This is a genomic window from Tenacibaculum sp., from assembly GCF_050290165.1.
GTDB lineage: Bacteria > Bacteroidota > Bacteroidia > Flavobacteriales > Flavobacteriaceae > Polaribacter.
In genome coordinates, this window is record NZ_JBNKHD010000012.1 from 1 (window position 1) to 57671 (window position 57671).

Sequence of the window (57671 nt, forward strand, 5' to 3'; positions counted from 1 at the left end):
GCCATTTTTTAACTCTAAAAAATCTTGGTTTAAAGAACATGCTACTCTAAACATGGGCGTATCGTTCACCATTTGTATATCGTTCCCTATTTCTAGTACTTTACCTGTTGCTAACCCCCATTGGTTATAATTAAAAGCACTTACTTGAAAGTTTACGTTGTTTTCTTTTTGTAGTAAGCCAATGTCGGTTGGATTTATATAACATTCTACAATTAGATTTGATTTGGGCGATATTTCGGCGAGTTGCGAACCAGAAGGAATAAAACTTCCATTTTCAATTCCTTTTACGTTTAATAACGTACCAGAAATAGGAGCTTTAATTACAGACAAATTATTACTTTCTTTCAGTTGAGTATGATTGTTTTCTAAATCTTTTAATTGTGTTTGATAATCTACTAATTTAGATTGCCAAGCACTCGACTGTTGTTTTTTGTATTGATAAATGGAACTTAAAGCCAAGTTGTATTCTAGTTGAGAACTATTCAAATCAACTTTAGCAATCACTCCTTTTTTAAAAAGTTTTTGGTTACGATTGTAGTCTTCTTTTATTTTTTTAAAACGTGTATGTAGTTCATTTAACTTCTGTTGGTAAAAATCATATTCCTGCTGATATTTTAATGATTTTAATTTATAATTCGGTTGTTTGTTTTTAGATAAAAACTCTAAATCTTCAATAAAAGTTTTGATTTCATTTAATAGACTTATTGTGTTTTTAATTTTTTGAGTAATTGCCAAATTGTTTACCAATAATAAAGTATCACCTTTATGTATTTCAAGGTTGTTTTTAAGCTGATGAAAAATAATTTTACCACTGGTGCTATTTTGTAATAAAACACGCTCTTTGTCTGGTCTTATAAGTCCTTGAGAAGTATTATAAATGGTTATTTTAATAAAAGGCAAAGAGACTAAAATTATTATTAATGTTACTAAAATTATACTATAAATAATCTTACTTTTATTACTGTGTTTAAACTGATGTGCTTCTATACTGTTTTCGATAATTTCTTTAGGAAATATTTGCTTGCTCATATACTTTTTAAAATAAAACCCCCTTTACTGCGAGAACAAATAAAGGAGGTAGGTTTTCTTTTTCACGTATAACTTTCCCTGTCTACGAATTGAGTACAAACCAACGCAAAATAAATGCAGTAAAAAATCCATATATAGCGAGATTTATAAAAAAATGGACGGTTTTTATAAATTTCGAGTTAGAGTTTATAGTTGTTTTTTATTGATTATTAGTAGTTTAATTGTTTTTCGAGTTTGTTTTAATAATAATTACATTTGCATCAATAAAGACACTAAAAAATTGGCTCAAAAGAAGAGGGTACCATATCAAATTTTTGATTCTTATTGCTTAAGAACTCCGTTATTTTCTCTTTCTGATTATAAAACTTTAATTGAAAGAAAAGAGGTTTTAGAAACGGATTTTAGAAACTCGTTACAAAACAAAATTTTTAAAGAGGCTTTATTTTTAGCTTCTCCTGAATTAGTAGCGCAAATTCAAAAATGGGAAAATCAAGCAATTCTTGACGAGAAGAAAAATGAAAGGTTAGGATTAACAATCTTAAAATATTTTACTAGAATATCTACTCGTTGCACTCCTTTTGGGTTGTTTGCTTCTTGTTCTCAAGGAAGTTTTAGTGATGAAACATCAATTCAATTAGCAGCAATAAAAGACTACAAAAGAATAACTCGTTTTGACACTACTTTTTTAGCAGAGTTATCTTTAGAATTGATAAAGGAAGATGAAATTAGAAAACAAATACTGTTTTTTCCGAATTCAAGCTTATACAAAATAGGAGAACATTACAGGTATGTTGAGTACGTAATAAAAAACAAAAAAAGAGAGTATTCAATTGAGGGAGTTAAATTTTCTACATATTTAAAAGAGGTGCTCGAAGCAGCAAAAGAAGGAAAAGCAATTAAAGAATTAGCAAAAGTACTTGTTAAAGATGATATTGAGCTGATAGAAGCAAAAGGGTTTGTTGAAGAGTTAATTGAGCATCAGATTTTGGTGTCTGAACTAGAGGTTACTGTTACAGGAAGTGATTACTTTTCTAATTTAATAAAAAGAGTTTTTGAGATTTCTGAGGATGAGAAACTCAAAAACAAACTCATGGAATTATCAAGTCATTTAAATAAGATGGATGATTCTTTTGAAAACCCAGCATATAGATATAAAGAAATTGAGAAGCTAAGCAAACAAGTAGCTCCCCAAAAAGATACGAAGTATTTATTTCAAACGGATACTTTCTCAAAAACAATTCAAAATAAACTAGACAGCAAACTTAAAAATGATTTATACAAAGCGTTAAGAGTTTTCAATAAAATGACGTTGCGTTCAGCAAATGGAAGGTTAGAGGATTTTAAAAAAGCTTATACAAAACGTTACGAAGGTGAATGGTTGCCGTTAAACTTAGTTTTAGACGTTGAAACAGGTATAGGATATGGAAAAAAGGATGAAAATAATACTCCTTTTTTAGATAAAATTATAAACACTCCAACAAAAAAAAGATATAAACATATAGTTTGGACAGATGTAGATATTATTTTACAGGAGAAGTTATTTCAAGCATTAGCAAAAAGAGAAACCTCAATTAGATTAGTAGAACAAGATTTTGAACATATAGAGGAGAACTGGGATGATTTGCCTGATACCTTTTCATCAATTATAGAAGTGTTTAAAAACTCAGGTGAAGAAAAGCTGTTTATAAAAGGAACTGGAGGTAGTAGTGCTATAAATCTATTAGGCAGGTTTGGTCATGGTAGTGAAGGTTTGTTAAGACATATAAAGAATATAGCTGAAACAGAAAGGAAACTTGAAGAGGATAAAATTATAGCCGAAATAGTACATTTACCAGAAGCTAGAACAGGAAATATTTTACAACGCCCTAATATTAGAGATTATGAAGTCCCTTATTTAGGAAACCCAAATGTAGATGAAGAAAAACAAATCCCATTAAATGATATTTTAGTTACGGTTAAAAACGATGAGATTAAACTTTTTTCAAAAAAGTTTGATAAAGAGATAATCCCCAGATTAGGAAATGCACATAATTATAGTCAAAGTGCATTACCTATCTACCATTTTTTGTGTGAAGTGCAAACTCAAAATAAAAGATCTAGTATAGGGTTTAATTGGAATTCAACTTTTTTAACACTTCCTTTTTTACCAAGAGTAGTGTTTGGAAATATTATTTTTTCTAAAGCCAGATGGAATCTTAAAACAGAAAAGTTAGAAGAAATAATAAAAACTAATGATTTTTTTAAGCTTATGGTGAATTGGAAAAAAGAATTGCAGCTTCCTAACTATGTAGAATTGGTTGAAGGAGATAATAGGTTACTAGTCTATTTAGAAAATAAAACATCTGTTCAAATGCTATATGGTGCTGTTAAAAATAAAAAGGACTTTGTTTTAGAAGAGTTTCTATTTACTAATGATGAGCTTGTAAAGAGGAAAGACAAGTCTTTTTGCAATCAATTTGTAATTTCATTTTATAACAACAAAAGTGTTTATTGAAAATGAAAGTTGAAGTAAAAAGAAATTTTTACCCAGGAGAAAAGTGGGTGTACTATAAAATTTATTGTGGAACCGAAGTAGCCGACAATGTATTGTTATTATGTATAAAGCCGTTAGTTTCTCTTCTTTTTGAAAAAAAGTTAATAAGTAAATGGTTTTTTATTCGTTATGCTGATCCTGAGACTCATTTACGAATTCGTTTTCGCTTAAACAATACTAAAGACATAGGAAGTGTTATTTTAGAATTCCAAAAACAAATAACATTTCTTATCGAGACTAAACAAGTTTGGGATATCCAAATAGGAACCTATAAGAGAGAACTTGAGCGTTATGGAGAAAATACAATTGACAATGCAGAATCCTTTTTCTATAGGGATAGTGAAGCTGTTTTAAACCTTATTGAACAAACGATTGATGATAAAGATAGGTTTGTTTATACACTTAAATACATAGAGCAAATTATAAGTACTTTCAATTTTTCAAAAAAACAAGAATTGTTATTCTTAGAACGAAATAAAAACCAATTTCAAAAAGAGTTTAGTACTAATAAAAGTATGAGAAAAGAAATGAATGCTAAGTACAATGAGATAACTCAAGTTTCTTTAATTACAGAACTAACGTTATTAAGTACTCAACAAAAAGAAATAATAGCTGTTTTTTTAACTAAAAATGAAGAGAAGAAGTTACAGGTTTCTTTAGAAAGTTTATTAGCAAGCTTGATTCATATGTTAGTAAACAGAATATTCAATAGCAAGCAGCGAATGTATGAAATGTTATTATATGATTTTTTATATAAAAAAGTAAAAGGAAGTTAGTTGAGAAATGAAAAATAAATTAGATGCATGTAAAAAACAGGTAGTACTATTCCTTTTTTTGCTTTTGTTTATAAATTCTTTTGGACAAAAGAAGATTGATACTCTTTCAAGTAAAACAATGGAAGAACTTTTTTCTTACTATGAAAAAAGTAAGGAAAAAGAAGATAAAATTAGGTATATCAAAGCTTTTATAAAGGCAGCCAAAAGAGAAAAACACAAACAAAGAATAGCTGCAGGGTATTATATATTATCTGGGTTATATGATGATGAAAGAGTGTTGAAGTATAGTGATAGCATGATTAACTTAATGTCTAAAAAAAGCATAAAATACTATCCTTCTCTAGCATATTTAATTAAGGCTTATTATTATCAGGATAATTATCAGTATGATGATGCGATAGACAACTATTTGTTAACAATTGAATATGCAAAAAAACATAACAATAAATCATTAGAGATTAGAGTTAAACACAGTATTGGTTCATTGAAAAGAAGGCTTAAAATGTATGATGAAGCGGCCATAATTTTTAAAGAAAATTTAGAATATGCAAAGAAGAATAGTTTAGAAGAAAAAAGGTTAAGTTCAATAATGGAACTGGCAAATCTCTATACGGAGTCAAAAAAAATAGACTCTGCTCAACGCTATATTAAGTTAGGTAAAACTCTGTCTTTAAGGTCGAAAGATACGTTCAGATACCATCATTTAAACCTCAATCAAGGAATTGTTGAGTGCCATAAAAAGAATTACAGAGTTGCTATTGAGTTACTTGAAAGAGAGATTCCTTTTTTTAAAGAGAGAAAATCAGATAACTTCCTAACATATGTCTTCTTCTATTTAGGAAAATCTTTCGAGGGAATTAATGAAGAGGAGAAAAAAATAATAGTTTATAAAAAGGTAGATTCTTTATTTCAGATAGAGAAACCCATTTTTTCATTTGTTAGGGAAGCTTACGAGAGCTTAATTAATAAATATAAAAAAGATAATGATTTAAAAAATCAACTTTTATATATCAATAAACTTATCAAATTCGACAGTATTGTAAATTACAATGAAAGGTATTTAAATAGGAAAATTTATAGAGAGTACGATATCCCAAAATTAAAATCCGAAAAAGAAATTGTGATAAAACAAATGAAAAAAAATAAAGTTTTTTTTCATTCTATTATCACTACTATTTCTTTAATAGTAGTTTTATTATTAATACTCTTTGTCTACCAATTTCATAAGAAGAGAGTTTACAAACAAAGATTTGAAGAATTAATCAATTCTAAGGAAGTTGTTGAAGTTGTAAAAATTAAAAAAGAAAATACAAATATACCAAAACAAATTAGAGAGATTATTTTAGAAGGGTTGAATGATTTTGAAATAAAGCAAAAGTTTATTAATAGTAATATCACGTTAAACTCTCTAGCAAAAGATTTAGATACAAATACACAATATCTTTCTAAGATAGTTAATCATTACAAAGGGAAATCTTTTTCTATGTATTTAAATGATTTAAGAATTTCTTATATAGTAGAACGGTTAAAAAAGGATGTTATTTTAAGAAAATATACAGTAAAAGCTATTGCTAAAGAAGCTGGGTTTAACAATGCAGAATCATTTTCAAAAGCATTTTATAACTTAAATGGAATAAAGCCATCTTATTTTTTAAAAGAGCTTGAAAAAAAGGAGGTTAATTAGTCTGTTTTTATAAATGTTGGTTAATTTAAGAGTAGGGATTAGTTATTAAAATATAATAATTTTTTTATTTGTACTCAGTTTAATTAATATATAACAAAATGAAGAAAGTAAAATTAACGTTAGAAAAATTTAGAGTAGCAAAGTTAAATAATTTGTCAAATATTAAAGGGGGAGTGCAATTTCAATTATTAAATGACCAGACAGTAACTACAACAGATAAAGAAGATGGTCCTAAATGTGATAAATTTTCAGAAATAGCAATACAGTAAGAGATAATTAATTTTATTTTTTGATGAATAAGTATTTAGGTAAAACAGAAGTGTTTCTCTAATTTCTTTATGAAAGTATGCTTTTATGTTTTAGTATCTCAACAAAAGAAGATAAAGAAAAACAACATCATTTAATCAACTATCAAAATAAGGTAGAGTTTTAAATGCTTATAATGCATTAATTATGGCAGATAGCATATCTAGAAAATAGAATATTCCTTATAAGAAAAAGATAAAAAGATGGACTTAGGTTCATCTTTTTGTTTTTAGTTTATAGGTAGTATAAGGTTAGAAGTGTTAATATTTTAATGTAAATTTATAGAAACTAACCAACCTTTGTTATGAATAAACCCTTCATCTTCTTACTTTTTTTCAGTTTTATTAGCAACGCACAAATCTTTATTACACATGAAAACGATTTTTTAGCCATAGACAATAAGGATGAAAACTATACAGGAGGACTTAACATAGAGCTTCTGTTTGAAAAATTTAATTTTAAGCAACCTTTTTACGAGCTAAAGAATAGTTATAACATTCAAACTATTTCTTTAGGAGGTGTAGGGTATACACCGCAAGATTTAACCTCCGTTACTCCTGTAATAGGTGATAGACCTTATTCTTCTTTGGTTTACTTAGCTTTTGGTAAAAATTCTATCAAATTGGATAATAGTGAGAGTATCTCTTCTAAATTTTTAATAGGGAATATGGGAGGTTCTGGACCCGGAAGAGTACAATATTTTTTACATGATATAAATTTTTTGGGAAGCACCAGACCTAATCCATTAGGGTGGCATAATCAAATTGGTTATGAAGGAAGTTTAGTTTTGAATTACAACGTGAGGTATTTGAAAAGAATAAATAAAAAACTAACACCTCAAAGCTCTTTTTTTAAAAACACCTCATATACCGTTGGTGTTGATTTAGGTAATTACATGATAAATTTACAAGGAGGTTTTTTTTGTAGATATTGTAAACCTGAATTCGTATCCAACACTTGGTTATAGAAATATTATGATTCCTACTAAATCAAACTTTAAGTCTAATTATATTGAGAAGAAAAATTTGAGAGGAAGCTTTTTTATAAATCCTTTTGTGAGAATTGTAGGTTATAATTCTACACTTGAAGGATTAATGTTTAATGATAAAAGTGTGTATACCATTCCTCCCGATGAGATAAATAGAGTATTATTTGAGTTTAATACCGGAATTCGTTTACTGTTGTGGGAAAGATTCCATTTAAAATATACTTTTACAGCAAGAACCCAAGAGTTTACTGGAGGAAAAAAGATGCATTACTGGGGTGGTGTTACCATAGGCTATACCCCAAAAAAATGGATACATTAAACGTGTTTCAACTGTATGGTGTTTATCTTTTTGTTTTCCTTAACAAATTAATTCGCTAAAATTCTGCATCTTTGTGGTTATGCGAATTTATCCGATAGAAACAGGTAATTTTAAATTAGACGGTGGGGCTATGTTTGGAGTGGTTCCAAAGTCTATTTGGCAAAAGACAAATCCAGCCGATGAAAACAACATGATTTCAATGGGCATGCGCTGTATGCTAATTGAAGATGGAGATCGATTAACCTTAATCGATACTGGAATTGGAAACAAACAATCCGATAAGTTTTTTGGGTATTATTATTTATATGGAGATTTTTCGTTAGATACTTCTTTGGCAAAATATGGTTTTCATAGAGATGATATTACTGATGTATTTTTAACACACTTACATTTTGATCACTGCGGAGGAGCGATTCAATGGAATAAGGATAGAACAGGGTATGAACCAGCTTTTAAAAATGCACGTTTTTGGAGTAATCAGCGTCATTGGGATTGGGCAATTCACCCAAATGCAAGAGAAAAAGCATCCTTTTTAAAAGAAAACATTTTACCAATTGAAGAAAGCGGTCAATTAAACTTTTTGCATTTAAATGCAAAGGATTATGTTGGTTTTGATGTATTGTTCAAAGATGGGCATACTGAAAAACAAATGTTACCAAAAATAGAATACCAAGGAAAAACCTTAGTGTTTATGGCAGATTTATTGCCAACAGCGGGTCATGTTCCATTGCCATATATTATGGGTTATGATACGCGTCCATTACTTACCTTAAAGGAAAAAGAAGCCTTTTTAAATGTAGCTGCAGATAAAGAGTATTACCTGTTTTTGGAGCACGATGCTTATAACGAGGTTATAACAGTAAAACACACAGAAAAAGGAGTTCGTTTAAAGGATACATTTAAATTTACAGATATTTTTAATTAAGATAGATATTATGAGAGTTTTAAAGCCCGTATTTTACTCGGCAATTGCAGTAGCTACATTAGCTAGTTGTAAAACAGTAAGCAAAATGCCTGTACCAGCAGGAAGTAATACAGTAGTTAATATTCCTGCTAAAAAAGCTGAATTAACGGATTATGAACAAGAAAACTGGCAACATTTAGACCTAGCAACGGATACTATCCCTGGAATGAGTGTAAATAAAGCGTATGAGTTCTTAAAAGGTAAGAAGCATATGGAAGTTGTAGTTGGAGTTGTTGATTCGGGTACTGATTTAAAACACGAAGATTTAGTTGATGTTGCTTGGGTAAATTCTAAGGAAGTTGCTGGAGACGGTATTGATAATGATAAGAATGGTTATGTTGATGATATCAATGGGTGGAACTTTTTAGGGGATGCATACAAAGAGCATTTAGAGTATGAACGTATTTTAATGAATCCTTCAGTGGCTGATGCAGAAACTTTAGCTGAAGTAAAAGCATATCAAGCAGAAAAAATTGAAGAAGCTAAAAATACACTTAACCGTTACGGAAACTTCAAAACAGGAGCCGTTGAATCTGATAAAGTTTTAACAAAATACTTTGGGAAATCATCATATACAAAAGATGAAGTAGCAGCTATTAATACTAATGACCCAGTATTAAACCAAGCAAAATCTTATGCGGCTCAAATGCTAGGATATTTTGAATCATTATCAGAAGCAAAAGAATACTTTGAAAAAGGAATTAAGAATGCTCAAAAAACTATTGACGGAGATAATCTAAAAATAGATTATCGTACAGTTGTTGGAGATAATGCATATGATATCAAAGATAAACCAGGATCTGGAAATGGTAATACTGGTCACTCAGAAAAAGGAGAGCTTCATGGATCACATGTTTCAGGAGTTATAGGGGCTACTCGTAATAACGGAAAAGGAATGAATGGAGTTGCTGATAATGTGAAAATTATGGCAGTACGCTCTGTTTCTGATGGAGATGAGTATGATAAAGATGTAGCATTAGGAATTCGTTATGCAGTTGATAACGGAGCAAAAGTAATCAATACGAGTTTTGGTAAAGGATTTTCTCCTAACAAAGAATGGGTTTATGATGCTATCAAATATGCAGCGTCTAAAGATGTGTTAATTGTAAATGCTGCAGGGAATGATGGTAAGGATATTGATGTGGAAAAAACTTTTCCTAATGATGCACCAGACTTAATAAACGAAATTGCGGATAACTTCTTAACAGTAGGAGCAATGAGTGCAAAATACAACGAAGAATTACCTGCATCTTTCTCGAATTATGGTAAAAAGAATGTAGATGTATTTGCGCCAGGGGTACAAGTATATTCTACGACTCCAGATAATGAGTATAAGAAGTTAGATGGAACATCATTTGCTTCACCAGCAACTGCTGGTGTTGCAGCATTAGTTCGTTCTTACTACCCAGAATTAACAGCAAGTCAAGTAAAACATATCTTGATGAACTCTGGAACTAAAATTGATTTAGAAGTTCTTAAACCAGGTACAGGATCTAGATATGGTGTTGCGCCAGAAAAAGTTCCTTTTGCAGATTTATCAGTTTCAGGGCGTGTTGTAAATGCATACAACGCAGTAAGAATGGCTGATAGAATGGTAAATGGAAAATAAATCTATTTATAAACAAGCTAAAAAAGAGCATTATTTTGATGCTCTTTTTTTATTACCAAACACCTTATGCAATTAGAGTTTGATAAACAGCAACAAAAATTAAAAATCAAAGATGAAGTACCAACACACTCATGGTTGGTTATTTTTTTAATGCTTGTTAATGTATTTAATATGGCAATTCAGTTGTTTTTTATGAGTTATGCTAAAAATGAATTGCTATTTATTGTAATGCTATTTTTAGCCTTAATATCGGTGGCTGTAGTGCTTTTTTATGTGTTAAAAAGGTCGTGGAAATCGAACTACAAATTAGCAGATGTTGAAGGATTAGAAGTAAGAAAGGTGTTAGGTAGAGAACGTATTTTTTTAAAATTGTTGAATGGTAGAAAACGCAGCTTTTCAATATTAAAAGATGAAAAAGAATTAGAGAATTTAAAAAGAACACTAATCTCAATGGGAATTAAACCGGTTTAATATGAAAAAAATAATTTTGGGACTTTCACTATTGTCTATTGTTGCTTGTGCATCAACAAATGCAGCAAACACTAAGGGAGTGAAACCACAAGAGCCAATAAACCAAGGCTATTGGCAACAACATGTAAGTTATACAATGGATATTGATATGAATGTAAAAACATATCAATATAAAGGAATACAAAAATTAGTGTACACCAATAATTCACCGGATGTATTAGATAAGGTGTTTTATCACTTGTATTTTAATGCTTTTCAACCTAATTCTCAAATGGATGTTCGCTCAAGAAACATTAAAGATCCAGATAAGAGAGTAGGAGATCGTATTAGTAAATTATCACCTTCAGAAATTGGGTATATCAAAGTAGGTTCGTTAAAACAAAATGGAGTAGCAGTGAAGCACGAAACTGTTGGAACTATTTTAGAGGTTACATTAAACGAGCCAATTCAACCAGGACAAAGTGTAACGTTTGATATGGTTTTTGATGCGCAGGTACCAAAGCAAATTCGTCGTTCAGGACGTGATAATGCAGAAGGTGTGGCTTTGTCAATGACACAATGGTACCCAAAAATGGCTGAATACGATTTTGAAGGATGGCATACGCCACCTTACATTGGTCGTGAGTTTCATGGTGTTTGGGGAGATTTTGATGTAACACTTCATATCGATAAAAACTATGTAGTAGGTGGAACAGGATATGTACAAAACCCACAAGAGGTAGGTCATGGTTATGAAGATAAAACACAACCATTAAATCTTCCTTCAGGAGGTAAATTAACATGGAAGTTCACAGCACCTAATGTACATGACTTCACATGGGGAGCCGATCCTAAATTTGCCCACGATACCTACAAGATGGATAACGGAATCGATTTGCACTTTTTTTATAAGAAAACATTGGCTCCAGAATTTTTAGAAAACTGGAAAAAATTACAGCCTAAAACAGCGGAATTAATGAATTATTATAGTAAAAATGTAGGGCAATATCCATACAAGCAATACTCAGTAATTCAAGGAGGAGATGGAGGTATGGAGTATGCAATGTGTACGTTAATTACTGGGCAACGTAAATGGGGAAGTTTGTTTGGAGTTACTGCTCACGAATTAGCACATACTTGGTTTCAGTTTTTATTAGCAACGAATGAAAGCAAGCATCCATGGATGGATGAAGGATTTACAACTTATATTTCTAATAAGGCTGAAAATGAAATTTTAGGAGAAGGAAAAGTAAATCCACATGCAGGTTCTTACAGAGGATACAATTATGTAGTGCAGAACAATATTGAAGAGCCTTTAACAACGCATGCAGATAGATATAATACGAACACTGGATATGGAATAGCTAGTTATTCTAAAGGGAACATTTTCCTAAGCCAGTTAGAGTATATTATTGGTGAAGAAAATGTAGCGAAAACATTAAAGAAGTATTTTGAAGATTTTTCATTTAAGCACCCAACACCTAACGATATAAAGCGTACTGCAGAAAAAGTTTCAGGTATTCAATTAGATTGGTATTTAAATGAATGGACACAAACCATTCATACAATTGATTATGGAATTAAATCGGTAAACGGAAAAGAGGTTACTTTAGAGAGAATAGGTCAAATGCCAATGCCTATTGATGTTGAGGTTACCTATACTGATGGTTCAAAAGAATCGTTCAATATTCCATTACGAATGATGCGTGGTGAAAAACCAACAAACGCAACTATTATTACCGATTGGACTTTTGCACATCCAACGTATACTTTTACAACAAAAAAAGATGTAAAATCGGTTGAAATTGATCCGTCTAAATTAATGGCTGATGTTAATTTAGAGAATAATATATATCCGGCAGAGTAATAAAAGTATATTAAATATAAATAAAAAAGGTTGAGAATTTTCTCAACCTTTTTTATTGTAATACTAATTGCTTTTGAAGTTCAGTAGGAGTTAACCCTGTATGCTTTTTAATAAAAATGCTAAAGTTAGAAGGACTGTCAAAATTGTAATTATAGGCAATTTCTTTATGAGTTAATTCTTTAAACGCTAAATCTCTTTTAATGTTTAAAACTAATACATCATGTATGTATTTTAAAGGAGTAGTGTTTAACTCTGATTTTACAATTTGAGTTAGCTTTTTTGTTGAAATATTTAGTTTTTCTGCATATTCAGAAACAGTTAATCGACTAATGTTTTCTTCGACCAAATCAATAAATTTGACAATTAGATTGTTAATGGATTTATTGCTTTTGAGTTTTATGTTTTGTTCTTCAAGAGCATATAAAAGTGAGGAAAATAAGTGTATAGTCTTCTCTTTGTAATAAAAAGATTTACTTTTTTGTATACTTAAAATGCCATTTAATTGAGATAAAAAATACTGAGATAAGAGAAAGTTTTCTTCAAAAACGATTTCAGATTTGGTAAAACTTTTCAATAAAGAGAAAGAATCACTAAAAAGCATTTCTTGAGTAAATTGAATTAACAAACCATCAGCATCTGGATTTCTTTTCACTAAATGAATTTGCTTAGGCTTTACAATATAACAACTGTTGTCTCTAATAGTAATCTTGTCAAAATCTATTAATTGGTAGCCTCCTCCTTTTTCAAAAAACAAAATCTCAAAATAGTTGTGTTTATGAATGGTGTTAAAATCATAACTATTGTTATGAGAAATTTTCTCAATATTAATATTGTAAGAAGTATTTAAATCATGAACAGGAACATTTATTGACATAAATTCATAAGTTATATTCTGTTTTTAATAACCCTTAAAATTTAAGAGTAAATACTTTTGCGAAACACTTTAAAATTTAAAAATAATGAAAAAAATAGTTTTAACTTTAATAGCGTTTGTAACCTTCGTAAATGTAAATGCGCAAACAACTTGGAAAGTAGATAAAGCCCACTCATCAATTACTTTTTCTGTTTCACATTTTATGATTTCTGAAGTAACAGGTCATTTTGGTAAGTTTGATATAACTTCTACTAGTAATGATAAGTTTGAAGAACCAAAATTTGATGTTTCAATTGATGCATCTACAATTAATACAAATCAATCAGGAAGAGATAACCATTTAAAATCTGCTGATTTTTTCGATGTAGCGAATCATGCAAACATTACTTTTAAAAGTGAATCGTATAAGCAATTAGAAGGAAAAGAATTTGAAACAACTGGGAAAATTACTATTAAAGGGATTACTAAAGATGTTGTTTTTAAAGGAAAATTAAATGGAATTATAGAAGGTAGAGAAGGAAAGAAAAAAGCAGGATTAAAATTAACATCAGTTATTAAAAGAGAAGATTTTAATGTAGGTAAAGGAATGAATCCTGTAGGAAAAGATGTTGAGGTAACAGTTAACATTGAAATGAACGAACAATAAGATTAGCTTTAATTTTAAATGAATGTTTTATGAACCCAAGAAGTAGTATCTTGGGTTTTCTTTTTATAAATAATATGAAAATTACTAACAGAAGTTTACACAGAGACTTAGCCTATTTTTATGTAGGATTAATTATCGCTTTTTCTTTTTCAGGAATTATTCTTAACCATCGACAAGACTGGTATCCGATGGATTATACTTACGATAATAAACCTTTCGAATTAAAAATACCTTCAAAAGAAAAAGACTTAACTAAAGAATATATTTCAAGGCTAACAGAAGAGATAGGGAAATATGATGGACATAGAGTTAGAGATGGGAAAATCCGCGTGTATTTTAAAGACAATATCATTTTAGATGCGGATGCCAAAACAGGCAAAGGAACAGTTGAGTATAAGAGAAAAGTGCCAATTGTAGGGCATTCTATGTACTTACATAAGTCAACCAACAGTTTTTGGGTTTGGTATTCGGATATTTTTGGTGTAGCCATGTTAGTCATCGCTGTTACAGGAGTTTTAATTCCTTTAGGAAAAAAAGGATTTAGAGGAAGAGGTTGGAAACTAGCTGTTGTAGGTATGTTATTTCCGGTGTTGTTTTTAATATTGTTCTCTTAATATCTTTGGTTAAAACATCAACTAAATTACGTAATTTTGCACTTCAATTTACGAGAAAATGTCAGAAGAAAAGAAATCATTGAACTTTTTAGAGCAAATTATTGAAGAAGATTTGGCAAACGGAATGCCAAAAGAAAACTTGCGTTTTCGTTTTCCACCAGAACCAAACGGATATTTACACATTGGACATACAAAAGCCATTGGTATTAGTTTTGGTTTAGGAGAAAAATATAATGCTCCAGTAAATCTTCGTTTTGATGATACCAACCCAGCAAAAGAAGAACAAGAGTATGTAGATGCTATCAAGAGAGATGTCGCTTGGTTAGGGTATCAATGGGAAAACGAATGTTATTCTTCTGATTATTTCCAACAATTATACGATTGGGCAGTTCAATTGATTAAAGACGGGAAAGCGTATGTAGACAGTCAATCTTCAGAAGCAATGGCTGAGCAAAAAGGAACACCAACGCAACCTGGAGTAGCTGGTCCATATCGTGATAGAAGTGTAGAAGAAAATCTAGATTTATTTACACGTATGAAAAACGGTGAGTTTGACGAAGGAGCTCATGTGTTACGTGCAAAAATCGATATGACTTCGCCAAACATGCTAATGCGTGATCCTATCATGTATCGTATCTTAAAAAAGGCACACCACCGTACAGGAAACGATTGGGTAATTTATCCAATGTACGATTGGACGCATGGAGAAAGTGATTATATCGAACAAATTTCACATTCATTATGTTCATTAGAGTTTAAACCTCACCGTGAGTTGTACGATTGGTTTAAAGACAATGTGTATAAATATAGTCAATCAGAATACCCATTAGCACCAAAACAACGTGAATTTTCTCGTTTAAACTTAAGTTATACTGTAATGAGTAAGCGTAAGTTGATGAAATTGGTTGAGGAAGGTGTTGTTTCTGGATGGGATGATCCACGTATGCCGACTATTTCAGGCTTACGTCGTAGAGGATATACACCAGCTTCAATTCGTAGTTTTGTGGAAACTGTAGGGGTTTCGAAACGAGAAAATGTGATAGATGTAGCGTTGTTAGAGTTTAAAATTCGTGAAGATTTAAATAAAACAGCAAATCGAGTAATGGCTGTGTTGGACCCTGTGAAGTTGGTAATTACCAATTATCCAGAAGGGAAAGAGGAAATTTTAATTGCAGAAAATAACCCTGAAGATGAAAACTCAGGGTCAAGAGAAGTACCTTTTTCAAGAGAATTGTATATTGAAAGAGACGATTTTAAAGAAGAGGCAAATAAGAAATATTTCCGTTTAACGATTGGTAAGGAAGTTCGTTTAAAGAACGCTTATATCATAAAGGGAGAATCTTGTATAAAAGACGAGAATGGAAATATCACTGAAATTCACTGTACCTACGATCCGTTGAGTAAATCAGGTAGTGGTACCGAGGAAAGTAAGCGTAAGGTAAAAGGAACCATTCATTGGGTATCGAAAAAGCATGCTGTAAAAGCTGAGGTAAGAGCTTACGATCGTTTGTTCTCTGATGAAGCTCCAGATAGTCACAAAGACAAAGATTTTATGGAGTTTTTAAATCCAAATTCCTTAGAAAAAATCACGGCTTATGTTGAACCAAGTTTACAAACAGCAAATATTGGAGACCGTTTCCAATTTCAACGTTTAGGATATTTTAATGTGGATGATGATTCAACTTCAGAAGCTTTAGTGTTTAACAAAACAGTTGGATTACGAGATACTTGGGCTAAACAAAATAACTAAGCAAAAAGTATAATAAAGAGTTAATTTATCCCCGTTATTTTCTATAAATGACGGGGATTTTTTTAATAGAAAAATCAATTTTCAATTATCAATAGAATATGTATCTTTACAGATTAAGTAAAGGGGTAATAAAATAATTTTTATCTACCTGAAAATCAATAATAAAAATGTTTTTTGATACTGTAGTAACAGATTTAAAGAGCGTTTTAAAAAATATACTATTGTATGAGTTGTAGCAGTTGCTCAACTAACAAAGACGGTGTACCTAAAGGATGTAAGAGCAATGGAAATTGCGCAACAGGTACCTGCGGAAGTGGAAATAAACTTGCCGTTTTTGATTGGTTATCGAATATGACTTTACCTACGGGTGAAGCTCCATTTAATATTTTTGAAGTCCGTTTTAAAAATGGGCGTAAGCATTTTTTTAAAAATGCAGAAAACTTAACCGTTTCGATGGGTGATATCGTAGCGGTAGAAGGATCTTCTGGTCATGATGTAGGAGTGGTTTCGTTGGCAGGAGAACTTGTAAAAGTTCAAATGAAAAAGCGGAAAATAGATGCCGATAGTGAAGAAGTGAAGAAGATTTACAGAAAAGCATCACAAAAAGACATCGATGTTTGGCAAGAAGCTAGAGACAAAGAACTAGAAACCCAACGAAAAGGAAGAGAAATTATTAGTCGCTTAGGGTTAAAAATGAAACTTTCTGATGTCGAATATCAAGGAGACGGAACCAAAGCTACTTTTTACTATACCGCTGATGATCGAGTAGATTTTCGTCAGTTAATTCGCGATTTAGCAAGTGCTTTTTCTATTCGAGTAGAGATGCGTCAAGTTGGAATGCGTCAAGAAGCTGCCCGCTTAGGAGGTATAGGATCGTGTGGAAGAGAGTTGTGTTGTTCTACCTGGTTAACCGATTTTAGAAAGGTAAATACTGCAGCAGCTCGATACCAACAGTTATCTTTAAATCCATTAAAATTAGCAGGACAGTGTGGTAAGCTAAAATGTTGTTTGAATTATGAGTTAGACTCGTATTTAGATGCTTTACAAAGCTTTCCAAAACAAGATAGAGTATTAAAAACAGAGAAAGGAGATGCCGTTTTTGTTAAGATGGACATCTTTAAAAAGCTACTTTGGTATACTTACAAAGAAGAGAGTTTTAAGTGGTATAAATTATCGCTAGATCAGGTTAATGAAATTATAGATATAAATAAAAATAATGAACTTGCTTTACCGTTAGAAGAATACGAATTAGAAATTACAGAAGAGGCTCAAGCCGATTTTGAAAACGTTGTTGGTCAAGATAGTTTAACTCGTTTTGATGTGCCTAAGAAAGGACGTAATACTAGACGAAAAACTAGAAAACAAGTAAATAAAAAAGAAGGAAGTTCTACTTCTGATGCTAGCCAAAAGAAAAAGCCACAAGCTAAGCAGGTAAAACCAGAAGAAGGAACAAAGCAACAGGAGAAAAAACAAGTTGATACTAGGAAACCAAAACCTAAAAACAACCCTAGAAATAGAAAACCTAAAACAGAGGCGAAACCAGAAGAAAAGACCACACAAAGTCAAAATAAGAAGCCGAGAAATCAACGAAGAAGACCGAATAATCAACAACGTAAGAAAAACAATAGCGATAATAGAAAAAACAATCCTAATAATGAAAAGTAAAATTGTCCTACTTTTTTTTGTAACGATGCTAATTGCTTCTTGTGATTCAAACAGTGCTTTTGACGAGTATCTGGCACTTCCTAATAGCACATGGAGTAAGACAAATACAATACAGTTTACTTTTCCTGTTACTGATTCCATTGGTAAAAAAAATCTGTACATAAATCTTAGAAACAATAAAGATTATGAGTACAGTAATCTTTTCTTAATAACACAAATGGACTTTCCTGATGGCCAAATAATTGTTGATACACTGGAGTACGATATGGCAGATGTAACTGGGAAGTTTTTAGGACAAGGTTTTTCAGATATTAAAGAAAATAAACTTTTTTATAAAGAAAAAATAACATTTCCAAGAACAGGAAATTATACTTTTAAAGTTCGACAAGCTATGCGAAAAAATGGAGAGATAGAAGGTATAGAGGAACTAAAAGGTATTACTCATGTTGGATTTAGAATTGAAAAAACACAATAATGGCAGAGAAAAAAACAACAAACTTTAGTAAATATATTAAATGGTTTTGGGGTATCGTTTTAGGCGGTTTCCTTTTTGTTTGTTTGATATTTTTAATGGCATCATGGGGAGTATTTGGTGCACTACCTACTTTTGAAGAGTTAGAAAATCCTAAAAGTGATTTAGCAACAGAAGTAATTTCTGCTGATGGTAAAACATTGGGTAAATACTATGTAAAAGCTAACAGAACACCAATTCAGTATAAAGATTTACCACAAAATATAGTTAAAGCATTAGTGGCTACTGAAGATGAGCGTTTTTACGAACATTCAGGAATTGATTTTAGAGGAACAGCAAGAGCGGTTGCTAATTTAGGTAGATCAGGAGGAGCAAGTACCATTACGCAACAGCTAGCTAAAAACTTGTTTAATAAAGGTGGTTCAAGTAATATTTTTAAAAGGCTTTCACAAAAGTTAAAAGAATGGGTTGTAGCTGTTAAACTTGAACGTCAATATACCAAAGAAGAAATCTTAACCATGTATTTAAACACCCAAGATTTTATCTTTAATGCGGTAGGTGTTCGTTCGGCAGCACGTATTTACTTTGGAAAAGAGCCAAAAGATTTAGACTTGCAAGAATCGGCTATTTTGGTGGCGATGTTAAAAAACCCACGACAATATAATCCATATAGAGAGCGCTCAAAAGATAAATCGCTTGAGCGTAGAAATGTGGTTTTTGCTCAAATGGAAAAGAATGGGTTTATTACAGAAAAAGAAAAAGACTCATTGCAAAAATTACCGTTAAAAATAAACTTTACACCAGAAAGTCATAGTGATGGATTGGCAACCTATTTTAGAGAGCATTTAAAGCAGTTTTTAAAGAAGTGGGCAGAACACAATCCTAAACCAAACGGTGAACCGTATAATATCTATAAAGATGGATTAAAAGTATATGTAACTATTGATTCTCGCATGCAACAATATGGAGAAGAAGCAATGGAAGAGCATATGGCAAACCTTCAGTCTTTCTTTGATAAAGAACAAAAGAGAAATAGAACAGCCCCTTTTTATGATTTAGATAAAGAAGAAATTAATAGAACGCTAAGAAGAGCAAAACAAAATTCTGACCGCTATAAAAGCATGAAAGCGGCAGGTAAATCGGAAAAAGAAATAGATAAGGTTTTCAATACAGAAACCGATATGCGTGTTTTTAGTTGGAAAGGAGAACGAGATACTGTGATGACTCCATACGATTCTATTCGTTATTATAAGCAAATTTTACGTTCAGGTTTGGTTGCTATAGAACCACAAACAGGACACATAAAAGTATGGGTAGGAGGAATCAATAATAAATACTTTAAGTACGATGCTGTTGATCAACAAAAACGTCAAGTAGGATCTACATTTAAGCCTTTTGTATATGCTACGGCAATTAATCAGCTAAAAATGTCACCTTGTGATAAATTGCCAAATACTCCTTATACCATTCCAAAAGAAAAATATGGAATGCCGTTAGATTGGACGCCTAAAAATGCGAATAATAAGTATGGTGGTGAAATGACGTTAAAAGAGGCACTAGCAGGTTCTATAAACGTAATTACAGCGCAATTAGTAGATAAAGTATCCCCAATTAACGTGGTAAGATTAGCTGAATCTGCAGGGATTGAGTCGAAAATTGAAGCAAATCCTTCAATTGCCCTAGGAGCAATTGATTTATCGTTAATGGAAATGGTAAGTGCCTATTCAACGTTTGCTAATAAAGGGTTACGTGTAAGCCCTATGATGATTACTCGAATTGAAGACAAAAATGGAACCGTTTTACAAGAATTTGTACCAAAAACGAAAGAGGTATTGAGTGAGGAATCTGCCTATGTAATTTTAGACTTGATGAAAGGGGTTACTCAATCTGGTTCTGGAGCTCGTTTACGTTCTAGTTATACGAATGCAGGTGATGCTGCTACTGGTTTTCCATATAAGTTTACCAATCCAATTGCAGGTAAAACAGGAACTACCCAAAATCAATCTGATGGATGGTTTATGGGAATTGTACCAAATTTAGCAGCTGGTGTTTGGACAGGTGGTGAAGATAGAGCTACACACTTTGCAGGAATTAGATATGGGCAAGGAGCTACCATGTCATTACCTACTTGGGCGCTATTTATGCAAAAATGTTATGCAGATAAAACATTAGAGATAAGCAAAGAAGACTTCGAAAAGCCAGAAGACTTAAGTATTAATATAGATTGTACAAAAAAAGTCGTTGACGAAGAAGGAGGAGAGGAGAAAGAAACAAAACCTGACGATACAGATTTTTAGTACAGTAAACTATTGTTTTAAAACACAACAACTACAATGATAAATAAAAAAGTAAATAACGTACAAGAAGCATTAGAAGGTGTAAAAGACGGAATGACTTTTATGTTAGGTGGATTTGGTTTATGCGGAATACCTGAAAATGCTATTGCGGAGTTAGTAAAAATGGGGGTAAAAGATGTTACTTGCATTTCTAACAATGCAGGAGTTGATGATTTTGGTTTAGGATTATTACTACAAAATCGTCAAATCAAGAAAATGATTTCTTCATACGTAGGAGAAAATGATGAATTTGAACGTCAAATGTTATCAGGTGAATTAGAGGTTGAATTAACACCACAAGGAACCTTAGCAGAAAAATGTAGAGCTGCACAAGCAGGTTTTCCAGCATTTTATACACCTGCAGGTTATGGAACAGAAGTGGCTGAAGGTAAAGAAACACGTGAGTTTGACGGAAAAATGTACGTACTTGAACCCGCTTTTAAAGCTGATTTTGCCTTTGTAAAAGCTTGGAAAGGTGATGCTGCTGGAAACTTAATTTTCAAAGGAACTTCAAGAAACTTTAATCCAAATATGTGTGGAGCAGCTACCATTACGGTTGCAGAAGTGGAAGAGTTAGTTCCAGTTGGAGAATTAGATCCAAATCAAATTCATATTCCTGGGATTTTCGTGCAACGTATTTTTCAAGGAGAAAAATATGAAAAGAGAATAGAACAAAGAACAGTAAGACAAAGAAGCTAGTTATGTTAGATAAAAACGGAATAGCGAAAAGAATCGCAAAAGAAGTAAAAAACGGATATTATGTAAATCTTGGTATCGGAATTCCAACATTAGTAGCCAACTTTGTTCGTGATGATATTGAGGTAGAATTTCAGTCAGAAAATGGTGTTTTAGGAATGGGACCTTTTCCTTTTGAAGGAGAAGAAGATGCTGATATTATCAATGCAGGGAAACAAACTATTACAACCATGCCAGGAGCGAGTTTTTTTGACTCAGCCATGAGCTTTTCAATGATTCGAGGAAAGCATGTTCATTTAACCATTTTAGGAGCGATGGAAGTTGCCGAAAACGGTGATATTGCAAATTGGAAAATACCTGGAAAGATGGTAAAAGGAATGGGTGGAGCAATGGATTTAGTAGCTTCTGCAGATAACATCATTGTGGCAATGATGCATACTAATAAAGCAGGAGAATCTAAATTATTAAAAAGATGCTCACTACCATTAACTGGTGTAGGTTGTGTTACGAAAATTGTAACCAATTTAGCGGTGTTAGAAATTAAAGACAATAAATTCTACTTGTTAGAAAGAGCTCCAGGGGTTTCTGTTGAAGAAATTCAAGCAGCCACTGAGGGAACTCTAATAGTAGAAGGAGACATCCCAGAAATGGATATTTAACAAAATTATAGGATTAAAAAAAGACGTAAAGCATTATGCTTTACGTTTTTGTATTTTAAATAAATAGATGAAAATAATCTCATACAATGTAAACGGAATACGTGCCGCATTAAAAAAAGGATTTATCGACTGGTTACAAGCAGCAAATCCTGATGTAATATGTATTCAAGAAACCAAAGCACATAAAGAACAGTTAGATATAACCGAGTTTGAAAATGCAGGATATCCATATCATTACTGGTTTTCAGCAGAAAAAAGAGGGTATTCGTCAGTGGCTATTTTTTGTAAAGAAGAGCCTAAAAATGTGGCATACGGAACTGGAATTGAGTCTATGGATTTTGAAGGGAGAAACCTTCGTGTAGACTTTGATGAGGTTTCTATAATGAGTATGTATTTACCATCAGGTACCAATGGTGAGCGCTTAGACTTCAAGTTTAAATATATGGATGAGATTCTTGAATATGCAACGGAATTGAGGAAAGAAATTCCAAACTTAGTTATTTGTGGAGATTACAACATTTGCCATGAAGAAATAGATATCCACAATCCGAAAATGAAAGGAGTTTCTGGGTTTTTACCTGAAGAACGTGAATGGTTAGGGAAATTTATTGATAGTGGATTTATTGATAGCTTCCGTCATTTACATCCAGAAAAACAAGAGTACTCTTGGTGGAGTTATCGAGCAAATGCCAGAGCAAATAATAAAGGTTGGCGTATTGATTATAACATGGTAGCTGAACCGTTAAAAGATAAAATTTCAAGAGCATATATTTTACCAGAAGCAAAGCACTCAGATCATTGTCCGATTGCTGTTGAATTAGATTTATAAAACCAACATGAAAAAATTACTAACATTACTACTTTTTACAACATCCATCATAGCACAACAACCCGTTGATAGTCTTTTGGTAGCAAAAGATAGTACTGATGTGGATTTAATGGCAAATGATTCTATAAATCCAGCGCAAAATCAAGAACTATTTTCTTCAGAGGATTTAAAAGTGATTGATAGTTTATTGTTAGAAGAAAAATTTAATTCGTCGTTATTTGATAGCATACAATATGTAATTAACGATAAAGATATTCTTGGTAATACAACTACGATACTTACTACGGAGTTATTAAAGAAAAGGTTACATGATCTAAATGTAAAAACTCCATTTCTTTTAGAGTATAATCCAGCACTGGAAAAAGTAATCAATGGATATTTAAAATACAGAAAGAAATATTATCCCGCATTGATGGCTCGTGCTAAGTATTACTTCCCAATGTTTGAGCAATATTTAGATCAATATGATATTCCTTTAGAAATGAAGTATCTGGCAATAGTAGAGTCTGCGCTAAGACCTGATGCACGTTCTAGAGTAGGAGCGACGGGTTTATGGCAATTCATGTATGGAACAGGAGTTCAGTTTGATTTAAAAGTGAATTCTTATGTAGACGAACGCCAAGATCCTGTAAAAGCTACTATTGCAGCATGTCAATACTTAAGTCAGTTGTATAAAATTTTTGATGATTGGGATTTAGCTTTGGCGGCATATAACTCAGGTCCAGGAAACGTTACCAAAGCGATAAAACGTTCAGGAGGATATAAAAATTACTGGAATATTCGTCCTTTTTTACCTAGTGAAACAGCAGGATATGTACCGGCATTTTATGCCACAATGTACATTTTTGAGTACGCGGATAAACATAATTTGTATCCAGAAGCTCCAAAAATTTTCCATTTTGAAACAGATACAGTTCGAGTAAAAAGAACAGTTAGTTTTGATCAAATTTCTGAAAAGACAGGAATCGATACTGATTTATTGTCTTTCTTAAACCCATCATATAAATTAGACATCATTCCGTATGTAAAAGAAAAAGATTACGCTGTTCGATTGCCTCGAAGAGATATGATGAACTTTTTAGAGAAAGAAGAAGATATTTACACATTGGCCAATGAAGATGATGCGAAAAGAGAAAAACCATTACCTAAGTATTTTGAAATGGACAAGCGCATTCGTTATAAGGTGCGAAGTGGAGATTATTTAGGTAAGATTGCAAACAAATTTGGAGTTAGGGTAAGCGATATTAAACGTTGGAATGGTTTACGAACACATCATTTAAAAATAGGGCAAAGATTAAGTATTTACCCAAAGAAAATGGCGATTCCGAAGGAGGTTTCTCAGAAAAAATATAAAGAGCCAACAGGCGAGCATGAAGTGTATGTAGTTAAAGAAGGAGATTCATTATGGACGATTTCAAAAAAGTATCCATCAGTTTCTATCGAAGAAATTAAAAAATGGAACAATATTTGGAGTGCTAAAAGTTTAAAGCCAGGAATGAAACTTAAAATATTTAAAAGTTAAACAACTACTAAACACAATCAACTATGAAGAAACTAGTATGCCTATTTGCATTGATTTTTATAACAATATCCTGTAAAACAGGAGGAAAAGATTATGTATTGCCAACATCAACAGGGAATACTAATAAAATTTTGGTTGTTATTAAAGCGAATGATTGGGATGGCAGAATAGGAGATGAAATCCGCACTGTATTTGGCGAGCACCAGGTGGGATTACCACAACCTGAAACATTACTATCTGTAAGTCAAATAGACCCTACAGGGTTTAAAGGGTTTATGAGAAATGCCAAAGCTGTTTTAATCGTTAGAGAAGGAGAGAAAGATAAAATAGTAGTAGAAAAGAATAAATACGCTGCACCTCAAATATTAATTTACGCAACAGCAAAGAATAAAGATGGTCTTGTAAATTTAATTCGTAATAAAGGGAAGGAGATCATCAAATTATTCAAAGATGCAGACATTAAGTTCGCGCAACGTATCTTTAAAAAAGAGCGAGTAGACGAAAATCAGTTTAAGACAATTAAAAAATTAGGAGTTGCTATAGATATTCCTAAGAGATTTAATTTAGTTGAAGATACAGGTGACTTTTTGTGGTTACGTCAACATTTAAAAAGCGGAATTGCTAGAGGAGATGGAACGAATAATATTTTGCTTTACAGTTACCCGTTAGAAGATGAAAATAAAGTGGCAGACAATATTACTACGATGAGAGATGTTGTGGGTGAAAAATATATTCCTGGAAGTAAAGAGGGAATGTATATGATAACTGAACAAGCTTATACGCCATTTACGTACGATGCTCAAATTGATGGAAAAAAAGCGTACGAAACTAGAGGGAAATGGGAAGTAAAAAATGATTTTATGGCAGGGCCTTTTATCAATTACACTGTTATAGATAAAGAACATAATAGAGTGGTGGTTTTTGAAGGATTTACCTATGCTCCATCCGTAAACAAACGAGATTTTATTTTTGAATTAGAAGCTATTGGTAAATCATTAAAAATAAAATAAGACATAAGTACATAACTACTATAGTAAAAGCATCAAATGTTAATTTGATGCTTTTTTGTTATATTTGATTGTAAACCAAAACTTTATATTCTTATGAAATTTAATATTTTAATTACTGCACTTGCTGCATTAGTTCCTATGATTGTGGGATTTATTTGGTATGGTCCTATGCTTTTTAAAAATGCATGGATGAAAGAAGTCGGTTTTACCGATGAATCTACGAAAGGCTCAAATATGGGGCTTATTTTAGGATTAGCATACGTGCTTAGTTTTTTACTGGCCTTTATTTTACAAACATTGGTGATACATCAATGGGGGGCTCAGTCAACTTTAATGGGAGAACCCGGTTTTGTAGAGCAAACAGGTGGTGCTTATGCATACTTTCAAGAGTTCATGGCAAATTTTGGTGATCGTTTCAGAACCTTTAAACATGGAGCTTTACACGGAACAATGATTGGGTTGTTTGTAAGCTTACCTATTTTAGGTACGCAAGCATTGTTTGAAAGAAAGAGTGTAAAATATGTGTTTATCAATGTAGGATATTGGATTATAAGCTTAGCATTGATGGGAGGAGTTATTTGTCAATGGGCATAAGGAATTCTTCTGATAATAAATAAATCAAAAGCATCAATTTTAAAAATTGATGCTTTTTTATGTAACAAAAAGTTGTGAGAAAAGACATATAAAGAAATCAACCAAACAAGTAACTAAATGATTACACATTTTTTAAAGTTGGAGTGGAAACAATTTTTTCGCTCATCATATTTTGGTAAAAGCATAGCGCTTAAAGTTATCATGGGCTTTTTTGCATTGTATATGTTAACTTCATTTTTAATGATAGGTATTGGGAGCTATTTTTTTATTAAAAAAGAATATCCAAATGCTGATCCGCTATTGTTTGTAAATGGGGTATTAATTTTTGTATTGGTAGCTGATTTAATCTTTCGCTATTTAATGCAAAAACTTCCCGTTTTAAATATCAAGCCATTCCTTAATTTACCCGTAAAAAAAGACAAGTTAGTGCATTTTGTATTAAGAAAATCAGCCTTTTCATTTTTCAATTTTATGCCAATGTTCTTTTATATACCATTTTCGGTGGTATTAATTGGTGAAGGGTATGATGTTCCAGGAGTTTTAGGATGGTTATTTTTAATGTTTACTTTGGTGTTGAGTGCTAACTACATCAATTTTCTTATCAATAAAAACAACTACGCTTTAGGAGTAATGATTGCCGTTTTAGGTTCATTGTTTTTAGTTAATAAGTACGAAATATTTAGCATAACAGATCTTTTTGCACCTATTTTCCAATCAGTATATAATAATCCTGTTTTATCTTTTATAGGAGTGTTTCTATTAGCAGTAGTATATTATATAAACTTTAAACTGTTACGAAGTAAAGTATATTTAGATGATGCCATAAAAAGCAAGGATGAAGTAGCCAAATCTGCTGATTTATCTTTTGTTGATAAATTAGGAGATGTAGCTCCATTTATAAAAAATGACATTCGACAAATTTGGAGAAATAAGCGTACTAAAACGGTGTTTTTTATGTCATTTCTATTTCTTTTTTATGGAGCAATTTTCTTTGGAGAAGAAACATATAGAGTGAAAATGCCCGCCTTTTTAGTCTTTGCTGCCATATTTGTTACAGGAGGATTTACTCTTAATTATGGGCAATTCATTCCTGCATGGGATAGTGAGTATTACAACATGATTATGAGTCAGAATATTCGTTACCGAAAATTTTTAGAGAGCAAGTGGTATTTGATGGTTGTAGTTTCATCTGCACTATATTTATTGAGTATTCCTTATGCATATTTCTACGGATTAGATATTTTCTTGATGATAACAGCTGGAGCTATTTTTAATATCGGATTCAACTCATTGTTTTTACTATTTGCGGGTTCATTTAACAGAAAGCGAATAGATTTAAATAAAAGCGGATTTTCTAACTACCAAGGTACAAGTGCGACACAGTTTTTAATCATTATTCCAATCATGGGAGTACCAATGTTTTTATTCTGGATTTTTAACAAGTTTGTAAGCTTCAATGCTGGGGTTTTAGCTATTGCCATTGCAGGAGCACTTGCATTAGCATTTAAAAACTACTTTATGAACTTGATAGAAAACAGGTATATCAAAAACAAATACGCAGCAATTCACGCATTCAGCCAAAAATCATAACCAAACTTAAAACAGCATAAAATGATATCAATAGATAATATTTCAAAAACTTACGGAACGACTCAAGTTTTAAACCTTGAAAATATACAGATACCAACTGGACAATCTTTTGGATTGGTAGGAAATAACGGAGCAGGAAAAACAACATTATTTAACTTGTTGTTAGATTTAATTCGACCAACAACTGGCGAAATTATAAATAATGAGGTCGTTGTAAATAAGAGTGAAGACTGGAAAACATTTACAGGATCGTTTATTGACGAAACTTTTTTAATTGGATATCTAACTCCCGAAGAATATTTTGATTTTGTTGGAGATTTACGAGGAATGAATAAGGCAGATATTCAAGGGTTTTTAAGTCAGTTTGAAGAGTTTTTCAACGATGAAATTTTAGGGAAAAAGAAATACTTACGAAGTTTAAGTAAAGGAAATCAGAAAAAAGTAGGGATAGTTGCTGCAATGATGGGAAATCCACAAGTGGTTATTTTAGACGAACCTTTTGCAAATTTGGATCCTACTACACAGATCCGATTAAAAAAGATAATCAAAACCTTAACAGATAATAAAGAGGTTACCGTATTAGTTTCTAGTCACGATTTAAGTCACGTAACTGAAGTTTGCGAACGAATCGTAGTTTTGGATAAAGGACAAATGGTAAGAGACATTAATACATCACAAGAGACCTTGCAAGAATTAGAGAGTTATTTTTCTGCTTAAAATAAGATTAAAATCACCTTATAATTATTATTTTTACCTTTTTACGTACAAAAAACACAATTATAACGTTGTTGTACAGTAAAAGCGTTATCATATGAAAAAAGGGGGCAAAATAATAGTATTCAGTGTTTTAACAGCTATCGTTTATTCGTGTAGTGTAAAAAAAGATGCTTTTGTAAACCGAAGTTACCATGCTGTTACTACAAAATACAATGTGCTTTTCAATGGTGAACAGGCTTATTTAAAAGGGCTTAAAGAAATTCAGGATAAACACGAAGATAACTTTTGGAAACGCTTACAAATTGAGCCTATAACTTTTGATGAAAGTGTAATAGATACGAAGGTTTTAACTCCTGGTACTGGGTTTGACGCGACCGAAGAAGAGGAAAATAAGAACTTAACTCCTTTTGAAAAAGCTGAAGAAAAAGCGGTAAAAGCTATTCAAACGCATTCCATGAATATTAAAGGATATGAAAAGAATAGTCAGATAGATGATGCGTATTTGTTGCTAGGAAAATCAAGATACTACACGCAACGTTTTATCCCAGCTTTAGAGGCTTTTAATTACGTTATTGCGAATTATCCAAAGGCAAATTTGAACTACAAAACAAAAATTTGGAGAGCGAAAACAAACATTCGTTTAGATAACGAAAAAAGAGCAATTGAAACATTGCGATTATTGTTAGATGTTTTAGACAAAACCGAAGAAATAGACAAACCAACGAAAGAGCAAGCGTACACAGCCATGGCAATGGCGTATGAAAAAACAGATACCATTCAAAAAGTGGTAGATTACTTAAAATTAGCCACTAAAACGCACTATAACAAAGAACAAACTGCCCGTAATATGTTTGTTTTAGGGCAAATTTATAGTGAACTGAATAGAAAAGATTCTGCACGAATGGTGTTTAAAAAATTGGCAGAAAGTAGAAAAGCACCGCATAGATTTCGTATTAGAGCTGATATTGAATTAGCAAAGAACACTCCAAATGATTCCGCTTCGGTAGTTGTATTAGCTAGATTAAAGAAGTTAATAAAGAATACTGACAATCGTAAATTCTTAAATGCTTTATACTACCAAGCAGGTGTTTTAGAAGAAGGAAGAAACAATCCAGAAAAAGCGGCAGAGTATTATAAAAAATCGTTAGAAGCAAAGCATAATAACAATTATCAAAAAACATATGCCTATGAACGTTTAGGTGATATGGCTTTTGGAAAAGAAGATTATTTGTTAGCAGGTTCGTATTACGATAGTGTAATGCAAGTGGTTTCAAAAGAATTTGATCAAGAAAAAAGAATACGAAGAATTCGTAAAAAAAATAAAGGGCTTACTACCTTGAGAAAGTACGAAGAAACAGTTAAAAATAATGACAGCATTCTTAAGTTAGTGGCTATGACTTCTGATGAAAGAACGTCTTTTTTTGAAGCTTATATTGAAAAAATCAAAAAAGAAGATGAAGAAAAAAGACAGCAACTACTAAATGCTCAAAATTTTGGAAATAGTTTTGGTGGCGGAGCTTCTATCAACAATAGTGCAAACAAAGGTAAATGGTATTTTTACAATACACAAGCTTTAGGGTTTGGTAGAGCAGAGTTCCAAAAAATATGGGGAACACGTCCATTAGAAGATAACTGGAGACTTTCTGATAAATCTATCAATGTTATTGATGATACATCAAGCAATGATGAACCAAAAGTAAACACAAGATATGAACTCTCTACTTATTTAGATGCCATTCCTACAGATGAAAAAGTGATTACTGATTTGGTTTTAGAACGTAACGACGCGCTGTATCAATTAGGGTTGATTTATAAAGAGCAGTTTAAAAATTCTTCATTAGCGATTAAAAACTTAGAGCGTTTAAATGAAGTACGTACAAATAACCAACTAGAGTTGCCAATAAGTTATCATTTATACCAAATTTATAAAGAAGAGAATAACTTAGCTAAGTCTGATGAGTACAAAAACATTATCTTACAAAAGTATCCTGAAACAAGTTTTGCTCAAATAATTAAAAACCCTGATACTAAGCTTGTAGAGGAGAAAAAAGAAGATGAGATTTTAAATAAATACAAGGAAATATATTACACGTATAAAGAAAATAAGTTTGAAGAAGCTGTTACTGAGGTAGATAATTTTTTACCAACGGTGCAAAATTCAAATTTAATTCCTAAGTTTGCACTCCTAAAAGCCTTGGCAGTAGGTAAGTACCAAGATAAGAAAACGTATAAACAAGCGTTAGAATTTGTAGCTGTTAGTTATGCAACTACAGAAGAAGGTAAAAAAGCAAAAGAAATCATAGAACAATTAAATAAAAAGTAAATACCCTAAATTCCCCACAAATGTTTAGTAAAGAAAACAAAAAAGCAGGCGAAAATAAAGTTGCAGAGAGAAATGTTATAGGACAAAACACTAAAATTACTGGAGAAATAATTTCAGAAGGAGATTTTAGAATTGATGGAACTTTAGAAGGAACCATACAAACTAGCGGTAGAGTAGTGATAGGAAATACAGGTCTTATCAAAGGAAAAGTAGAGTGTACCAATGCAGATGTTGAAGGTAAATTTTCAGGAGAGTTATTGGTATCAAATACCTTAACCGTTAAATCAACAGCAGTTATTACTGGTGATGTAGTAATAGGAAAACTTTCTGTTGAACCTGGAGCTGCATTTAACGCTACATGTGCAATGAAAGGAGCGGTAAAAGAATTAAATAAAGATGAGCAAGGACTCAAAGAAAAAACCGCTTAATAAATACATTCGATTCACAGGAATCGGACTTCAAATGGGGCTAACCATTTATCTAGGAAGTTTAATAGGTGAATGGTTAGATTCCAAATATCCAAACGACGATCAATTATATACCAAAATATGCACGCTTGTGGCGGTTTTTGGTGCTATGTTTTCAGTAATTCGTCAAGTTTCAAAAATATCAAAAGAGAATGATTAAACGCATTTTGTATTTTCTTGCTGCTATTCTTATCGTTTTTGCAGTAAGTTATTTTCCACACAATTACACCTTACAATCAAAAGAAATTCATTTATCATTCTCGTTACTATTAGTATATTTATTTCATGTTATAGCTGCAATTGTTGTGTACTCAATTGTTGAGTTTGTTGCAGAAAAATTACCAAATCAGGCAGGTTATGCTTATTTAGCGGCTATTTTTTTAAAAATTGGTTTTTTTGTTTTAATTTTTCAAGCATCAGTTTTTGCAAATGAGCAACTTTCTAAACCGGATAGAATTTCATTGGTAATTCCACTATTCTTGTTTTTAATTGTTGAAGCTATAGCTGTTTCAAAGCTATTGAATAACAAATAGTTCTGTTTTCGAGTAGCAGAAATTTACCGCTTAAAAAAGTTTAAAGAAACTAAGCAAAAAAAAGGTTTGTAGTTTTAATTAAATGTGTACCTTTGCACGGAAATTTAGAGACCATAATTCTATATTTAGTAAGGTATGACGATAGCAAAAAAACCTATCTATTTTTTAACGGTATTAGCAATAGTATTTAGTTCATTTGCAGCATTTGCTGGAGGTGGAGAGACTTCAAGTAACGAAGGGCAGATTAACACTCAAGAAGGGATAAATGCCTATATTAAACATCACTTAGCGGATTCGCACGATTTTACATTGTATTCGTATACAAACGATGCAGGTGAGCGTAAACATGTTGGTTTTCCTTTACCAGTAATTGTTTGGACTAGCAAAGGGTTGAAAACATTTATGTCTTCTTCGTTTCATCACAATGATGATGGACATGTGGTTGTTGAAAAAGAAGGAGTTAAGTTGGCTAAAATTCATAGCAAGATTTACGAATTAGAAGAAGGTGCAGAACATGTTTCATTTGATGAACATCACCATGCAACAAACGCACACAAAGCGCTAGATTTCTCTATTACTAAAAGTGTGATGGGGATGTTGTTAGCTGGTTTGTTAATGTTTTTAGGATTTGGCTCGTTGGCTAGAGGATATAAAAAAGGAGCAATTCCAACTGGAGTTGGTAGAATATTAGAGCCGTTAGTTATATATGTAAGAGACGAGATTGCTCGCCCAAATATTGGTGAGAAGCACTACCGTAAATTTATGGGGTTCTTGTTAACTGTGTTTTTCTTTATCTGGATTTTGAACTTAATGGGGTTAACTCCGTTAGGGTTTAACGTTACAGGACAAATTGCAGTAACAGTTTGTTTAGCGTTATTTACTTTTATAATCGTACAGTTTAGTGGTAATAAAGATTATTGGAAGCACATTTTTTGGATGCCAAATGTGCCAGTTCCAATGAAAATTATCTTAGCACCTATCGAAGTGTTAGGTATGTTAACTAAGCCATTTGCATTATTAATACGTTTATTTGCAAACATGACTGCGGGTCACTTCGTGGTAATGAGCTTAATCGCTTTAATGATCACATTAAAGAGTCAATTCGGAGCAGTTGGTTCAACAGGGTTGTCATTAGCATTAGCATTATTTATTTCAGTAATTGAAATATTAGTAGCGTTCTTACAAGCATTTATTTTTACAATGTTATCGTCATTATTTATTGGAATGGCGGTAGAAGAACACGACCATCATTAATTTAGAATAAGAATTTGTTTAATTATATAAATCAATTAGTATGTACAATTTAATTGGAGCAGGATTAATCGTAATCGGTGGAGGAATCGGATTAGGTCAAATCGGTGGAAAAGCAATGGAAGGAATTGCTCGTCAACCTGAGGCAGCTGGTAAAATCCAAACAGCGATGATCATCATCGGAGCATTATTAGAAGGTTTAGCATTCGGTGCTTTAATCTTAGGAAAATAATTCCGAAACAAAACAAGAGTAAAACATTTTCCTGTAACGGTTGGTTGCAGGAAATGTTTTCAAATTAAACAAAACAAAATAATAAAAGAATAAATTTCATATACAATGGATCAGTTATTAAATGATTTTTCTCCAGGGTTGTTTATTATGCAAGCAATCATTTTAGTAATCTTACTTTTCTTAATGATTAAGTTTGCTTGGAAACCAATTATGAACTCTTTAACAGAAAGAGAAGAAGGTATTCAAAATGCATTAGATGAAGCAGAAAATGCTCGTAAAGAAATGCAAAACTTACAAGCAGATAATGATAGATTGTTAAAAGAAGCTAGAGCTGAGAGAGATGCAATGATGAAAGAAGCTCGTGAAATTAAAGATACTATTATTGCTGAAGCTAAAGAAGAAGCGCATGAACAAGCGACTATCTTAATTGAAAATGCTAAAGCGACTATTAAACAAGAGCAACAAGCAGCTATTGCTGAGTTAAAAAAGAAAGTTGGAGACTTATCTATCGAAATAGCTGAGAAAGTTGTAAGAAAAGAATTAGCTTCACAAGATGACCAGTTAAAGCTTGTTGAAGGAATGTTAGAAGAGGTTATTTTAAACTAATCAAGTAGATGAAAGAAGCAAGAACAGCATTACGTTACGCCAAAGCAATTTTAAACTTAGCTAAAGAATCAGGAAATGAGGCTTTAGTAAACGATAACATGAAGTTAATCGCAAGTACTATTGCTGAAAGCGCTGATTTAGATGCCATGCTTAAAAGTCCTATTATCAAAGCTGCAGATAAAAGTAAAGTGTTAACTGCTCTTTTTGGTGATAAAGTTGATACTATTGTAAATGGAGTATTCAACTTACTTGAGGAGAATAAGCGTATGATAATGTTAGAGGATATTGCAAAGCAATATACTGTTATATACGATCATTACAAAAGCATGCAAGTTGCTAAAGTTACTACTGCAGTAGCTTTAACAAATGAATTAGAAGATAAAATACAAGCAAAAATCGTTGCCCTTACTGGTAACAACGCTAGTATTGAAAATATAGTAAATCCTGATATTTTAGGAGGATTTATCTTACGTGTTGGAGATGTGCAGTACGATGCAAGTATCTCTAATCAATTTAATAAGTTAAGGAGAGAGTTTGACAACGGTCATTACATTCCAAAAATTTAATTATACATCAAAAGAAATAAGATGGCAGCAATTAAACCAGCTGAAGTATCAGCAATTTTAAAGGAACAATTAACAAATTTTGAGTCTAAGGCTTCATTAAACGAAGTAGGGACTGTATTACAAGTAGGTGATGGTATTGCACGTGTTTATGGATTATCTAACGTACAATACGGTGAATTAGTAGAATTCGATAACGGATTAGAAGGTATCGTATTAAACTTAGAGGAAGACAATGCAGGGGTTGTATTATTAGGAGCTTCAACTTCAGTAAGAGAAGGATCTACTGTAAAGCGTACAGAAAGAATTGCTTCTTTAAAAGCTGGAGAAGGAATTGTAGGACGTGTTGTTAACACGTTAGGACAACCAATTGATGGTAAAGGACCAATCGAAGGTGAAACTTTCGAAATGCCTTTAGAGCGTAAAGCACCAGGGGTTATCTTCCGTGAGCCTGTTACTGAGCCAATGCAAACAGGTATCAAATCTATTGATGCAATGATTCCAGTAGGACGTGGTCAACGTGAGTTAATCATTGGAGACCGTCAAACAGGTAAATCAACTGTTGCTATTGATACAATCTTAAATCAAAAAGAATTTTATGATGCAGGACAACCAGTGTACTGTATCTATGTAGCTATCGGTCAAAAAGCTTCAACAGTAGCAGCTATTGCTAACATGTTAGAAGAAAAAGGAGCGTTAGCATATACTACTATCGTTGCTGCAAATGCATCTGATCCTGCACCAATGCAGGTATATGCACCATTCGCAGGAGCTGCAATTGGAGAGTATTTCCGTGATACTGGTAGACCAGCTTTAATTGTTTATGATGATTTATCTAAGCAAGCAGTAGCGTATCGTGAGGTATCTTTATTATTAAGAAGACCACCAGGACGTGAGGCGTATCCAGGGGATGTATTCTACTTACACTCAAGATTATTAGAGCGTGCTGCTAAAGTAATTGCTGATGATTCTATCGCGAAAGAAATGAACGATTTACCAGAATCATTAAAATCTAAAGTAAAAGGTGGAGGATCTTTAACAGCTTTACCAATTATTGAAACACAAGCAGGAGACGTTTCAGCATATATTCCTACAAACGTAATTTCGATTACTGACGGTCAGATTTTCTTAGAGTCAGATTTATTCAACTCAGGGGTTCGTCCAGCGATTAACGTAGGTATCTCTGTATCGCGTGTAGGAGGTAACGCACAGATTAAATCAATGAAGAAAGTATCAGGTACTTTAAAGTTAGATCAAGCTCAGTACCGTGAATTAGAAGCATTCGCTAAGTTTGGTTCTGATTTAGATGCTGCTACAATGAACGTAATTGAAAAAGGTAAGCGTAACGTTGAGATCTTAAAGCAAGCTCAAAACGATCCTTTTACTGTAGAAGATCAGGTAGCTATTATTTATGCAGGTTCTAAAAACTTGTTAAAAGATGTACCAGTTGAAAAGGTAAAAGAATTCGAAAGAGATTATTTAGAGTACTTAAATGCTAAGCATAGAGATACTTTAGATACTTTAAAAGCAGGAAAATTAACTGATGAAGTAATTGATACTTTAACAGAGGCTGCTAAAGAAATTTCAGCTAAATTTTCAGCTTAATAATACTAAAAACAACATCCCCGTGTAACAACGGGGGTTTTATAAATTTTAAGTTCAATTAAATGGCAAACTTAAAAGAAATACGTAACAGAATTACTTCGATTAAATCAACAATGCAGATTACCTCTGCCATGAAAATGGTATCGGCTGCTAAGTTGAAAAAAGCTCAAGATGCAATTACAGCAATGCGTCCGTATTCATCTAAGCTTACCGAATTATTACAAAGCTTAAGTGCTACTTTAGATAGCGATGCAGGTGGAGTATATTCAACACAAAGAGAAGTAAACAAAGTTTTATTGGTTAGCATAACTTCTAACAGAGGTTTATGTGGTGGTTTTAACTCGTCTATCATTAAAGAAACAGTTAAAACAATCAATGAAAAATACAACGGGGTTGCTGTTGATTTATTAACGATTGGTAAAAAAGGAAACGACATTTTATCAAAAGAATACAAAGTAATTGAAAACAGAAACGATGTTTTTGATGACTTAACTTTTGATAACGTAGCTTTAATTGCTGAACAGTTAATGAATTTATATGTAGAAGGTTCTTACGACAAGATTGAAATCATCTACAATAGATTTAAAAACGCAGCTACTCAAATACCACAAGTAGAGCAATTCTTACCAATTCAACCTGTAGAAGGTGATGCTAATGTAAATTTAGATTACATTTTTGAGCCTTCTAAAGAAGAAATTGTAATGGAGTTAATTCCTAAGTCATTAAAAACGCAATTATACAAAGCAATTCGTGATTCATTTGCTGCCGAACACGGTGCTCGTATGACTGCAATGCACAAAGCAACAGATAATGCTACGGAATTACGTAATGAGTTATTATTAACTTATAACAAAGCTCGTCAAGCTGCTATTACAAACGAAATCTTAGAAATCGTTGGTGGAGCAGAAGCTTTAAATAACTAGAAGTACTTAGTAAAGTTATATAAAAAAGGTTGTCTATTAAGACAACCTTTTTCTTTTGTATTTAATTTGATATTTATTCAATGTCTGATGAAAGGTAATAATTCTCAGGAGTAACAGGATATGATCCGTTTTCGAAAAACTGGTTCATAATTCGAGTTGTAACTGGGCTAATACCAATACTGACACCATCAACCTCATGCGGGTATGTCATGTTAGAAGAATGATTATAACCTATTGTATGACCTATTTCGTGTGCTGTAATAAAACCTGTTTCTTTACGAATGTAGTCTCTAAGTACATGTTCGGCAAAACCAAGAGTAGAACCACCTCCTAAACCAGAAACATTAACTACTTTACCACAGTTATAACGTGTTTTATTTATAATTAAATTATAAGCAGCCTCTTTTTCACTTTTTGTTAATGAGGTTGTTCCATCATTACCTATGATGTTTTCATTTATAAATTCGTTTTTAAAATCATTAGAAGCAAACACTAACCCCATATTAATAACTAAACCAGAAAAGCGACGAATATCTTTCGCAGTAATATCTTCAGCCCAATTATTATCAGGGTTATTCTCTGGGTCAAAATCATGATATTTGATAACCCATTTTAATTTGGTTAAACCTTTAAGTTGTTGAACAACTTTACTGTCACCTTTAAAATCAAATGTAATATCTTCAGGTGCAATACCACTTTCTTTAAAAGTTGAAAGATCTACTTCTTGATTACTTGTATTTAAAAATAAAGACGAATTATCTACAAACGGATACTTAATTTCTTGTTTACCATGAGCTCTAATCTTAGCAATTTTGAACAATTTAATTGGTTTTGTAAATCCTTTAATCGAAGCTGTTATTGTAACATCTTCAAAATCAATAGGGGCAAAATTTGCAACTTCAATTGTTTTGTTGTCAATAGGTTTTACTCGTATTACTTTACTAATTTCATAAGCTCTCCATTCCGAAGTCATTGTAGACATTTCTTCGCCATCTTGAAACATTAAATTAGAGTTAGTTTCTGAGTCAAACGAGTAGCTTTTAAGGTCAACATTAGGAATAGTTTCTTTATCACTACAGGATAGGATTAAGAATGAACAAACCAAAGTTCTAAACAGTACTTTCATATATTGTAATTTAAGGGGTTTATCAGGCGAATATAAAACTTTGAAACTATTAGTTTCTGAAAGTTTTTACTTCTTAGAGATTCTACTGATGAGAAAGCAAGTATAAACCCAATATAAAACAACTAGTTAACGAAAAAATTAAGCGGAGGCTAAATTTTCAGAAACCACTATTTTTTTTGAACTCTCTTTAGTTAGATATAGATAAACCAATAAGGGGATTATTCCATGTGGTAATCTGTAAATTGTTAAATATATGTATTGATGTACAATGCTTAAAGAGATGTCGTAATGCAAGCCACTTATAATTCTAGCAAAAGCCGTTATAAAGCCCCAAAAACAAGCATATACCAAAGCTGGTTTTGAAAGTTTAGGAATGAATATAGCAATAGCAATAATAAAATCTAAGATACCAGCTAAAAATAGCAGGTTTTTAGCCATTTCTTCCTGAATAGGTAATATGTTTAACGTCATTGTTACAAAGTTGCCTGGTAAAGGATAAAAAACACCAATAGCATACATTCCATGACAAGTAAAAGTTAATGCAATAAAAACTTTTAAGTAAAAAATTAAGAGCGAAGTGTTTTTATCTTTTAAGAAGTATAATAAAGCAATAGGTACTCCAAATTGAATTGTATGTTCAAAAAACATTATTAAGTGATAAAACTTATCCTTAGTTATCATTAAAGCTAAAAATATTAAGCTTACTGCGCCTAATGTCAATATACTTCGCATCCATTTTTTTGAATTTTCATGAATAACGATTGAAATAATAGCGCATATTAAATACAATATACCTATGCTTCTTGTTAAAATTTGTATGGAATGGTCAGTGTTAAGGTTAGTAACATATGATTGCCAAGTAGTATCAAAAACAAAGTTAATTATAGGCTCTAGTAATTTTTGATCCCAAAAAAAACTTCTGTAGGGAGCATCCCAGAATAAATGTTGATAGGCTCTACCTATAAAAATAAAAAAAGAACTAATTTTTAAGAACTGAAGAAGGGTTTTGTTATTCATAAATAAAGGTTTAAACAAATGTAAAAATAGGGCTCACGTAGTTTGTTAAAATAAGATTAGTAAACTATAAAACTATAGTTAGATTAATGTTAACCAGATTATTATACAATTAAATTTAGTAAATATAATCAGTTGATTTAAAGAGGAAAAAATATATTTGTTTTCAACTAACACAAAATCAACCCCCTCACCATGAGAAAAACTATTTTCGCACTGTTATTTTTAGTCTTTTTTAGTACTTACGGATCTAATGATAAGTACCGATTAATTATTACAGACAACCCTGCAACCACTATAATGATTGGTTGGAATCAAATTTCGGGATCTAACCCAGTTGTATATTATGGTACGACTGATAATGGGACCAACTGGTCTAATTACACAAACTCAAAATCTGTAGATCGTTCTGTTTCTTATAAAGGAATGAATAACAATTTTGCTCAGTTAACAGGATTAACCCCAAACACAAATTACTATTTTGTAATTAAAGATAGCGAAGGTGTAAGCAGTCGTTTTTGGTTTAAAACGGCTCCGAACACGAATGATAAGATGTCGTTTATTGCAGGTGGTGATTCAAGAAATAACAGAACACCAAGAAGAGACGCTAATTTATTAGTTTCTAAATTAAAACCTACGGCTGTATTTTTTGGAGGAGACATGACCAATGGTGATTCTGACTCTGAATGGCAAGATTGGTTTAACGATTGGCAATATACTACTGCAAGTGATGGAAGAATGTTTCCTATAGTGCCGACAAGAGGAAACCATGAAGGATCAAACAATAGTATTTATAACTTATTTAATGTTCCTTCAACGAGTGTTTATTACGATATCACATTTGGAAATAATCTATATACAATTTATACATTGAACTCTGAGATTTCTGCTGGAGGGACTCAGTATTCATGGTTAAGTCAAAAATTGAATACCAATAACTCTATTTGGAAATCTGCTCAATACCATAAACCTATGCGTCCACATGTATCATCAAAATCTGAAGGAAATGATGAGTACTCAAATTGGTCGCAATTGTTTTATGATAAAGGAGTGAATTTAGTATTCGAGTCAGACTCACATACGGTAAAAACAACATGGCCAGTAAAACCTTGTTCTAGTGGAAGCAATTGTGACGAAGGTTTTGTTCGAGATGATGTTAATGGAACTGTTTATGTTGGAGAAGGTTGCTGGGGAGCACCATTACGTTCATCTGACGATTCAAAAAACTGGACAAGAAACGCAAGTACATTCAATCAATTTAAATGGATTTTTGTAGAAGAATCTAAAATAGAAGTTAGAACTATTAAGGTAGATAATGCAAGTAGTGTAGGTGTCGTTTCAAATCAAAACCCATTTACAATACCATCAAATTTAGATATATGGAATCCGTCTAATGGTAGTGTGGTAACAATTACGAATAGCAATGTTAGCTATCCAGAAGTTACAATCACAAGTCCATTATCAGGATCATCACATACAGTAAATACATCGGTAACGATAGCAGCTACCGCAACAGATAGTGATGGAACTATCTCAAATGTTAAGTTTTATGTAAACAATTTGTTGTTAGGAACTGATTCAAGTAGTCCATATTCGTATAACTGGGTTCCTAGTGTTGACAACCAATCATATACGATTAAAGCAGTAGCAACAGATAATGAAGGAAACGAAACAACTTCAGAAGAAGTTACAGTTTTTGTAGGTAGTGTTTCGAAGACTATTACTTCCGTAATTAACGGGTCAAATGATGATGCAGAAGAGTACCAATCTTCAGGAACCATGTATATGAATAGCTCTGATTTGGAATTGGTATACGACGGAAGTTCAAAAGGAAATCAGCATATAGGTATGCTATTCCGAAATTTGAGCATCCCAGCTAATGCAACAATAACAGACGCATATATTCAATTTACAACAGATGAAACAAATTCTGGTAGCACCTCATTAACAGTAAAGGTTCAAGACTCATCAAATGCGCCAGATATAACTACTCAAAGCTATAATATTACTTTAAGAAGTTATTATAGTCAGTCGGTTGCTTGGAGTCCAAACCCTTGGAATTCAGTTGGAGCATCTGGTACAGATCAAAGAACACCAAGTTTAAAAGCGTTAGTACAATACATTGTAAGCAAATCTAATTGGAGTTCGGGTAATTCAATGATGTTTTATATTTCAGGAACAGGTGAGCGAACGGCAGAGTCATATGATGGAAGTAGTTCTAATGCACCAAAGCTGGTAGTTACTTATAGTACAGGAAGCTCTGATAATGGAGGTGGTGGAGAAACACCAAATTGTGAAGATTTAAATGTGGCTATTACATTTGATAAGTACTCTTCTGAAACTTCTTGGACTTTGAAAAATAGTAATGGAGAAACAGTTTTAAGTGGCGGTAATTATACTCAAGGAAATGGAGAATCTGTTACTGTTTCCGAATGTTTACCTATAGGGTGTTATGAATTTACTATTAATGATGAGTATGGAGATGGTATCTGTTGTAGTTACGGAAGTGGTTCATATGAAATAACTAATAGTAAAGGAGACGTATTAGCTTCAGGAGGAAGTTTTGGCTCTTCAGAAACGAAGCAAGTATGTTTAAATACTTCTGCGAGAATGCAACTAAAAAGTACTCAAGAAGAAGTAGCAAAAAGTTCAGAAATAACTATTTATCCAAATCCTGTGTTTGAAAAAGTTTACATAAAAGGAGAAAAGAATACGACTTTATGGATTGCTAAAGTAATAGACATGGCAGGAAAAAAAATGGTAGAGATTCCAGTAATTAATAATTCGATTGACCTTTCTATAATTCCTAATAAAAGAGTGTATGTTTTGGAAATTTATGATGAATTAGGACAAAAGAAACTTTCTGAAAAAATAGTGAAGAAATAAATAGTAACTACTAAAAATAAAAAGGCGAAATACTTCAGTATTTCGCCTTTTTTATAATAAATTTTGAATTGTTTTTTTGATAGAGTTTGAATCTATCTCACATACTTCCTGTAATTGTTGAATAGTACCATGATGTATAAATTCATCAGGAACACCCAATAGTTTAATTTTTCCTTGATAATTTACTTCGGAAGCATTTTCTAATACCGCGCTTCCAAATCCACCTTTGATGGTGCCATCTTCAATAGTGATAACGGTATCAAACTTTTTGAAAATAGTATTTAAAAGTTGCCTATCTAAAGGTTTTACAAAACGCAGGTCGTAATGTGCAACAACTTCTTTATTTTCAAGCTGATTAATCGCTTCTGATACATTATCAGCAATAGTTCCGATAGATAACACTGCTAGTTGAGTTCCTTCTTTTAAACAAACTCCTTTCCCAATTTCAATTTTTTCAAAAGGAAGCTGCCATTGTTCTAGTTTTCCTTTACCTCTTGGGTAACGAATTGCAATCGGATGCTCCAATCCTTGTTGAGCAGTAAACATCATATTACGCAACTCAATTTCGTTACGAGGAGCAAATACAATAAGGTTTGGAATACAACGCAAGTAGGCCAAATCAAAAACCCCATGATGTGTTGCTCCATCTTCACCAACCAATCCGGCTCTGTCTAAACAAAAAATTACAGGTAAGTTTTGCAAAGCTATATCGTGAATTACTTGGTCGTAAGCGCGTTGTAAAAAGGTAGAATAAATGTTACAAAAAGGAATCAGTCCTTGGGTAGCCATACCTGCAGACAATGTTACTGCATGTTGTTCCGCAATACCTACATCAAAAGTTCTATCAGGAAAAGCATCTAACATAAATTTTAAGGAACTTCCTGTCAACATTGCGGGAGTAATACCCACAACTTTTTCGTTTTGTTGAGCTAGCTCAACAATGGTTTTTCCAAAAACATCTTGAAATTTGGTGTACTTACTTTCTTCTTTTGGTAATACATCTCCAGAAATTTTATCAAATTTCCCTGGAGCATGGTATTTTACCTGATCTTGTTCAGCCTGTCGTAACCCTTTTCCTTTGGTAGTAATTACATGCAGAAACTTTGGGCCTTGAATATTTTTTAAGCGTTCTAATTCTGAGAGTAATTCTTCAAAGTTATGTCCGTCGATGGGGCCAGAATAATCGAAGTTTAATGCCTCGAAAATATTGTGTTGTTCAACTTCTAATCGAGGAGATTTGATTTTCGTTAAATAATCTTTTAAAGCACCTACAGACGGATCAATACCAATCGCATTATCATTTAGAATAACCAAAAGATTTGCATTGGTATCTCCAGCATGATTTAAGGCTTCAAAAGCCATTCCACTTGCAATAGAAGCATCACCAATCACCGCTATATGATGTTTTTCAATGCCTTGTAATTTAGAAGCAATTGCCATTCCTAAAGCTGCTGAAATAGCCGTAGAGGAGTGTCCAACACCAAAAGTATCATATTCACTTTCTGAGCGTTTTGGAAAGCCAGAAATCCCGTCAAATTGACGATTGGTATGAAAAACATCCTTTCTTCCTGTTAAAATTTTATGTCCGTATGCTTGATGTCCCACATCCCAAACTAACAAATCGTTTGGAGTATCAAATAAATAATGGAGAGCAATGGTCAGTTCTACCACACCTAAGCTAGCGCCTAAATGCCCTTCTTTTGTAGCAACTATATCAATAATAAACTCACGCAATTCTTGGGCAAGTTGAGGCAATTCTTCTGATGTTAGTTTACGCAAATCAGCAGGAATCTGAATGTTTTTCAATAGGTCGTTCGACATATAGCAAAAGTACAAAAAGGTGGAGATTCCTAACTTTTTAGACCAAAAACTTTGTAGTTTTGTTGTATGAGCAAATTGTATTTGGTACCCACACCCATTGGGAATTTAGAAGACATTACGTTAAGAGCGCTTAAAGTCTTACAAGAAGTAGATTATATTTTAGCTGAAGATACACGTACAAGCGGAAAACTACTTAAGCATTTTGATATTTCCACACCAATGCAATCGCATCATATGCACAATGAGCATAAAACGGTAGATACAATTGTAAAACGTTTACAAAGTGGTGAAACGTTTGCATTAATTTCGGATGCTGGTACTCCCGCTATTTCTGATCCTGGTTTTTTATTGACTAGAGCTTGTGTACAAAACAACATTGAAGTAGAGTGTTTACCTGGAGCGACTGCTTTTGTACCTGCATTGGTAAACTCTGGTTTGCCGAATGATAAGTTTGTTTTTGAAGGTTTTTTACCCGTAAAAAAAGGACGTCAAACACGTTTACAGTTCTTAGCTGAAGAAACACGTACGATGATTTTTTATGAGAGTCCGCATAAATTATTAAAAACCCTGACAAACTTTGCTGAATATTTTGGTGAAGACAGACAAATATCGGTTTCTAGAGAACTGACCAAACTATTTGAAGAAACCAAACGAGGAAGTGTAAAAGAAGTATTATCATATTATACTGAAAAACCAGCCAAAGGAGAAATAGTAATTGTAGTTGAAGGCAAAAAGTAGGAGAATTAAAGTTTTATAATAACCCTAACTTTAGTTCGTGTTGAGTTTCTTATTTTTGTAGTTCTTTAAATAGAATAGATGTCTACATTTCATAAACTACGTATAGAAAAAATAATAAAAGAAACACCAGAGGCTGTTTCTATCTTATTTGATGTTCCAGCAGAATTACAAGAAGATTATACTTTTGTTGCAGGACAATATATTACTGTAAAAACTACCTTAGATAATAGGGAAATAAGAAGAGCGTACTCTATATGTGCTTCTCCTAACAGTAAGCAAATTAAAGTGACTGTAAAAGCCGTTGATCACGGAATATTTTCAACCTATGCAACCACAAAACTGAAAGAGGACACTTTTTTAGAGGTTTCTGAACCAGAAGGGAGATTCATTTTAGAACCTCAACCTCAAAAAAACTATATTGCATTTGCTGCAGGAAGTGGAATTACACCTGTTTTATCAATGGTGAAAACGGTGCTAGAAAACGAACCTACTTCAACCTTTACCTTAGTTTTTGGAAATAAAAAGGCAGATAAGACCATTTTTTACAATGAGTTAAATGATTTAGTAGTTAAATATCCTACTCAATTTAATTTACACTATGTGTTTAGCCAAGAGGTGAGAACCAATAGTAAATTAGGTAGAATTGATAAAGGGCTTGTAAATTATTTTGTAAAGAACCTTCATAAAGATATTTCTTTTAATTCGGCATATTTATGTGGTCCTGAAGAAATGATTCAAACGGTTTCTGAGACACTTCAAGAAGATGGGTTTGATGAAAGAGACATTTACTTTGAATTATTTACGGCTACTATTTCAGATGAAGAAGCAGCATTACACATTCCAGATGGAAAATCGGAGATAAAAGTGGTGTTAGATGATGAAGAACACACTTTTATGATGGAGAAAACCGATACTATTTTGGCAGCTTCTTTACGTCATAAATTAGATGCGCCTTACTCGTGTCAAGGAGGGGTTTGTAGTAGTTGTATAGCTAAAGTTACTGAAGGTAAAGCAGTAATGGCAAAAAATTCTATTTTAACTGATGATGAATTAGAAGAAGGTTTAATACTTACATGTCAAGCACATCCAACAACGCAGAAAATAGTAATAGACTTTGATGATGTTTAGGTAAAGGCGTAATTTTATAGCTATGGATTTTTACGATTTTAAAAACGCTTTTTTAGTAGGTGTTTTTATGGCTTTTATGATTGGGCCAGTGTTTTTTATGTTAATTAAAACTAGTATTTTAAAAGGTGCTAGAGCGGCAATTGCTTTTGACTTAGGGGTAATTTTAGGAGATATTTCTTTCATGTTAATTGCCTATTATGGGAGTAGAAGTTTGTTGGAAGAGATAAAAGACGACCCACGTTTATTTCTTATTGGTGGTCTAGTGCTAATTATTTATGGATTATTAACGTATTTAGATAAAAACAATAAAAAAGAAACAGAAGCTTCTGATGTAATAATTCCTGAAAGTAATAACTACTTGAAATTATTGTTAAAAGGATTCTTTTTAAACTTTATTAATATAGGTGTATTGGCATTTTGGTTAGGTTTAATTGTGGTTATTGGACCTACCTATGATATGAACCCAACCTATTTATTTTGGTATTTTGCTACAGTTATAGCAGGATATGGAATTACCGATTTAGGAAAAATACTACTAGCCAAACAGCTTAAAAGTAAATTAACACCATTGGTAATTTATCGTATAAAAAGAGGAATGGGAGTGCTTTTAATTGTTTTTGGAGCGGTGTTAATGCTTAAAGGATTTATTCCGAAAGGAAAAATAGATAACTTGATAGAAAAAGTAGAATCTATAGATTAAAAGCCAATAATTATTTTGGCTATAGAAAAATAAATTAAAATTCCAAAAATATCATTACTGGTAGTAATAAAAGGTCCCGTAGCAATTGCGGGGTCAATACCATATTTATCCAAAGCTAAAGGAATAGAAGTGCCCACTAAACCAGCTACAATAATTACTGAAAATAATGAAATAGCAATAGCGGCGGCTACTTGAAAATCCCCTTTGGCTATCCATACAAATAAGAATAATAAAATAGCAAGAATTGCTCCGTTTAGCATTGCCAACGAAACTTCTTTTAATAAACGATTCCATAAAGACCCCTTAATTCCATCATTCGCTAATCCTTGAACTATAATTGCTGATGATTGTACTCCAACATTACCAGCCATCGCTGCAATTAAAGGGGTGAACAAAAAAAGGATGGGACTTTTTTCCATAGCATCTTGAAAAATCCCCATAATACTAGCAGCACTTAGTCCCCCAACCATACCTAAAAATAGCCAAGGTAATCGAGCTTTAGTTAATTGTAAAACACTGTCTTCAGAGTCAACATCTTGCGTAATACCGGCTGCTAATTGATAATCTTTTTCAGCTTCTTCTTTAATTACATCAACAATATCGTCAATAGTAATTCTTCCTACCAAAACGCCTAATTCATCTACAACAGGAATGGCTTCCAAATCATACTTACGCATGATATTAGCCACCTCTTCTGCTTTGTCATTTACATTTACCGAATCTACCTTAGGAATGTAAACATCAGATATTTTTGAACGAGTAGAAGCCATTAATAAGTCTTTTAATGATAAACGACCTTTTAGTTTTCCTCCATCATCTACTACGTAAATAGAATGTACTCGGGTAACCTCTTCAGCCTGTTGACGCATTTTTTTTACGCAGGTAAGTACATTCCAGTTCTCATTTACTTTCACTAATTCCTTAGCCATTAAACCACCTGCGGAGTCTTCATCATAACGTAATAACTCAACAATTTCTTTGGCGTGTTCACGGTCTTCAATTTGTTGAATTACTTCTTGCTTTCGCTCTTCAGGAAGTTCGGCAATAACATCGGCAGCATCGTCGGTATCTAATTCATCAATTTCTTCAGCAATTTCTTTGGCTGAAAGTTGCTCTAGAATTTTTTCGCGTACCTCTTCATCTACATCCATCAATACATCAGATGTAGTTTCACTATCAAGTAAACGGATGATATAGACAGCATCTTCAAAAGATAACTCATCTAACACCTCTGCAATATCTGCATGGTGAAAGTCTGAAAAGAACTCAGAAAGAGTAGTATCTTTTTGAGTTTGTATTAGATCTTCTACGTGTTCTAATAAGTCTTTTGTAATTTCTAATGCCATCGTTTACGATTTTACTCGGTAATCAAGATTTGAATACTCCGAAATCTAATTCAAAATAAGACTTGTTTATTTTCAAATCATCTCTTAACTATTGTCTTGAGCTATTTTTTGGGTCAATTCAATGAATTTTTGTACCGATAATTGTTCGGGACGCATCGCAAATATAGGGTCTTCTTTTAAGCTATCCGAAAGATTGAAAGATTTTAAGCTAGAGCGAAGCATTTTTCTTCGTTGATTAAAAGCTGTTTTTACTACTCTAAAAAATAATTTTTCATCAACAGGGAGTGTGTAATTTTCTTTTCTAATAAGACGAATAACTCCTGAATCTACTTTAGGTGGCGGATTAAATACTGAGGGCGGAACCGTAAATAAATATTCAGCATCGTAAAAAGCTTGTGTTAATACTGATAATATTCCGTAGGTCTTACTACCTTCTTTCTCGGCAATTCGTTGCGCTACTTCTTTTTGAAACATTCCTGAAAATTCAGGGACATACTCACGGTTTTCAATAGCTTTAAAAACAATTTGTGATGAAATGTTGTAAGGAAAGTTTCCAATAATAGCCACTTGTTGTTGATTAAAGGTCTCTGTAAAATTCTTCTTTAAAAAGTCACCTTCAATAATGTTGAACTTTTCTTTTGAGGTATCTAGCTTAATATGCTCAATAGGAAAAGTTTCTTGTAAATAAGTTACCGATTCTGAATCAAGTTCCATAACCGTAACTTTTGGTTTTTTTTCTAGCAAATATTTGGTTAAAACTCCCATACCTGGACCAATTTCCAATACATTATCGTATCCTTTTTCGGTAAGGGTATCTGCTATTTTTTTAGCAATGTTTTCATCGGTTAAAAAATGCTGTCCTAAATGTTTTTTCGCTCTTACGGTCATTGTTTCTCTATTTTTCAAACATTTTAATAGTGTAATCTAAAAGTTGCACACCACCGCTATCACCATGCCCAGGGATAACAGTTTTTATATCGGGATAACTTTCTTTTATTTTCTTTACTGTTGATGACCAATCAGAAATGTTAGCATCATCTAAGTTTCCTTTTGAAGCATTATCAGCTTTTATTAAACACCCTCCAAAAAGAATATTATCATTTGGAAAGTAACCAATTATATTGTCTTTAGTATGCCCTTCTCCAAAAAACTGAGCAATTACTTTTTTATCACCTAAAAAAAACTCTTTTCTCCCATTAAATGTGTTTTCTGGTAAACTAGCTTCTTTTGTGTCAATTAATTCATTTGTTAAATGGTTAGCATAAGAAGGGATTCCTTTTTGATGAAATACAGATAAACCACCTACACAATCTACATGAAAATGTGTTGGGATAATTGCTTTGATTTCACACTTTAAAGAGTCTTTTACCCAGTTAATTAATTCTTCTGTGGCTTCTGTAGTTGCAGGAGTGTCAAAGATTAATGCTTCATTGTCATTTACCACAACCATTCCATTACAAGGAACATTCCCAAAGGTTTCTGTTTTTAAAAATGAAATATGTTGGTAGGTATTGCGTGACGTTTTTACAATCTCAATAATTTTAGAGTCACTCTTGTTTGTTTCTTTTTTACAGCCAAAAACAACTAAAGATAAGAGTAATAAAGCAAATAGTTTTTTCATAGTTTAATTACTAGTTACAGTTGGATAAAACTCATTTACTACTTTTAACTCGGTACGAAAAGCTAACATTTTGTCGGCAAACTTTTTTAACCCGTCGTTTCGCAATTTTTCAGCGCTATGTTTATAGTAGTTGTCTAAGTCTTCACGAGTTTTTGCAGTATATTGAATTGAATAAGTGATACCCCCCATTTCTTCTTCTACCAAAACTTGTGTCATTTTTGCACTTAAAAAATGTCCTGTAGCTAATACTTCAGGAATGTGGTTTTCTATCCAAACTAGCCATTCAGCATGAATACTTTCGTCTATATTTACCGTTACGTTGTATATGTACATATTATTCAGATTAGTTCATTAAATATTGTCTCCTCTTAATTTTCTATATTTTTTTCGAGCATCAACTAAATAGATGCTTGATGGGTGGTCAAAAATAATCTTTTGATAGTACTCTTTGGCCTTTTCGGGGTCATTTAATTCGTTATTGTACAATTCTGCTATATGGTAATATGCATCATCGACATAAATTCCTGTATGATCTAATGCAATTATTTTACCATAGTTTAAAATAGCTTCTTCATACTGTTCTTTTTTACTAAATAATTGGGCTTGTTTAAATAGTGCTTCGTCTTCAATAGGCTGCCCTTTAAAGTTTTTGATAACATCGTTTAGAATAGCAATAGCTTTGTCGTTTTTATTCTGAAAAGCTAACAAATCGGCTTTGGCATATTCTTTTAGTCCAGAAGGGATACTATCTTTAGGTTCATTATCAGAGATGGTAAGAAATAAATCGGCAGCATCATTTGCAATCAATTGTGTTGCAGATCCTTTTAATATTTTCAATTGTGCTTTAGCCCATTTAAAATCATTTTTAAAATAAGAGGCTTGCGCTACTTTAAAGCGAGCTTCTTGACCCAAATAATGATTTTTAAACTCTGTTTGCACTTGAGAAAAATAAATTAAGGCTGTATTAAATTTACCCATGTACACCAAAACATCACCTAATTTTAATTTTATAGAAGCTTTCATGAATTTTGAATTCGCAAAGGTTAAAGCTTTTTTTAAAATAAGAGAAGCTTCTTGCGGGGTGTTTTTTGTAAATGTTAAATAGTTAGCATAAGCTATTTGAGTAAATAGTGTTTGGTTATTGACCCCATATTCTTTAAAAATAGCATTAAAACGCTCATCAATATTGGGTTGTTTGGTAGCAATAGCTATTTTTAAATTATTATTAATAGCGTTAAACTTATCTTTTGGATAATTGGTTTTGTCAATAACAATATCAAAACACTTTTTTGCAGTTTCGTAATCTTTATTTTCTAAAGAAATCTTACCAAGATCATTAATCTTACCCAAATTGTCAGGATTCCTAGCTAATAAAGCTTTAACTTGGATAAATGCTTTGTTATATTCTTTTTGGGTGATAAATAACCAAGCGAGTAAGTCATTCCAAACATCTTTAGGGTTGCTTATCGATTTTCGTAACAATGCTTTTTTAAACAGCATATTGTTTTCATTTTCGCTATCATCATTAATGTATTTGCCTGTATAGCGTTTTACATTGTTGAGGTAATTATCGTTTTTATCAACCAAGTCTATATAAGATTGAAACATTTGTTCAAAATCTCCTTTTTCACCATAAATTTGGGCTAGTTGAAATCCGTAATTAGCTTTTGGATTGTTAGCCATTACTTTTCGATAAACTTCAATAGCAAAATCTAATTTGTTATAGCTTTTAAATAACCCAGCAATTAAAGTACCATAACTGTTTTTTTGATCAGCAGACTTTATCGCTATTTGATATTGGTTGTTTGCTTCGTTTATTTTTTCTTGACGTTCAAAGTTGTACCCAAGAACTACATGCAAATAAGTTAAGTTAGGTTTTTCTTTTAATTTTTCAGTAAGAAGGTTTTCAGCTGTAGTAAATTGCTCTGTTTCTTGATAACAGGTGATTAACCTTTTTAAGTAATTAGTGTTATATGGGCTTTGATCGTATAATTGCTTATACAGTTGAATTGCTTTTTCGTATTCATTATTTCTAAAATAATTTTCAGCAATAATAAACTCGTTTTGTTGTGCGTAACAAAATAAGCTCAAAATCAATAAATTAAATAAAATAATGGTTCTTTTCATCTATCAAAAATACAGAACATAATTGTTAAAATACTATTAAAAGTGGTGGTTTTTTGAAAAGTAATGTAACATTTTGGCACGAACTTTGTCTTATTGATAACAACAATTAAACAATGTATACTATGAAAAACTTTACTACACAATACGAGATAGCAAAGCAGAATGCAAATGAGTTTATGAGAAAAGGTCAAATAACTCAATATTTTGAAGCACTGTTAGAAATGAACAAATACAAGAGATTAATGGTAGCTGTGGTTGCCAATTAAAGATATTTTTTTCAATGGGGATTGATTAATTAAAAATCCCAAGCGTCGTAATTGAGGCTTGGGATTTTTTATTTTTTATAAGCGAAAGATTATTAATCAATCATATCAAAACCACAGTATGGAACTAATACTTCTGGAATTTTAATTCCGTTTTCAGTTTGATAATTCTCTAAAATACCCGCTAATACACGAGGTAAAGCTAAAGAACTTCCATTTAAAGTGTGTACTAGCTGACTTTTTCCTTCTTTATTTTTAAAACGTAATTTTAAACGATTTGCTTGAAAAGTCTCAAAATTTGAAGCAGAACTAATTTCTAACCAACGCTCTTGTGCAGTTGAATACAACTCAAAATCAAATGTTAGGGCAGAGGTAAATCCTGTATCACCGCCACATAAACGTAAAATACGATACGGTAATTTTAACTCACGTAAAATATCTTTAATGTGCTCTACCATTCCATTTAAGGCATTGTATGAATTATCAGGGTGCTCAATACGAACAATCTCAACTTTATCAAATTGATGTAAACGATTTAAACCACGAACATGTGCACCGTAACTTCCTGCCTCACGACGGAAACAAGGTGTGTAACCTGTTACAGTAATAGGTAGATCATTTTCTTGTACTATTTCATCTCTAAACATGTTAGTTACTGGAACTTCAGCTGTAGGGATTAAATACAAATTGTCACCTGTTACATGATACATTTGTCCTTCTTTATCAGGTAACTGACCGGTACCAAAACCTGAAGCTTCATTTACCAAATGAGGAACCTGCACTTCTTTATAACCAGCAGCCGTATTCTTGTCTAAGAAATAGTTGATTAAAGCACGTTGTAAACGAGCCCCTTTTCCTTTATACACAGGAAAACCAGCACCAGTAATTTTTGCACCTAAATCAAAATCGATAATATCATACTTCTTTGCTAACTCCCAGTGAGGTAAAGCATTTTCTCCTAAATCAGGAATAATACCTTCTTTAAAAATCTCTTCATTGTCCTCCTCATTCTTTCCTGCTTTTACTGAAGCATGAGGAATGTTAGGAATTTGGTATAACAATTCATTTAACTTGTCAGCAGCAAGGTTCAGTTCTTCAGTTAGTTGTTTAGATTGCTCTTTTAATTCACCTGTTTTTGCTTTTAACTGATTTGCTTCTTCAATTTTACCAGATTTAAAAAACCCACCAATTTCCTTGGATATTTTGTTAGATTCAGCTAAAATATTATCTAATGAAACTTGTGTAGCTCTACGCGTTTCATCAGCGGTTAATACTTCTTCAATAATTGTTTCTGCATCAGCAAAATTACGCTTTGCTAACCCTTCTAAAACAGTTTGTTTGTTTTCTCTAATAAACTGAACCTGTAACATCTTTTATTTTTTTAGAAAAGCAAAGATAAAATAAGCAACAGACTTAAGCAATGCCAGAGGCTAATTGTTTTTAAGGTAGTTTAAAGAAGTTTGTTTGTCTTTTTCAAGTTGGGAAATTAAATCAGGAACAGAATCGAACTTTTGTTCATCTCTTAAAAAATATAATAGCTCAATTGTTAATTCTTTACCATATAGGTTTTGGTTGAAATCGAAGAAGTGAACTTCAATGGTTTGATGTTCGCCATCAACTGTGGGACGATTACCAATATTCATCATTCCATATACAATAGAGTTTTCTATAGTAGACTTTACGACATAAACTCCAGTTTTTGGAATTAATTTATAGTGTTCAGGAACATCAATGTTGGCTGTTGGAAATCCAATTTTCCCTCCTAATTGTTTTCCATTGACTACTTTTCCAGTTAGAGAAAAGTTGTACCCTAAATAGTTATTAGCAGTTTTTAACTGTCCATTAGCAAGGGCTTTTCTAATTTTGGTTGAACTTACTGAAACTTCGTCAATATCTTGAGCAGGAATTTCTTCAACCGTAAAATCATATAAATGTGAATATTCCGTTAGTTGTTCGATATTACCTTCTCTGTTTTTTCCAAAGTGATGATCGTAGCCAATAATTAACTTAGAGATATTAAGTTGATTAACTAAAACATCTCTAACAAAATCTAAGGCAGTAAGTCTTGAAAATTCTTTGCTAAAAGGATGGATTATTAAGTAATCTAATCCTAACTTTTCAAGATGTTGTGCACGTTCATCAATAGTATTGATTAATTTAATAGCAACATCTTTTTGTAATACCATTCTTGGGTGTGGAAAAAAAGTAAGTAGTACTGATTTTTTACCATTAGACCTTGCTTCATGTACTAGTTTTTCAATGATTTTTTGATGCCCAACATGTACACCATCAAAAGTACCAATGGTTACTATTGTTTTTTGAGTAGGAATGAAATCAAAAATTGAATGTGTAATTTCCAAGGTTGCAAATAAGTTTAGGCAAAAATACAATTTGTAAAAGAGGATAGATAATAATTTGAGAATAAAATGTAAAATTTGGAATTACTAAACTTTTAAGTGATAAATTAGTGGAATTTTAAAAAAAAGCGCTAAATATTTAGCAAATGAAAAAAAATTGTATTTTGCACTACAGTTAACAAATTATTTTACATTATGATGAAAAAACTATTACTAGTTGCATTTGTGCTATTTGGCACTGCAATAATGGTTGCTCAGACTACCTTCACTGGTACGGTTAAAGACGCCTCGTTAGGTGAACCAATACCAGGAGCAAACATTAAAGTTTCAAGAAAAGCAGTAGGTACTTCTACTGATTTTGACGGTAAGTTTACCATGACGGTAACTGATACCCCGCCGTTTACTATTGAAATCTCTTCTTTAGGGTATCAACCAAAAACTGTTGAAATAACAACAAACAATCAAGTGGTTGAGGTTAGTTTAACAGAAAATGCAACTTCTTTAGATGAAGTAGTTGTATCGGCTTCGAGAACTCCAGAACGTGTTATGGAATCACCTGTAACGATTGAACGTTTTGATTCAAGAGCGATTAAAAATACAGCTTCTGCATCGTATTACGATGGACTAGAAAATTTAAAAGGAGTGGATATTAACTCAGGAGGTTTAACTTTTAAGTCAGTTAACACTCGTGGTTTTGCTACTTTTGGTAACGAGCGTTTCGTTCAGTTGGTAGATGGAATGGATAATGCATCTCCAGCCTTAAACTTCGCAATTGGAAATTTATTAGGAATTTCTGAAGTAGATGTTAAAAGTGTAGAAATTTTACCTGGAGCTGCTTCAGCCCTATATGGTGCCAATGCATTTAATGGTATCATGTTAATGCAAAGTGAAAACCCTTTTAATGAACAAGGAATTAGTGTAGGATTAAAAGCAGGTTTAACAAGTCAAGAAGCAGCAGGAGATAATGGTTATTATGATGCTACAATTAAAATGGCACATGCTTTTGATGATTATTTTGCAGTGAAAGCTAGCTTGTCATATTTAAAAGGAGAAGAGTGGCACGCAACAGATTACAGAAATACAAGAGGAATTGGAGAAACGTATATTTCAGGGACTAGTCATGCAGATGATCCTAATTATGATGGGGTGAATACATATGGTGATGAGGTGTCTGTTGATTTAGGTGGTGCTATTGGAAAAGTTAGTAGAACAGGTTATAGAGAAGTTGATTTAATGTCTAATGAGGCTAAGAGTGTGAAGTTTAATGGGGCAATTCATTACCGTCCTTTAGGTAATGATCGTGTTGAAATAATCTGGAACTCTAAATATGGTAGAGGTAATACTATTTATCAAGGACAAAACCGTTACAGCCTGAAAAACTTCTTTATGGAACAGCATAAATTAGAGGTAAGAGGTAAAAACTTCTTTGTAAGAGGATATTATGCAGGTGAAGATGCAGGAGACTCATACGATACTCGTTTTGCTGCCATTAATATTAATAGTAAGTGGAAGCCTAATTCTGATTGGTTCCAACAATATGCTGCGGCTTATTTAGGAGCAATACCTGGAGTTCCTGCTTCAAATCATGCAGCTGCAAGAGCTGTTGCTGATACAGGAAGACCAGAACCAGGTTCAGCTGAATTTACGAGATTATTTAATGAAGTAACATCAGATCCAGACTTATTAACAGGTTCGAAGTTTAGAGATAATACAAGCTACTATCATGCTGATGGTAATTTAAACTTACGTGATTATATCGACTGGGCAGAGGTACAAGTAGGAGGTTCTTACAGACAGTATAGACTAAATTCTTATGGAACTATTTATACTGATAATGATGGACCTATTAAGTATGGAGAATACGGTGTATATACACAGATTCAAAAGAAAATGATGGACGATCGCTTAAAATTAACAGCTTCTGCACGTTATGATAAGTCAGATAATTTTAATGGTAATTTTACACCTAGAGTCTCATTAGCATATGCCGCAGGAGAAATGAAGAACCATAACTTTAGAGCATCATTCCAAACAGGTTTCCGTAATCCAACTACACAAGATCAATATATTGGTTTGGCTACAGGAGCAGGATATATTTTAGGAACAGCACCAGATAATATTGGTCGTTTTTCTACAACGACTACCGATTCATCAAATAATAATTATACTTTGACAGGAGAGGATGTGCTTAATAGAGGGTATTCTGCTGCATCAATTGATGCAGATAATCCTGAGTTAGTAAAAACATCCTTAGTAAAGCCTGAAAAAGTAAAATCTTTTGAGATTGGTTATCGTGCTGCGCTTCCATTAGGAGAAAATAAAATATCAATTGATTTTAGTACCTACTATAATATGTATTCTGATTTTATTTCAAATAAAAATGTGGTGGTTCTTTTAGATGAGAATAATACAAACCCTACTTTATCTGAGTTAAGAGATAGAGACAAGGTAAGAACTTTTAGTGTAAAAACAAATTCAACGGTTGATGTAAATTCTTACGGAGTAGGGTTAGGATTAAATACTAAGATTTTTAATGGATTCGATGTAGGATTAAACTATACATGGTCTAAATTTGATTTCGACCAAGCTAAGGATCCTGATTTTGAAGCTGGATTCAATACACCAGAACATAAAGTAAAAGCACAGTTTGGACATTCTAACCTATTTGAAAATTTTGGATTTAATGTAAGTGCTCGTTGGCAAAATGAATTTTATTGGCAATCAACTTTCTTAGAAGGTACAGTATCAGAAAGAACGGTACTGGATGCTCAAGTTAACTATACAATTCCTTCAATTAAGTCTGTATTTAAAGTAGGAGGTTCTAATTTAACAGGAAAAGAGTATTTAAGTGCTCCAGGAGTAGGTGCAATAGGTTCTCAATTTTATATCTCTTGGACAATCAATAACTAAAAAAATTCAACAATGAAAAATACAGTAAAATATACATTTTTATCTGCGTTATTTTTAGGTTTTGTTGCCTGTGATGTAGATAATAATTTACCCGAAATAAAAGGTGAAGCAGAAAGTACGATAGCATTAAGTGCTGGTAGTGCAGACTTTTCAAAATATGTTGCCATTGGAGCATCTTTTACAGCTGGTTTTACAGATAATGCTTTGTTTAAAACAGGTCAAGAAAATTCTTTTCCAAATACTTTAGCTAAAAAATTTGCTATGGTTGGTGGAGGAAATTTTACACAACCCTTAATGAATGATAATTATGGAGGTTTAATTTTAGCAGGAAATCCTGTACTACATCCAGTAACTGGAGAAAGGTTATTTGATGTAAGATTAACTTTCAATGGTGAGGGACCAATATCTTTAAGTAATGTTAACCCAGCGGCAATATCAACTACTGATTTTGCATTAAATAACCCAACAGGGCCATTTAATAATGTAGGAGTACCAGGAGCTAAGAGTACACATTTTATTGCACCAGGATATGGGAATTTAGCTAATTTCCCAGCAGCTGCAAACCCTTATGCTGTAAGAGTGGCAGGCAATACAGACGCTTCTATTATTGAATTAGCAGTTAGTCAAAGCCC

At 32.3% G+C, this 57671-nt stretch carries 53 protein-coding genes (1 of these 53 running past the window's edge); 41 read left to right on the plus strand and 12 right to left on the minus strand.

Annotated features, from left to right (window positions below; all coding sequences use genetic code 11):
* Positions 1 to 1029, minus strand: a 1029-nt coding sequence (locus ACQY6M_RS09430; protein WP_428741655.1) for an HlyD family secretion protein, incomplete at its 3' end; no start/stop codon positions are given.
* Positions 1030 to 1309: 280 nt separating this feature from the next.
* Between ACQY6M_RS09430 and ACQY6M_RS09435 the strand changes: the two genes are divergently transcribed.
* The 10 genes from ACQY6M_RS09435 (at position 1310) to ACQY6M_RS09480 (ending at position 12525) form a co-directional block, all read left to right on the plus strand.
* Positions 1310 to 3523, plus strand: coding sequence for a lantibiotic dehydratase family protein (locus ACQY6M_RS09435; RefSeq protein ID WP_428741654.1), 2214 nt, complete (start codon positions 1310 to 1312; stop codon positions 3521 to 3523).
* A gap of 2 nt (positions 3524 to 3525) precedes the next feature.
* A complete protein-coding gene (locus tag ACQY6M_RS09440) occupies positions 3526 to 4338 on the plus strand; it encodes a thiopeptide-type bacteriocin biosynthesis protein (RefSeq protein WP_428741653.1) in 813 nt (270 codons plus the stop codon).
* A gap of 7 nt (positions 4339 to 4345) precedes the next feature.
* Positions 4346 to 6022, plus strand: coding sequence for a helix-turn-helix domain-containing protein (locus ACQY6M_RS09445; protein WP_428744949.1), 1677 nt, complete (start codon positions 4346 to 4348; stop codon positions 6020 to 6022).
* 98 nt (positions 6023 to 6120) lie between these two features.
* Positions 6121 to 6291 carry a hypothetical protein gene (locus ACQY6M_RS09450; RefSeq protein WP_428741651.1) on the plus strand — a complete coding sequence of 57 codons (171 nt, stop codon included), beginning with the start codon at positions 6121 to 6123 and terminating at the stop codon, positions 6289 to 6291.
* A gap of 341 nt (positions 6292 to 6632) precedes the next feature.
* Complete coding sequence (locus tag ACQY6M_RS09455) at positions 6633 to 7295, plus strand: lipid A-modifier LpxR family protein (protein WP_428741650.1); 663 nt, start codon at positions 6633 to 6635, stop codon at positions 7293 to 7295.
* Between the two features lie 7 nt (positions 7296 to 7302).
* Entirely contained in the window at positions 7303 to 7635 is a 333-nt protein-coding gene (locus ACQY6M_RS09460) for a lipid A-modifier LpxR family protein (protein ID WP_428741649.1), read from the plus strand.
* A 79-nt stretch (positions 7636 to 7714) separates the two neighbouring features.
* Positions 7715 to 8560, plus strand: a complete 846-nt coding sequence (locus ACQY6M_RS09465; RefSeq protein WP_428741648.1) for an MBL fold metallo-hydrolase — start codon at positions 7715 to 7717, stop codon at positions 8558 to 8560.
* 10 nt (positions 8561 to 8570) lie between these two features.
* Positions 8571 to 10208 carry a S8 family peptidase gene (locus ACQY6M_RS09470; RefSeq protein WP_428741647.1) on the plus strand — a complete coding sequence of 546 codons (1638 nt, stop codon included), beginning with the start codon at positions 8571 to 8573 and terminating at the stop codon, positions 10206 to 10208.
* Positions 10209 to 10274: 66 nt separating this feature from the next.
* Positions 10275 to 10679: a hypothetical protein gene (locus ACQY6M_RS09475; RefSeq protein WP_428741646.1), complete on the plus strand. Its 405-nt coding sequence runs from the start codon at positions 10275 to 10277 to the stop codon at positions 10677 to 10679.
* A 1-nt stretch (position 10680) separates the two neighbouring features.
* Entirely contained in the window at positions 10681 to 12525 is a 1845-nt protein-coding gene (locus tag ACQY6M_RS09480; protein ID WP_428741645.1) for a M1 family metallopeptidase, read from the plus strand.
* Positions 12526 to 12577: 52 nt separating this feature from the next.
* Here ACQY6M_RS09480 and ACQY6M_RS09485 read toward each other — a convergent pair whose 3' ends face one another.
* The gene (locus ACQY6M_RS09485) at positions 12578 to 13399 is read right to left on the minus strand and encodes a helix-turn-helix domain-containing protein (RefSeq protein WP_428741644.1); all 822 of its coding nucleotides are present in this window, start codon (positions 13397 to 13399) and stop codon (positions 12578 to 12580) included.
* Between the two features lie 85 nt (positions 13400 to 13484).
* Between ACQY6M_RS09485 and ACQY6M_RS09490 the strand changes: the two genes are divergently transcribed.
* From ACQY6M_RS09490 to atpG, 24 genes are all read left to right on the plus strand, one after another.
* On the plus strand, positions 13485 to 14045 hold the full coding sequence (locus ACQY6M_RS09490; protein WP_428741643.1) for a YceI family protein: 561 nt from the start codon (positions 13485 to 13487) through the stop codon (positions 14043 to 14045).
* A 74-nt stretch (positions 14046 to 14119) separates the two neighbouring features.
* Positions 14120 to 14659: a PepSY-associated TM helix domain-containing protein gene (locus ACQY6M_RS09495; RefSeq protein WP_428741642.1), complete on the plus strand. Its 540-nt coding sequence runs from the start codon at positions 14120 to 14122 to the stop codon at positions 14657 to 14659.
* Between the two features lie 58 nt (positions 14660 to 14717).
* Positions 14718 to 16409: a glutamine--tRNA ligase/YqeY domain fusion protein gene (locus ACQY6M_RS09500; RefSeq protein ID WP_428741641.1), complete on the plus strand. Its 1692-nt coding sequence runs from the start codon at positions 14718 to 14720 to the stop codon at positions 16407 to 16409.
* A 225-nt stretch (positions 16410 to 16634) separates the two neighbouring features.
* Positions 16635 to 18074 carry a regulatory iron-sulfur-containing complex subunit RicT gene (ricT, locus tag ACQY6M_RS09505; RefSeq protein WP_428741640.1) on the plus strand — a complete coding sequence of 480 codons (1440 nt, stop codon included), beginning with the start codon at positions 16635 to 16637 and terminating at the stop codon, positions 18072 to 18074.
* On the plus strand, positions 18064 to 18549 hold the full coding sequence (locus ACQY6M_RS09510) for a gliding motility lipoprotein GldH (protein ID WP_428741639.1): 486 nt from the start codon (positions 18064 to 18066) through the stop codon (positions 18547 to 18549). The genes ricT and ACQY6M_RS09510 overlap by 11 nt, the downstream gene beginning before the upstream one ends.
* Positions 18549 to 20843, plus strand: a complete 2295-nt coding sequence (locus ACQY6M_RS09515; protein ID WP_428741638.1) for a penicillin-binding protein 1A — start codon at positions 18549 to 18551, stop codon at positions 20841 to 20843. Before ACQY6M_RS09510 ends, ACQY6M_RS09515 begins: the two co-directional genes overlap by 1 nt.
* A 36-nt stretch (positions 20844 to 20879) precedes the next feature.
* Positions 20880 to 21581: a CoA transferase subunit A gene (locus tag ACQY6M_RS09520; protein WP_428741637.1), complete on the plus strand. Its 702-nt coding sequence runs from the start codon at positions 20880 to 20882 to the stop codon at positions 21579 to 21581.
* Positions 21582 to 21583: 2 nt separating this feature from the next.
* The gene (locus ACQY6M_RS09525) at positions 21584 to 22237 is read left to right on the plus strand and encodes a 3-oxoacid CoA-transferase subunit B (RefSeq protein WP_428741636.1); all 654 of its coding nucleotides are present in this window, start codon (positions 21584 to 21586) and stop codon (positions 22235 to 22237) included.
* A 67-nt stretch (positions 22238 to 22304) separates the two neighbouring features.
* Positions 22305 to 23066 carry an exodeoxyribonuclease III gene (locus tag ACQY6M_RS09530; RefSeq protein ID WP_428741635.1) on the plus strand — a complete coding sequence of 254 codons (762 nt, stop codon included), beginning with the start codon at positions 22305 to 22307 and terminating at the stop codon, positions 23064 to 23066.
* Between the two features lie 7 nt (positions 23067 to 23073).
* Positions 23074 to 24588: a LysM peptidoglycan-binding domain-containing protein gene (locus ACQY6M_RS09535; RefSeq protein ID WP_428741634.1), complete on the plus strand. Its 1515-nt coding sequence runs from the start codon at positions 23074 to 23076 to the stop codon at positions 24586 to 24588.
* A gap of 23 nt (positions 24589 to 24611) precedes the next feature.
* Positions 24612 to 25598 (plus strand): DUF4837 family protein, encoded by a 987-nt coding sequence (locus ACQY6M_RS09540; RefSeq protein ID WP_428741633.1) that lies wholly within the window; start codon positions 24612 to 24614, stop codon positions 25596 to 25598.
* 93 nt (positions 25599 to 25691) lie between these two features.
* Complete coding sequence (locus tag ACQY6M_RS09545) at positions 25692 to 26192, plus strand: DUF1761 domain-containing protein (RefSeq protein ID WP_428741632.1); 501 nt, start codon at positions 25692 to 25694, stop codon at positions 26190 to 26192.
* A 117-nt stretch (positions 26193 to 26309) separates the two neighbouring features.
* Entirely contained in the window at positions 26310 to 27782 is a 1473-nt protein-coding gene (locus ACQY6M_RS09550) for a DUF5687 family protein (protein ID WP_428741631.1), read from the plus strand.
* A 21-nt stretch (positions 27783 to 27803) separates the two neighbouring features.
* On the plus strand, positions 27804 to 28499 hold the full coding sequence (locus ACQY6M_RS09555) for an ABC transporter ATP-binding protein (RefSeq protein ID WP_428741630.1): 696 nt from the start codon (positions 27804 to 27806) through the stop codon (positions 28497 to 28499).
* 94 nt (positions 28500 to 28593) lie between these two features.
* The gene (locus tag ACQY6M_RS09560; RefSeq protein WP_428741629.1) at positions 28594 to 30822 is read left to right on the plus strand and encodes a tetratricopeptide repeat protein; all 2229 of its coding nucleotides are present in this window, start codon (positions 28594 to 28596) and stop codon (positions 30820 to 30822) included.
* A gap of 20 nt (positions 30823 to 30842) precedes the next feature.
* Complete coding sequence (locus ACQY6M_RS09565; protein ID WP_428741628.1) at positions 30843 to 31250, plus strand: bactofilin family protein; 408 nt, start codon at positions 30843 to 30845, stop codon at positions 31248 to 31250.
* On the plus strand, positions 31219 to 31449 hold the full coding sequence (locus tag ACQY6M_RS09570; protein WP_428741627.1) for an AtpZ/AtpI family protein: 231 nt from the start codon (positions 31219 to 31221) through the stop codon (positions 31447 to 31449). Before ACQY6M_RS09565 ends, ACQY6M_RS09570 begins: the two co-directional genes overlap by 32 nt.
* On the plus strand, positions 31442 to 31822 hold the full coding sequence (locus ACQY6M_RS09575; protein ID WP_428741626.1) for a DUF6168 family protein: 381 nt from the start codon (positions 31442 to 31444) through the stop codon (positions 31820 to 31822). The genes ACQY6M_RS09570 and ACQY6M_RS09575 overlap by 8 nt, the downstream gene beginning before the upstream one ends.
* 135 nt (positions 31823 to 31957) lie before the next feature.
* The gene (gene atpB, locus ACQY6M_RS09580; RefSeq protein WP_428741625.1) at positions 31958 to 33076 is read left to right on the plus strand and encodes a F0F1 ATP synthase subunit A; all 1119 of its coding nucleotides are present in this window, start codon (positions 31958 to 31960) and stop codon (positions 33074 to 33076) included.
* A 40-nt stretch (positions 33077 to 33116) separates the two neighbouring features.
* A complete protein-coding gene (atpE, locus tag ACQY6M_RS09585) occupies positions 33117 to 33305 on the plus strand; it encodes an ATP synthase F0 subunit C (protein ID WP_004569351.1) in 189 nt (62 codons plus the stop codon).
* Positions 33306 to 33410: 105 nt separating this feature from the next.
* Positions 33411 to 33911, plus strand: a complete 501-nt coding sequence (locus tag ACQY6M_RS09590) for a F0F1 ATP synthase subunit B (RefSeq protein ID WP_428741624.1) — start codon at positions 33411 to 33413, stop codon at positions 33909 to 33911.
* Positions 33912 to 33919: 8 nt separating this feature from the next.
* Positions 33920 to 34477 carry an ATP synthase F1 subunit delta gene (atpH, locus tag ACQY6M_RS09595; RefSeq protein WP_428741623.1) on the plus strand — a complete coding sequence of 186 codons (558 nt, stop codon included), beginning with the start codon at positions 33920 to 33922 and terminating at the stop codon, positions 34475 to 34477.
* A 21-nt stretch (positions 34478 to 34498) separates the two neighbouring features.
* The gene (gene atpA / locus ACQY6M_RS09600) at positions 34499 to 36079 is read left to right on the plus strand and encodes a F0F1 ATP synthase subunit alpha (RefSeq protein ID WP_428741622.1); all 1581 of its coding nucleotides are present in this window, start codon (positions 34499 to 34501) and stop codon (positions 36077 to 36079) included.
* 62 nt (positions 36080 to 36141) lie between these two features.
* Entirely contained in the window at positions 36142 to 37002 is an 861-nt protein-coding gene (atpG, locus tag ACQY6M_RS09605; protein ID WP_428741621.1) for an ATP synthase F1 subunit gamma, read from the plus strand.
* Positions 37003 to 37075: 73 nt separating this feature from the next.
* Here atpG and ACQY6M_RS09610 read toward each other — a convergent pair whose 3' ends face one another.
* Together ACQY6M_RS09610 and ACQY6M_RS09615 are read right to left on the minus strand one after the other, a co-directional pair.
* On the minus strand, positions 37076 to 38128 hold the full coding sequence (locus ACQY6M_RS09610) for a hypothetical protein (protein WP_428741620.1): 1053 nt from the start codon (positions 38126 to 38128) through the stop codon (positions 37076 to 37078).
* A gap of 138 nt (positions 38129 to 38266) precedes the next feature.
* Complete coding sequence (locus ACQY6M_RS09615; protein WP_428741619.1) at positions 38267 to 39145, minus strand: hypothetical protein; 879 nt, start codon at positions 39143 to 39145, stop codon at positions 38267 to 38269.
* Between the two features lie 192 nt (positions 39146 to 39337).
* Here ACQY6M_RS09615 and ACQY6M_RS09620 point away from each other — a divergent pair, with 192 nt between their 5' ends.
* Positions 39338 to 42028 carry an Ig-like domain-containing protein gene (locus ACQY6M_RS09620; RefSeq protein ID WP_428741618.1) on the plus strand — a complete coding sequence of 897 codons (2691 nt, stop codon included), beginning with the start codon at positions 39338 to 39340 and terminating at the stop codon, positions 42026 to 42028.
* Positions 42029 to 42079: 51 nt separating this feature from the next.
* On the opposite strand, the gene dxs is transcribed toward ACQY6M_RS09620, so the two are convergent.
* Positions 42080 to 43849, minus strand: coding sequence for a 1-deoxy-D-xylulose-5-phosphate synthase (gene dxs / locus ACQY6M_RS09625; RefSeq protein WP_428741617.1), 1770 nt, complete (start codon positions 43847 to 43849; stop codon positions 42080 to 42082).
* Positions 43850 to 43915: 66 nt separating this feature from the next.
* Between dxs and rsmI the strand changes: the two genes are divergently transcribed.
* From rsmI to ACQY6M_RS09640, 3 genes are all read left to right on the plus strand, one after another.
* Positions 43916 to 44587 carry a 16S rRNA (cytidine(1402)-2'-O)-methyltransferase gene (gene rsmI, locus ACQY6M_RS09630; protein ID WP_428741616.1) on the plus strand — a complete coding sequence of 224 codons (672 nt, stop codon included), beginning with the start codon at positions 43916 to 43918 and terminating at the stop codon, positions 44585 to 44587.
* A gap of 78 nt (positions 44588 to 44665) precedes the next feature.
* Complete coding sequence (locus ACQY6M_RS09635; protein WP_428741615.1) at positions 44666 to 45715, plus strand: 2Fe-2S iron-sulfur cluster-binding protein; 1050 nt, start codon at positions 44666 to 44668, stop codon at positions 45713 to 45715.
* Positions 45716 to 45737: 22 nt separating this feature from the next.
* Positions 45738 to 46415 (plus strand): LysE family translocator, encoded by a 678-nt coding sequence (locus tag ACQY6M_RS09640; RefSeq protein ID WP_428741614.1) that lies wholly within the window; start codon positions 45738 to 45740, stop codon positions 46413 to 46415.
* Here the strand turns inward: ACQY6M_RS09640 and mgtE are convergent.
* From mgtE to ACQY6M_RS09665, 5 genes are all read right to left on the minus strand, one after another.
* A complete protein-coding gene (mgtE, locus tag ACQY6M_RS09645) occupies positions 46412 to 47761 on the minus strand; it encodes a magnesium transporter (RefSeq protein WP_428741613.1) in 1350 nt (449 codons plus the stop codon). The two genes, ACQY6M_RS09640 and mgtE, sit on opposite strands and share 4 nt — an antisense overlap.
* 84 nt (positions 47762 to 47845) lie before the next feature.
* Complete coding sequence (gene rsmA / locus ACQY6M_RS09650) at positions 47846 to 48649, minus strand: 16S rRNA (adenine(1518)-N(6)/adenine(1519)-N(6))-dimethyltransferase RsmA (protein WP_428741660.1); 804 nt, start codon at positions 48647 to 48649, stop codon at positions 47846 to 47848.
* Between the two features lie 7 nt (positions 48650 to 48656).
* The gene (gene bla, locus ACQY6M_RS09655; protein WP_428741612.1) at positions 48657 to 49382 is read right to left on the minus strand and encodes a subclass B1 metallo-beta-lactamase; all 726 of its coding nucleotides are present in this window, start codon (positions 49380 to 49382) and stop codon (positions 48657 to 48659) included.
* A 3-nt stretch (positions 49383 to 49385) separates the two neighbouring features.
* Positions 49386 to 49715: a DUF4286 family protein gene (locus ACQY6M_RS09660; RefSeq protein WP_428741611.1), complete on the minus strand. Its 330-nt coding sequence runs from the start codon at positions 49713 to 49715 to the stop codon at positions 49386 to 49388.
* Between the two features lie 18 nt (positions 49716 to 49733).
* The gene (locus ACQY6M_RS09665; RefSeq protein WP_428741610.1) at positions 49734 to 51509 is read right to left on the minus strand and encodes a tetratricopeptide repeat protein; all 1776 of its coding nucleotides are present in this window, start codon (positions 51507 to 51509) and stop codon (positions 49734 to 49736) included.
* Positions 51510 to 51631: 122 nt separating this feature from the next.
* Here ACQY6M_RS09665 and ACQY6M_RS09670 point away from each other — a divergent pair, with 122 nt between their 5' ends.
* Positions 51632 to 51775 carry a hypothetical protein gene (locus ACQY6M_RS09670; protein ID WP_166627718.1) on the plus strand — a complete coding sequence of 48 codons (144 nt, stop codon included), beginning with the start codon at positions 51632 to 51634 and terminating at the stop codon, positions 51773 to 51775.
* 92 nt (positions 51776 to 51867) lie between these two features.
* Here ACQY6M_RS09670 and serS read toward each other — a convergent pair whose 3' ends face one another.
* The gene (gene serS, locus ACQY6M_RS09675; RefSeq protein WP_428741609.1) at positions 51868 to 53142 is read right to left on the minus strand and encodes a serine--tRNA ligase; all 1275 of its coding nucleotides are present in this window, start codon (positions 53140 to 53142) and stop codon (positions 51868 to 51870) included.
* 60 nt (positions 53143 to 53202) lie between these two features.
* The gene (locus tag ACQY6M_RS09680; RefSeq protein ID WP_428741608.1) at positions 53203 to 54132 is read right to left on the minus strand and encodes a bifunctional riboflavin kinase/FAD synthetase; all 930 of its coding nucleotides are present in this window, start codon (positions 54130 to 54132) and stop codon (positions 53203 to 53205) included.
* Between the two features lie 192 nt (positions 54133 to 54324).
* Between ACQY6M_RS09680 and ACQY6M_RS09685 the strand changes: the two genes are divergently transcribed.
* Positions 54325 to 57039, plus strand: a complete 2715-nt coding sequence (locus tag ACQY6M_RS09685; RefSeq protein ID WP_428741607.1) for a TonB-dependent receptor — start codon at positions 54325 to 54327, stop codon at positions 57037 to 57039.
* Between the two features lie 12 nt (positions 57040 to 57051).
* A protein-coding gene (locus ACQY6M_RS09690) for a G-D-S-L family lipolytic protein (RefSeq protein WP_428741606.1) crosses the window boundary here: on the plus strand, positions 57052 to 57671 show its 5' portion. The gene runs 1033 nt beyond the window's last position; 620 of the gene's 1653 nt are visible here — the first part of the coding sequence; its start codon is at positions 57052 to 57054; its stop codon lies off the right edge, out of view.

Excerpts from the sequence above, each read along its gene's own strand:
- ACQY6M_RS09670 (WP_166627718.1), top strand. The coding sequence starts at position 51,632 with ATGAAAAACTTTACTACACAATACGAGATAGCAAAGCAGAATGCAAAT.
- dxs (WP_428741617.1), bottom strand. The coding sequence starts at position 43,849 with ATGTCGAACGACCTATTGAAAAACATTCAGATTCCTGCTGATTTGCGT.
- mgtE (WP_428741613.1), bottom strand. The coding sequence starts at position 47,761 with ATGGCATTAGAAATTACAAAAGACTTATTAGAACACGTAGAAGATCTA.
- ACQY6M_RS09620 (WP_428741618.1), top strand. The coding sequence starts at position 39,338 with ATGAGAAAAACTATTTTCGCACTGTTATTTTTAGTCTTTTTTAGTACT.
- ACQY6M_RS09610 (WP_428741620.1), bottom strand. The coding sequence starts at position 38,128 with ATGAAAGTACTGTTTAGAACTTTGGTTTGTTCATTCTTAATCCTATCC.
- bla (WP_428741612.1), bottom strand. The coding sequence starts at position 49,382 with ATGAAAAAACTATTTGCTTTATTACTCTTATCTTTAGTTGTTTTTGGC.
- ACQY6M_RS09495 (WP_428741642.1), top strand. The coding sequence starts at position 14,120 with ATGAAAATTACTAACAGAAGTTTACACAGAGACTTAGCCTATTTTTAT.
- ACQY6M_RS09550 (WP_428741631.1), top strand. The coding sequence starts at position 26,310 with ATGATTACACATTTTTTAAAGTTGGAGTGGAAACAATTTTTTCGCTCA.
- ACQY6M_RS09440 (WP_428741653.1), top strand. The coding sequence starts at position 3,526 with ATGAAAGTTGAAGTAAAAAGAAATTTTTACCCAGGAGAAAAGTGGGTG.
- serS (WP_428741609.1), bottom strand. The coding sequence starts at position 53,142 with ATGTTACAGGTTCAGTTTATTAGAGAAAACAAACAAACTGTTTTAGAA.
- ACQY6M_RS09450 (WP_428741651.1), top strand. The coding sequence starts at position 6,121 with ATGAAGAAAGTAAAATTAACGTTAGAAAAATTTAGAGTAGCAAAGTTA.
- ACQY6M_RS09520 (WP_428741637.1), top strand. The coding sequence starts at position 20,880 with ATGATAAATAAAAAAGTAAATAACGTACAAGAAGCATTAGAAGGTGTA.
- ACQY6M_RS09545 (WP_428741632.1), top strand. The coding sequence starts at position 25,692 with ATGAAATTTAATATTTTAATTACTGCACTTGCTGCATTAGTTCCTATG.
- atpE (WP_004569351.1), top strand. The coding sequence starts at position 33,117 with ATGTACAATTTAATTGGAGCAGGATTAATCGTAATCGGTGGAGGAATC.
- ACQY6M_RS09555 (WP_428741630.1), top strand. The coding sequence starts at position 27,804 with ATGATATCAATAGATAATATTTCAAAAACTTACGGAACGACTCAAGTT.
- ACQY6M_RS09565 (WP_428741628.1), top strand. The coding sequence starts at position 30,843 with ATGTTTAGTAAAGAAAACAAAAAAGCAGGCGAAAATAAAGTTGCAGAG.
- atpG (WP_428741621.1), top strand. The coding sequence starts at position 36,142 with ATGGCAAACTTAAAAGAAATACGTAACAGAATTACTTCGATTAAATCA.
- ACQY6M_RS09575 (WP_428741626.1), top strand. The coding sequence starts at position 31,442 with ATGATTAAACGCATTTTGTATTTTCTTGCTGCTATTCTTATCGTTTTT.
- ACQY6M_RS09590 (WP_428741624.1), top strand. The coding sequence starts at position 33,411 with ATGGATCAGTTATTAAATGATTTTTCTCCAGGGTTGTTTATTATGCAA.
- atpH (WP_428741623.1), top strand. The coding sequence starts at position 33,920 with ATGAAAGAAGCAAGAACAGCATTACGTTACGCCAAAGCAATTTTAAAC.
- ricT (WP_428741640.1), top strand. The coding sequence starts at position 16,635 with ATGAGTTGTAGCAGTTGCTCAACTAACAAAGACGGTGTACCTAAAGGA.
- ACQY6M_RS09465 (WP_428741648.1), top strand. The coding sequence starts at position 7,715 with ATGCGAATTTATCCGATAGAAACAGGTAATTTTAAATTAGACGGTGGG.
- ACQY6M_RS09445 (WP_428744949.1), top strand. The coding sequence starts at position 4,346 with ATGAAAAATAAATTAGATGCATGTAAAAAACAGGTAGTACTATTCCTT.
- ACQY6M_RS09570 (WP_428741627.1), top strand. The coding sequence starts at position 31,219 with ATGAGCAAGGACTCAAAGAAAAAACCGCTTAATAAATACATTCGATTC.
- ACQY6M_RS09660 (WP_428741611.1), bottom strand. The coding sequence starts at position 49,715 with ATGTACATATACAACGTAACGGTAAATATAGACGAAAGTATTCATGCT.
- rsmI (WP_428741616.1), top strand. The coding sequence starts at position 43,916 with ATGAGCAAATTGTATTTGGTACCCACACCCATTGGGAATTTAGAAGAC.
- ACQY6M_RS09540 (WP_428741633.1), top strand. The coding sequence starts at position 24,612 with ATGAAGAAACTAGTATGCCTATTTGCATTGATTTTTATAACAATATCC.
- ACQY6M_RS09470 (WP_428741647.1), top strand. The coding sequence starts at position 8,571 with ATGAGAGTTTTAAAGCCCGTATTTTACTCGGCAATTGCAGTAGCTACA.
- ACQY6M_RS09560 (WP_428741629.1), top strand. The coding sequence starts at position 28,594 with ATGAAAAAAGGGGGCAAAATAATAGTATTCAGTGTTTTAACAGCTATC.
- ACQY6M_RS09635 (WP_428741615.1), top strand. The coding sequence starts at position 44,666 with ATGTCTACATTTCATAAACTACGTATAGAAAAAATAATAAAAGAAACA.
- ACQY6M_RS09665 (WP_428741610.1), bottom strand. The coding sequence starts at position 51,509 with ATGAAAAGAACCATTATTTTATTTAATTTATTGATTTTGAGCTTATTT.
- ACQY6M_RS09530 (WP_428741635.1), top strand. The coding sequence starts at position 22,305 with ATGAAAATAATCTCATACAATGTAAACGGAATACGTGCCGCATTAAAA.
- ACQY6M_RS09640 (WP_428741614.1), top strand. The coding sequence starts at position 45,738 with ATGGATTTTTACGATTTTAAAAACGCTTTTTTAGTAGGTGTTTTTATG.
- ACQY6M_RS09455 (WP_428741650.1), top strand. The coding sequence starts at position 6,633 with ATGAATAAACCCTTCATCTTCTTACTTTTTTTCAGTTTTATTAGCAAC.
- ACQY6M_RS09525 (WP_428741636.1), top strand. The coding sequence starts at position 21,584 with ATGTTAGATAAAAACGGAATAGCGAAAAGAATCGCAAAAGAAGTAAAA.
- ACQY6M_RS09510 (WP_428741639.1), top strand. The coding sequence starts at position 18,064 with ATGAAAAGTAAAATTGTCCTACTTTTTTTTGTAACGATGCTAATTGCT.
- rsmA (WP_428741660.1), bottom strand. The coding sequence starts at position 48,649 with ATGACCGTAAGAGCGAAAAAACATTTAGGACAGCATTTTTTAACCGAT.
- ACQY6M_RS09490 (WP_428741643.1), top strand. The coding sequence starts at position 13,485 with ATGAAAAAAATAGTTTTAACTTTAATAGCGTTTGTAACCTTCGTAAAT.
- ACQY6M_RS09500 (WP_428741641.1), top strand. The coding sequence starts at position 14,718 with ATGTCAGAAGAAAAGAAATCATTGAACTTTTTAGAGCAAATTATTGAA.
- ACQY6M_RS09460 (WP_428741649.1), top strand. The coding sequence starts at position 7,303 with ATGATTCCTACTAAATCAAACTTTAAGTCTAATTATATTGAGAAGAAA.
- atpA (WP_428741622.1), top strand. The coding sequence starts at position 34,499 with ATGGCAGCAATTAAACCAGCTGAAGTATCAGCAATTTTAAAGGAACAA.
- ACQY6M_RS09480 (WP_428741645.1), top strand. The coding sequence starts at position 10,681 with ATGAAAAAAATAATTTTGGGACTTTCACTATTGTCTATTGTTGCTTGT.
- atpB (WP_428741625.1), top strand. The coding sequence starts at position 31,958 with ATGACGATAGCAAAAAAACCTATCTATTTTTTAACGGTATTAGCAATA.
- ACQY6M_RS09615 (WP_428741619.1), bottom strand. The coding sequence starts at position 39,145 with ATGAATAACAAAACCCTTCTTCAGTTCTTAAAAATTAGTTCTTTTTTT.
- ACQY6M_RS09685 (WP_428741607.1), top strand. The coding sequence starts at position 54,325 with ATGATGAAAAAACTATTACTAGTTGCATTTGTGCTATTTGGCACTGCA.
- ACQY6M_RS09515 (WP_428741638.1), top strand. The coding sequence starts at position 18,549 with ATGGCAGAGAAAAAAACAACAAACTTTAGTAAATATATTAAATGGTTT.
- ACQY6M_RS09475 (WP_428741646.1), top strand. The coding sequence starts at position 10,275 with ATGCAATTAGAGTTTGATAAACAGCAACAAAAATTAAAAATCAAAGAT.
- ACQY6M_RS09485 (WP_428741644.1), bottom strand. The coding sequence starts at position 13,399 with ATGTCAATAAATGTTCCTGTTCATGATTTAAATACTTCTTACAATATT.
- ACQY6M_RS09535 (WP_428741634.1), top strand. The coding sequence starts at position 23,074 with ATGAAAAAATTACTAACATTACTACTTTTTACAACATCCATCATAGCA.